Origin of the sequence: Mucilaginibacter sp. SJ, from assembly GCF_028993635.1 — a bacterium.
Classification (GTDB): domain Bacteria; phylum Bacteroidota; class Bacteroidia; order Sphingobacteriales; family Sphingobacteriaceae; genus Mucilaginibacter.
Genome location: NZ_CP118631.1, coordinates 3572713 through 3630383 on the forward strand (window position 1 = coordinate 3572713; position 57671 = coordinate 3630383).

Annotated in this window: 49 protein-coding genes, 2 tRNA genes and 1 riboswitch (2 of these 52 only partly in view); of the genes, 29 read left to right on the plus strand and 22 right to left on the minus strand. The window is 43.4% G+C overall.

Features of this window, described 5'->3' with window-relative positions; translation table 11 throughout:
* The 5 genes in view from MusilaSJ_RS14270 to MusilaSJ_RS14290 are tightly spaced (at most 24 nt apart) and all read left to right on the plus strand, a layout consistent with a single transcriptional unit that may run on beyond the window.
* Positions 1-878 carry the 3' portion of a vWA domain-containing protein gene (locus MusilaSJ_RS14270; RefSeq protein ID WP_274985634.1) on the plus strand. It extends 127 nt beyond the left edge of the window, so 878 of the gene's 1005 nt are visible here — the last part of the coding sequence; its start codon lies off the left edge, out of view; its stop codon occupies positions 876-878.
* A gap of 4 nt (positions 879-882) precedes the next feature.
* Positions 883-1923, plus strand: a complete 1041-nt coding sequence (locus MusilaSJ_RS14275) for a vWA domain-containing protein (RefSeq protein WP_274985635.1) — start codon at positions 883-885, stop codon at positions 1921-1923.
* Positions 1920-2669: a TPR repeat aerotolerance protein BatC gene (locus MusilaSJ_RS14280; RefSeq protein WP_274985636.1), complete on the plus strand. Its 750-nt coding sequence runs from the start codon at positions 1920-1922 to the stop codon at positions 2667-2669. Before MusilaSJ_RS14275 ends, MusilaSJ_RS14280 begins: the two co-directional genes overlap by 4 nt.
* Positions 2670-2693: 24 nt before the next feature.
* Positions 2694-4511 carry an aerotolerance protein BatD gene (locus MusilaSJ_RS14285; RefSeq protein WP_274985637.1) on the plus strand — a complete coding sequence of 606 codons (1818 nt, stop codon included), beginning with the start codon at positions 2694-2696 and terminating at the stop codon, positions 4509-4511.
* Between the two features lies 1 nt (position 4512).
* Positions 4513-5274: a tetratricopeptide repeat protein gene (locus tag MusilaSJ_RS14290; RefSeq protein ID WP_274985638.1), complete on the plus strand. Its 762-nt coding sequence runs from the start codon at positions 4513-4515 to the stop codon at positions 5272-5274.
* Positions 5275-5511: 237 nt separating this feature from the next.
* Here the strand turns inward: MusilaSJ_RS14290 and MusilaSJ_RS14295 are convergent, their stop codons facing one another.
* The 6 genes from MusilaSJ_RS14295 to MusilaSJ_RS14320 all read right to left on the minus strand — a co-directional run bounded on the left by MusilaSJ_RS14295 (position 5512) and on the right by MusilaSJ_RS14320 (position 11973).
* Positions 5512-6399, minus strand: coding sequence for a PfkB family carbohydrate kinase (locus MusilaSJ_RS14295; RefSeq protein WP_274985639.1), 888 nt, complete (start codon positions 6397-6399; stop codon positions 5512-5514).
* A gap of 132 nt (positions 6400-6531) precedes the next feature.
* Positions 6532-7695, minus strand: a complete 1164-nt coding sequence (locus tag MusilaSJ_RS14300) for a glycosyltransferase family 4 protein (RefSeq protein WP_274985640.1) — start codon at positions 7693-7695, stop codon at positions 6532-6534.
* A gap of 22 nt (positions 7696-7717) precedes the next feature.
* The gene (locus MusilaSJ_RS14305; protein WP_274985641.1) at positions 7718-8566 is read right to left on the minus strand and encodes a phosphatidylinositol-specific phospholipase C/glycerophosphodiester phosphodiesterase family protein; all 849 of its coding nucleotides are present in this window, start codon (positions 8564-8566) and stop codon (positions 7718-7720) included.
* Positions 8567-8764: 198 nt separating this feature from the next.
* Positions 8765-9652 carry a glutamate--tRNA ligase family protein gene (locus MusilaSJ_RS14310; RefSeq protein WP_274985642.1) on the minus strand — a complete coding sequence of 296 codons (888 nt, stop codon included), beginning with the start codon at positions 9650-9652 and terminating at the stop codon, positions 8765-8767.
* Positions 9653-9715: 63 nt separating this feature from the next.
* Entirely contained in the window at positions 9716-10459 is a 744-nt protein-coding gene (locus MusilaSJ_RS14315; RefSeq protein ID WP_274985643.1) for an SDR family oxidoreductase, read from the minus strand.
* A gap of 152 nt (positions 10460-10611) precedes the next feature.
* Positions 10612-11973, minus strand: a complete 1362-nt coding sequence (locus MusilaSJ_RS14320; RefSeq protein WP_274985644.1) for a hypothetical protein — start codon at positions 11971-11973, stop codon at positions 10612-10614.
* Between the two features lie 204 nt (positions 11974-12177).
* Between MusilaSJ_RS14320 and MusilaSJ_RS14325 the strand changes: the two genes are divergently transcribed.
* The 3 genes from MusilaSJ_RS14325 to MusilaSJ_RS14335 all read left to right on the plus strand — a co-directional run bounded on the left by MusilaSJ_RS14325 (position 12178) and on the right by MusilaSJ_RS14335 (position 15609).
* Positions 12178-12795: an SMUG2 DNA glycosylase family protein gene (locus MusilaSJ_RS14325; protein WP_342457005.1), complete on the plus strand. Its 618-nt coding sequence runs from the start codon at positions 12178-12180 to the stop codon at positions 12793-12795.
* 63 nt (positions 12796-12858) lie between these two features.
* Complete coding sequence (locus tag MusilaSJ_RS14330) at positions 12859-13878, plus strand: nucleoside hydrolase (RefSeq protein ID WP_274985646.1); 1020 nt, start codon at positions 12859-12861, stop codon at positions 13876-13878.
* A 99-nt stretch (positions 13879-13977) separates the two neighbouring features.
* Positions 13978-15609: a GH35 family beta-galactosidase gene (locus MusilaSJ_RS14335; protein ID WP_274985647.1), complete on the plus strand. Its 1632-nt coding sequence runs from the start codon at positions 13978-13980 to the stop codon at positions 15607-15609.
* 123 nt (positions 15610-15732) lie between these two features.
* Here MusilaSJ_RS14335 and MusilaSJ_RS14340 read toward each other — a convergent pair whose 3' ends face one another.
* Positions 15733-17466, minus strand: coding sequence for a glycoside hydrolase family 13 protein (locus MusilaSJ_RS14340; protein WP_274985648.1), 1734 nt, complete (start codon positions 17464-17466; stop codon positions 15733-15735).
* A gap of 240 nt (positions 17467-17706) precedes the next feature.
* Between MusilaSJ_RS14340 and MusilaSJ_RS14345 the strand changes: the two genes are divergently transcribed.
* The 3 genes from MusilaSJ_RS14345 to MusilaSJ_RS14355 all read left to right on the plus strand — a co-directional run bounded on the left by MusilaSJ_RS14345 (position 17707) and on the right by MusilaSJ_RS14355 (position 20799).
* Positions 17707-19053, plus strand: coding sequence for a BamA/TamA family outer membrane protein (locus MusilaSJ_RS14345; protein ID WP_274985649.1), 1347 nt, complete (start codon positions 17707-17709; stop codon positions 19051-19053).
* Positions 19054-19218: 165 nt separating this feature from the next.
* The gene (locus MusilaSJ_RS14350; protein ID WP_274985650.1) at positions 19219-19965 is read left to right on the plus strand and encodes a hypothetical protein; all 747 of its coding nucleotides are present in this window, start codon (positions 19219-19221) and stop codon (positions 19963-19965) included.
* 27 nt (positions 19966-19992) lie between these two features.
* Positions 19993-20799 carry a hypothetical protein gene (locus MusilaSJ_RS14355; RefSeq protein ID WP_274985651.1) on the plus strand — a complete coding sequence of 269 codons (807 nt, stop codon included), beginning with the start codon at positions 19993-19995 and terminating at the stop codon, positions 20797-20799.
* A 127-nt stretch (positions 20800-20926) separates the two neighbouring features.
* Here MusilaSJ_RS14355 and MusilaSJ_RS14360 read toward each other — a convergent pair whose 3' ends face one another.
* From MusilaSJ_RS14360 to MusilaSJ_RS14385, 6 genes are all read right to left on the minus strand, one after another.
* Complete coding sequence (locus MusilaSJ_RS14360) at positions 20927-21307, minus strand: hypothetical protein (RefSeq protein WP_146750346.1); 381 nt, start codon at positions 21305-21307, stop codon at positions 20927-20929.
* Positions 21308-21396: 89 nt separating this feature from the next.
* Entirely contained in the window at positions 21397-23640 is a 2244-nt protein-coding gene (locus tag MusilaSJ_RS14365; protein ID WP_274985652.1) for a CRTAC1 family protein, read from the minus strand.
* A 145-nt stretch (positions 23641-23785) separates the two neighbouring features.
* The gene (locus MusilaSJ_RS14370) at positions 23786-24334 is read right to left on the minus strand and encodes a hypothetical protein (protein WP_274985653.1); all 549 of its coding nucleotides are present in this window, start codon (positions 24332-24334) and stop codon (positions 23786-23788) included.
* A gap of 538 nt (positions 24335-24872) precedes the next feature.
* Positions 24873-26003: an acyltransferase family protein gene (locus MusilaSJ_RS14375; RefSeq protein ID WP_274985654.1), complete on the minus strand. Its 1131-nt coding sequence runs from the start codon at positions 26001-26003 to the stop codon at positions 24873-24875.
* A gap of 172 nt (positions 26004-26175) precedes the next feature.
* The gene (locus tag MusilaSJ_RS14380; protein ID WP_274985655.1) at positions 26176-26634 is read right to left on the minus strand and encodes a putative quinol monooxygenase; all 459 of its coding nucleotides are present in this window, start codon (positions 26632-26634) and stop codon (positions 26176-26178) included.
* 10 nt (positions 26635-26644) lie between these two features.
* The gene (locus MusilaSJ_RS14385) at positions 26645-27829 is read right to left on the minus strand and encodes an acetyltransferase domain-containing protein (RefSeq protein WP_274985656.1); all 1185 of its coding nucleotides are present in this window, start codon (positions 27827-27829) and stop codon (positions 26645-26647) included.
* 163 nt (positions 27830-27992) lie between these two features.
* Here MusilaSJ_RS14385 and MusilaSJ_RS14390 point away from each other — a divergent pair, with 163 nt between their 5' ends.
* A complete protein-coding gene (locus tag MusilaSJ_RS14390) occupies positions 27993-30443 on the plus strand; it encodes an outer membrane beta-barrel protein (RefSeq protein WP_274985657.1) in 2451 nt (816 codons plus the stop codon).
* A gap of 41 nt (positions 30444-30484) precedes the next feature.
* On the opposite strand, the gene MusilaSJ_RS14395 is transcribed toward MusilaSJ_RS14390, so the two are convergent.
* Positions 30485-30841, minus strand: coding sequence for a hypothetical protein (locus MusilaSJ_RS14395; RefSeq protein ID WP_274985658.1), 357 nt, complete (start codon positions 30839-30841; stop codon positions 30485-30487).
* Between the two features lie 329 nt (positions 30842-31170).
* Between MusilaSJ_RS14395 and MusilaSJ_RS14400 the strand changes: the two genes are divergently transcribed.
* The 3 genes from MusilaSJ_RS14400 (at position 31171) to MusilaSJ_RS14410 (ending at position 32701) form a co-directional block, all read left to right on the plus strand.
* Complete coding sequence (locus MusilaSJ_RS14400; protein WP_274985659.1) at positions 31171-31746, plus strand: Crp/Fnr family transcriptional regulator; 576 nt, start codon at positions 31171-31173, stop codon at positions 31744-31746.
* Positions 31747-31811: 65 nt separating this feature from the next.
* Positions 31812-32216 (plus strand): DUF4267 domain-containing protein, encoded by a 405-nt coding sequence (locus tag MusilaSJ_RS14405; RefSeq protein WP_274985660.1) that lies wholly within the window; start codon positions 31812-31814, stop codon positions 32214-32216.
* An 8-nt stretch (positions 32217-32224) separates the two neighbouring features.
* Positions 32225-32701 carry a DUF2214 family protein gene (locus tag MusilaSJ_RS14410; RefSeq protein WP_274985661.1) on the plus strand — a complete coding sequence of 159 codons (477 nt, stop codon included), beginning with the start codon at positions 32225-32227 and terminating at the stop codon, positions 32699-32701.
* 74 nt (positions 32702-32775) lie between these two features.
* On the opposite strand, the gene MusilaSJ_RS14415 is transcribed toward MusilaSJ_RS14410, so the two are convergent.
* Positions 32776-32848: transfer RNA gene (locus MusilaSJ_RS14415), tRNA-Met, on the minus strand.
* 220 nt (positions 32849-33068) lie between these two features.
* Between MusilaSJ_RS14415 and MusilaSJ_RS14420 the strand changes: the two genes are divergently transcribed.
* Positions 33069-33482 carry a nuclear transport factor 2 family protein gene (locus tag MusilaSJ_RS14420; RefSeq protein ID WP_274985662.1) on the plus strand — a complete coding sequence of 138 codons (414 nt, stop codon included), beginning with the start codon at positions 33069-33071 and terminating at the stop codon, positions 33480-33482.
* A gap of 236 nt (positions 33483-33718) precedes the next feature.
* Here MusilaSJ_RS14420 and MusilaSJ_RS14425 read toward each other — a convergent pair whose 3' ends face one another.
* A complete protein-coding gene (locus MusilaSJ_RS14425; protein ID WP_274985663.1) occupies positions 33719-34303 on the minus strand; it encodes a C40 family peptidase in 585 nt (194 codons plus the stop codon).
* 229 nt (positions 34304-34532) lie between these two features.
* Between MusilaSJ_RS14425 and MusilaSJ_RS14430 the strand changes: the two genes are divergently transcribed.
* A complete protein-coding gene (locus MusilaSJ_RS14430; protein WP_274985664.1) occupies positions 34533-36479 on the plus strand; it encodes a glycoside hydrolase family 127 protein in 1947 nt (648 codons plus the stop codon).
* A gap of 450 nt (positions 36480-36929) precedes the next feature.
* On the opposite strand, the gene MusilaSJ_RS14435 is transcribed toward MusilaSJ_RS14430, so the two are convergent.
* Entirely contained in the window at positions 36930-37793 is an 864-nt protein-coding gene (locus tag MusilaSJ_RS14435; protein WP_274985665.1) for a LysR family transcriptional regulator, read from the minus strand.
* A 71-nt stretch (positions 37794-37864) separates the two neighbouring features.
* Between MusilaSJ_RS14435 and MusilaSJ_RS14440 the strand changes: the two genes are divergently transcribed.
* Together MusilaSJ_RS14440 and MusilaSJ_RS14445 are read left to right on the plus strand one after the other, a co-directional pair.
* On the plus strand, positions 37865-38392 hold the full coding sequence (locus MusilaSJ_RS14440; RefSeq protein ID WP_274985666.1) for a GNAT family N-acetyltransferase: 528 nt from the start codon (positions 37865-37867) through the stop codon (positions 38390-38392).
* Positions 38393-38397: 5 nt separating this feature from the next.
* Positions 38398-39291, plus strand: a complete 894-nt coding sequence (locus MusilaSJ_RS14445) for a DMT family transporter (RefSeq protein WP_274985667.1) — start codon at positions 38398-38400, stop codon at positions 39289-39291.
* A gap of 99 nt (positions 39292-39390) precedes the next feature.
* On the opposite strand, the gene MusilaSJ_RS14450 is transcribed toward MusilaSJ_RS14445, so the two are convergent.
* The 3 genes from MusilaSJ_RS14450 to MusilaSJ_RS14460 form a co-directional block, all read right to left on the minus strand.
* Positions 39391-39921, minus strand: coding sequence for a VOC family protein (locus MusilaSJ_RS14450; RefSeq protein ID WP_274985668.1), 531 nt, complete (start codon positions 39919-39921; stop codon positions 39391-39393).
* Positions 39922-40092: 171 nt separating this feature from the next.
* A complete protein-coding gene (locus MusilaSJ_RS14455; RefSeq protein WP_274985669.1) occupies positions 40093-41376 on the minus strand; it encodes an MFS transporter in 1284 nt (427 codons plus the stop codon).
* A 91-nt stretch (positions 41377-41467) separates the two neighbouring features.
* A tRNA-Met gene (locus tag MusilaSJ_RS14460) sits at positions 41468-41540 on the minus strand.
* 149 nt (positions 41541-41689) lie between these two features.
* On the opposite strand from MusilaSJ_RS14460, the gene era reads away from it, so the two are divergent.
* From era to MusilaSJ_RS14480, 4 genes are all read left to right on the plus strand, one after another.
* Positions 41690-42568, plus strand: coding sequence for a GTPase Era (gene era / locus MusilaSJ_RS14465; protein WP_274985670.1), 879 nt, complete (start codon positions 41690-41692; stop codon positions 42566-42568).
* Between the two features lie 199 nt (positions 42569-42767).
* Complete coding sequence (gene der / locus MusilaSJ_RS14470) at positions 42768-44069, plus strand: ribosome biogenesis GTPase Der (protein WP_274985671.1); 1302 nt, start codon at positions 42768-42770, stop codon at positions 44067-44069.
* A 221-nt stretch (positions 44070-44290) separates the two neighbouring features.
* Entirely contained in the window at positions 44291-44974 is a 684-nt protein-coding gene (locus MusilaSJ_RS14475; protein WP_274985672.1) for a hypothetical protein, read from the plus strand.
* Positions 44975-45133: 159 nt separating this feature from the next.
* Entirely contained in the window at positions 45134-46045 is a 912-nt protein-coding gene (locus tag MusilaSJ_RS14480; protein ID WP_274985673.1) for an NAD(P)/FAD-dependent oxidoreductase, read from the plus strand.
* 102 nt (positions 46046-46147) lie between these two features.
* Here the strand turns inward: MusilaSJ_RS14480 and MusilaSJ_RS14485 are convergent, their stop codons facing one another.
* Positions 46148-47734, minus strand: coding sequence for a S41 family peptidase (locus MusilaSJ_RS14485; protein ID WP_274985674.1), 1587 nt, complete (start codon positions 47732-47734; stop codon positions 46148-46150).
* A gap of 108 nt (positions 47735-47842) precedes the next feature.
* Between MusilaSJ_RS14485 and murQ the strand changes: the two genes are divergently transcribed.
* The 6 genes from murQ to MusilaSJ_RS14515 all read left to right on the plus strand — a co-directional run bounded on the left by murQ (position 47843) and on the right by MusilaSJ_RS14515 (position 56273).
* The gene (gene murQ, locus MusilaSJ_RS14490; protein ID WP_274985675.1) at positions 47843-48652 is read left to right on the plus strand and encodes an N-acetylmuramic acid 6-phosphate etherase; all 810 of its coding nucleotides are present in this window, start codon (positions 47843-47845) and stop codon (positions 48650-48652) included.
* Between the two features lie 102 nt (positions 48653-48754).
* On the plus strand, positions 48755-49321 hold the full coding sequence (locus MusilaSJ_RS14495; RefSeq protein WP_274985676.1) for a hypothetical protein: 567 nt from the start codon (positions 48755-48757) through the stop codon (positions 49319-49321).
* A 147-nt stretch (positions 49322-49468) separates the two neighbouring features.
* On the plus strand, positions 49469-50200 hold the full coding sequence (locus tag MusilaSJ_RS14500; RefSeq protein ID WP_274985677.1) for a Bax inhibitor-1/YccA family protein: 732 nt from the start codon (positions 49469-49471) through the stop codon (positions 50198-50200).
* Between the two features lie 133 nt (positions 50201-50333).
* Positions 50334-50444: riboswitch (SAM riboswitch) on the plus strand.
* Positions 50445-50630: 186 nt separating this feature from the next.
* A complete protein-coding gene (metH, locus tag MusilaSJ_RS14505) occupies positions 50631-54335 on the plus strand; it encodes a methionine synthase (protein WP_274985678.1) in 3705 nt (1234 codons plus the stop codon).
* A 229-nt stretch (positions 54336-54564) separates the two neighbouring features.
* Positions 54565-55521: a methylenetetrahydrofolate reductase gene (locus tag MusilaSJ_RS14510; RefSeq protein ID WP_091173421.1), complete on the plus strand. Its 957-nt coding sequence runs from the start codon at positions 54565-54567 to the stop codon at positions 55519-55521.
* A gap of 194 nt (positions 55522-55715) precedes the next feature.
* Positions 55716-56273, plus strand: coding sequence for a hypothetical protein (locus MusilaSJ_RS14515; RefSeq protein ID WP_274985679.1), 558 nt, complete (start codon positions 55716-55718; stop codon positions 56271-56273).
* 60 nt (positions 56274-56333) lie between these two features.
* On the opposite strand, the gene MusilaSJ_RS14520 is transcribed toward MusilaSJ_RS14515, so the two are convergent.
* Positions 56334-57671: the 3' portion of a hypothetical protein gene (locus tag MusilaSJ_RS14520; protein WP_274985680.1), read on the minus strand. Its footprint extends 504 nt past the window's final position; 1338 of the gene's 1842 nt are visible here — the last part of the coding sequence; its start codon lies off the right edge, out of view; the stop codon is at positions 56334-56336.

Here is a 57671-nt window from a genome sequence, read left to right on the forward strand (position 1 = left end):
CCGTAAGGGGTTTCGCCATGATCACCAAAAGCATGCTGCCCCGTTTCAGGCATTTAAGCATCATATTGCGTTCGTTAGCTATGGCTGCGCTAATTGTTGCGCTCGCAAGACCGCAATCGTCGTTAAGCTGGCAAGATACCACTACCGAAGGTATCGATATCGTTATTGCATCAGATATCTCGGGCAGTATGCTTGCCGAAGATTTTAAGCCCAACAGGCTTGAGGCCGGCAAAAACATCGCCATCGATTTTATCCAGAACCGCCCTAATGACAGGATCGGCCTGGTAGTTTTCAGTGGTGAAAGCTTTACGCAATGTCCGCTCACCATCGATCACTCGGTATTGGTAAATCTTTATGCCGACATCAAAAACGGGATGATTGAAGATGGAACCGCCATTGGCATGGGTTTGGCAACAGCTGTAAACCGTTTAAAGGATAGCGAAGCCAAAAGTAAAGTAGTGATCCTGCTTACGGATGGTTCAAACAATTCGGGCTCTATCCCTCCGGTTACCGCTGCCGAAATTGCCAAACAGTTTGGTGTAAGGGTTTATACAGTTGGTATAGGTACCAACGGCTATGCCCCCTATCCTGTTCAAACGCCAATGGGTGTACAATACCAGCGCATGAAGGTTGATATTGACGAAGGTACGCTGAACAAAATTGCCACCATTACCGGCGGCAAATACTTCAGGGCTACCAACAACAGCGCATTGAAGGATATTTACGAACAGATTGACAAACTGGAAAAAGCCAAGATTGATGTTACCCAGTACCGCAAAAAAACAGAGCGCTTTTTACCGTTCGCAATTATCGCACTGGCGCTTTTATCGTTGGAATTTTTAACAAGACACACCCTGCTTAAGGGAGCTATAACATAACAGCATGCTACGTTTTGCAAATACAGAATTTTTATGGGGATTGCTTGCTATTCCGCTGCTGCTCTTTATTTTTTTGAGGGTAAACTGGTGGAAACGTAAGGCAATTGCCTCATTGGGTAATAAGGAGGTGGTGATGCAGCTGATGCCACAGGTATCCTTTTCACGCCCCTGGATCAAGTTCATCTTTTTCATTTTAGCCTATGCCCTTGTTGTTATCGGCATAGCCGATCCGCAATTGGGTTCAAAAACAGAGGAGGTAAAACGCAAAGGCGCTGATCTGATGATCCTGCTCGACGTATCAAACAGTATGCTGGCGCAAGATTTAGCGCCTAATCGCCTGGAAAACGCCAAGCGTGCATTATCCCAGCTGATTGATAAACTGCATGACGACCGTATTGGCATCGTTGTATTTGCGGGCCAGGCCTATGTACAGCTCCCGGTAACTACGGATTATGCGGCAGCTAAACTGTTCCTCAATACCATTAATACCGAAATGGTACCAACACAGGGAACAGCTATTGGCGCTGCAATTAACCTGGGGATGCAGTCGTTTGACTTTAAGAACGGTACAGGTAAATCCATGATCATTATTACCGATGGCGAAAACCATGAGGATGATGCTGTATCGGCAGCCAAAGCCGCTTTAGCCAAAAATGTTACTGTGAACGTAGTTGGTGTAGGATCTGAAGAGGGCGCGCCGGTTCCAATTTACCAGGGCGGCAAACAAGTTGGTTTTCATAATGACAGCACCGGGCATCCTGTAGTTAGCAAGCTGGATGAAACCATGGGTAAGGAGATTGCCGCAGCAGGAAGCGGTGTTTACGTGCGGGCCAACAATGCCAACAGCGGCCTTAATATTGTGATGGACCAGATTGCCAAGGTGCAACGCAAAATGACGGATACCAAACAGTTTAAGGATTTTGAAGACAGGTTCCAGTTTTTCCTGGCCATTGCCTTTGTCCTGTTACTGGCCGAGTTTTTTATCTCTATCCGCAAAAACATGCGCCTAAGCAAGATCAAATTATTTGAAGTAAAAAACACATGAAGCAATATATCATAGCCATTTTATTAGTGCTGCAGGCTTCATTTCTTTTTGCCCAGCAGGAAAGGAAATACCTGAGGCAGGGTGACGAACTCTATCAGCAAAAAAAGTATAAAGAGGCCGAAGCCGCATACCGCCAGGCCATGAGCAAAAAGGCCAAAACCCTTGAGGGCAATTTTAACCTTGGCGACGCCATGTTTAAGCAGAAAAAGTACGATGATGCAGCCGCACAGTTCAATAAGCTGGCAACTGCATCCATTGATAAAAATGTGAAAGCCGGCGCGTATCACAACATTGGTAACTCTTTTTTAACCCAAAAAAAATACCAGGAAAGTATCGACGCTTATAAAAAAGCGCTGGTTAATAACCCTAAAGATGAAGAAACCCGGTATAACCTTGCTTATGCCCAAAAAATGCTAAAAAACCAACAGGACAAGAATAAAGGCGGCGGGGGCAATAATAATAAGGACAAAAACAAGGATAAGAACAAAGATAATAAGGACAATAAGGATAAAGACAAGAACGATAAGAAAGACCAGGATAAAAACAAGCAGGACCAGGACAAGAAGGATCAGGATAAGCAAAAACAGGATCAGAAAGATCAGCAGGGGCAACAGCCAAATCAGTTGTCAAAAGATGATGCCCAGCGGATGCTTGATGCCCTTAACAATGATGAAAAGCAAACCCAGGATAAGCTTAAGAATAAAAAATTAAAAGGTGCTAAGGTGCCTATTTCAAAAGATTGGTAAATCTTTGTTGTTTTGTAGATACTAATGAAAATTAAACTTTCCATATTAACGCTGCTGTTGTGTTGCTCAAGCCTGGTTTTTGCACAGGTAAAGTTTACGGCATCGGTAAATAAAAGCACTATAGGCACGGGCGAAGTACTTGAAGTTACCTTTTCCATCAACGCCAATGCCGATCGTTTTGCGCCGCCTGCTTTTGGCGGTTTCCAGGTGGTTGGAGGTCCCAATGTATCCAATAGCATTTCTATGATTAATGGGGTTACTTCGGCAAGCATAGCATATGGGTATGATCTTGTACCAACAAAAGAAGGTGAAATAACCATTGGCCCCGCTACTATTGTAGCAGGCGGAAGGCCCTACAGTACTGCTCCGATTAAAATTAAAGTAGTAAAAGGCCAGGGCGGCCAGGCCAGTCAGCAGGCCCAGCAACAAGGCAGTAACGGCCCCGATAGCCGCAACATTCAAAAAGGGCGTGTAAGCGATATCTCCAAATCATTGTTTTTACGTGCCGAGGTAGATAAAACAACGGCCTATATGGGTCAGCAGATCATGATGAACCTGCGCCTTTACACCCGGGTTAACATCGCCAACGGCGAACCTGAAAAAATCCCCGATCTTAACGGATTTTACAGCCAGGAGATCAAAAACAACAATCCAAATGCCCAATGGCGCACCGAGATTTTAAATGGTGTACGGTACAACGTAACCGATATTAAACAAACGGTGCTATTCCCCGAGCATGAGGGTAATATCACCATTGAGCCCTCTGTCATGAACTTCATAGTGAGGCAGCAAGCTGCTTCATCATCAGGCGATCCCTTCGATGCATTTTTTGGCGGATACGAGGATGTGAAATATAAGGTTAAAAGCGCGCCTGTGGTTATCCACGTAAAACCATTGCCACTGGCAGGCAAACCCGCCGAGTTTACCGGTGCTGTGGGTAAATTTAATATCGAGGCTTCACTTGATAAAAATGATGTTAAGGCCAACGATGCCATCAATTTCCAGGTAAAGGTAAGCGGTGCAGGAAACCTGAAATTATTAAAACCGATAAGTCCAAGTTTCCCGGCTGATTTTGAAAAATACGAGCCTAAAATAACGGATACCATTACCATAAATGCCAGCGGGGCATCAGGCAACAGGAAATACACCTATCTGCTGATTCCAAGGCACCAAGGCGATTTTACTATCGATCCTGTTAAGTTTGCCTACTTTAACCCCGCAACAGGCAGGTATGTTTCATTGAGCACCCCGGCATTTCATGTTAAGGTTGCCAAAGGCACCGGCGATGGCAGTAATGTTACCGCTTTTTCAAACGCGGGCAAGCAGGATGTTAAGGTGCTGAGCAATGACATCCGCTACATAAAAACCGGCAGCGAGTTAAACGAAGTAGGCAGCGATTTTTACGGTTCAGGATTATATTATTTCCTGCTGATCTTTGGTCCGGCAAGTTTTCTTGGAGCCTTGGTTTACGGCAAATGGCGCGATAAAAACAATGCCGACGTGGTAGGCTTAAAAAGCAGGAAGGCGGGTAAAGTGGCAGCCAAACACCTTGCCAGTGCCAAACTGCAGTTAAACGATAAAAAAGCATTTTATGAAAACCTGTTTCGCGGTCTGTACGGTTATTTGAGTGATAAGCTTAATATTCCTTACGCTGATCTGAACCGTGAGAAAATAGCATCAGAGCTGAAAGCCCGTTCACTTGATGAAAGCCTCATTAATGAGATGTTGGACACCCTCGACCTTTGCGAAATGGCGCGCTATGCACCGGTATCGGGCATTACAGCGCAACAGGTGTTTGATAAGGCCCAGAACATGATCAATAACATTGAAAATAAAATATAACATGATGAAGCGCATTATATACCTACTGCTCATCATCGTTATGCCGATATATGCATTAGCTAACGATGAAGCTAATATCCTGCTAAAAAAAGGGAACGACCAATACGCCAAAGGTCAGTATAAAGAAGCTATAACCACCTATCAAAAAATTGTGGATGACGGGCACCAATCGGCATTGGTTTATTATAATTTGGGCAATGCCTACTTTAAAAATGAAGATGTGCCATCCGCGCTGCTGTATTACGAAAAGGCGCACAAACTTTCGCCGGGCGATGAGGATATCAATTTCAATATCCAATTTGCCAATCAAAAAACAACCGATAAGGTGGAGGCCGGTACCGAATTTTTCATAACCAAATGGTGGCACTCGTTTATTCTCCACTTTTCATTAACAACTTTGGCGGTGGTGACAATCCTGTTCTTTATAGCGGGATGTGCATTGCTGATCGTGTATAGGTTTACTAATTCGGTAAGCATTAAAAAATGGTCGTTTTATTCGGCTTTGGTAATCTTACTTTTCGGATTTGCGAGCATGTTTGTTGCAAGTCGCCAGGATCAATACTTTGATGCCCATCACGGCGCTATCATCTTCAGCACATCTGTTAATGTAAAAAGCGCACCAGCACCTAACGCTAAAAACCTGTTCCTGATCCATGATGGCACCAAGGTTGAAATTTTAGAAGATAATGACGGCTGGATGAAGATCAGGCTCGCCAGCGGCAACGAGGGCTGGATCAATGCTTCTGATGCTAAGGAGATATAGTTTTTTGAGGCGGTGAAAGGATAAAGGTAAAAGGCGGAAGGTTGTCTTTTTAATTCCTTTCCTTTCACTGGACGAAGTTTAGCGATAGCGTAACTTCGTCCTAAAACCGCGGAAGCATTCTGCTTCCGTTGTTTACCAATTGCAGGTATTCAGTTAAGCTGAAAGCTTAATCCATTTTGGATCCAAGTTACGCTATCGCTAAACTTGAACCAGTATATTTTCCTTTCGCTTTCAGCCTTAAGCATTCGGCTTTGAGCTGTGTTTCGCTAACAACTCCAATACATCCTCTTCCGTTCCGGTAAAAGGGCCCGATGATTCGATCTTAAAACTGGCCATAGCGGCAGCAAACTCGCCCGCTTCCTGGAAACCTTTGCCTTTGGCACGCTGATATAAATAACCGGCCATATAAGTATCGCCGCAACCTGTAGCATCAACTACTTCAACCGGTTTATACGCCGGGATCTGGTAATAAACGCCACCGGTATAAATAACAGAGCCCATGCTGCCCAGTGTTACCACTACCTCTTTAACACCCCATTCGTTCAGCACTTTGGCACCTTCGTGGATATCGGTAATACCGGTGAGTACTTCCATTTCGTGCTCGTTCACTTTCAGGATGTGGATATGTTGCAGGGCTTCTCGTTTTTCGGGCCAGTCGATAGCCACTACGTTTTTATCTTCTACTTTACGCAGGTAGCCCTGCGCGTCAAGAGAAAGTTTGCCACGTTGAGCGAGGTCTTTAATAAACTCCACCGAGATATCATCGGCCAGTAAAGGGCCCAAATGATATACACGCGACTGGATCTCATCAAGTTGTTCAATGGTAAAAGGATCGGCTTTTTGCAGCACACGTTGGGTGCGGTGATCCTGGTTAACAGAGTAGATATTTTCAAAGTAAACTGTTTCGCCGCCTGTTGTTGCATGGACCTCGATGCCTTTGCCGCGGAGTTTTTCAACCACCGGCATCTCGCTCAAAGCAAGCGAGGTAACCAGGGTGTAACTCACGTCCATATTACGGATGGCGTTTGAAAAATAAAAAGAAGTACCGCCAGCCATATGTTTCACCGCTTGCGGTGTTACCACTTTATCCAACGTAATATGCCCTACACAACAAATATCGTACATGAAAATCCCCTATTATGATTTGATAGTCAGCCCCTATTATTAAAACAAACGGCAAATGTAAGAAATAGGATTTTGTGTACAAGAAGTTATCTGTTTTGTGACAGGAAAATCACTTTAAGAATTGCTTAAAATTTATACGATGCTCAGCACATCCGCCCCAGCCATTTCAGCCAAATCATCAAAATATACCGATGCCAGACGCTCCCAGCTTAAACGACTGCTGTATTGAAGCCCTTCTTCAATAAACAGTTCTCTCAGGCTATTGCTTTTAAGCAGTAATTCAATCCGCTCAACATAGCAGCCGGCATTGTATGGCTCGCATTTAAAACCATTAATGCCCTGTTCTATAAAATCCTTTGAACCGCCGCCATCTGCAATAACACACGGCAACCCGGATGCCATGGCTTCAAGTACAACGTTGCCATAAGCTTCGGATACCGAAGGAAACAGGAACAGAGTAGATGACGCATATAAAACTGAAAGCCTTTTATGATCTACCTTACCGGTAAACACTGCTTTGGGCATTTTCGCTTCACAGGCCTTGCGCGCAACCCCATCGCCCGCAATTATGAAGTTAACTTCGGGGTCTCGATCTTGCATTATACCATAGACTTCAAACAAGGTCTCCAGGTTTTTTTCCCAAACCAGGCGGCTCGCAAACAAAATGGCGGGATTATCATTCCCCGTCAAAGAACGCAGACTTTTTTTATGCCTGGGCGAAAACAGGACGGTATCTATACCTCTTTGCCAAAGCTTCATGCGATAGGTATCAACTCCCATATCAATCAGCTCATCTTTCATAGTAATTGAAGGCACGTATACCCGGTCGCATTGGTTATAAAAAGCCTTGTGGCTTTCGGCCATCATTTGCTTAACCTTGTTAATAAGGAATGGCGTATGTTTCAGGTAATAATCGATATAAGAAATAAAATGTGTATGGTAAATGCTGATAACAGGCAAGCCACGGTGGGTAGCATATTTTAACGCGAAATTGCCTAACAGCGATGGCGTGGCAATGTGTATAACATCGGGCGAAAAATTATCTATCTCTTCTTTTAGCTCACTCATTACCAGGGCGGGAATAGCCATGGTGTAACCCGTGTTAATTGGTAATGTTAAAGCCGGAACTTTTAATGATTCAAATCCGGCTATGCTATCCGGGCCGGCACCGTAAATAAACAGAAACTCAAAAATATTCCGGTCAATCCGTTTAATGAGCTGATACATGGTGCGTATTGCACCATCGAAATCTTCAATAAGTATCTCGGCGAAAAATGCTACTCTGATCTTTTTCATCTTATTGATTGATTAGTGGTTATTACCTGGTGTTCACCTTAGCATATCTTACAGGCTCCGGCCCCGTCATCAGGAACTCTCTTAATTCGGCTAATTTATCGGTGTTGATCAGGTCTACCTCACATTCAAGCAAGGCCTTCCATACTTCTTTATTTTCGGGGGATGCCCACAGGCGCACCCTCTTTTTATAGTGATGTGCAGCGGCTACATAATCGCGAAGCAATTGTCTCTGATCTTCAGGCATCGGGCCTTTGCCGGTCCAGCTAATCAGTCGTGAATATTTGCAGCTGGCAGTTTTATAAACGGTATTTGAAAGTGTATCGGTATGCACCTGCATCAGGTCTTCATCAATAAAAGCATAGCGTTGCCTTTGTGCCTGAAGCATCTTATATGGCTTATTGCCGGTTATAACGATGGTTACACTGCCTTCTGTTATTTCGCCATTATTATAGCTCGATAACATTGGTGCGTAGCGCTTTAATACTTCTGCCAGCTTTGCATAAGTTTTTTCGGCGTCTGATTTGATATCGATCATCAGCGTAACAGGAGCAAGCGGGTACACCACCTCCCTGTTTTTGCCTTCGTAACAATTAAACAGGGGCTTTAAATAAAGCTGCTCCAAGGTGCGCTTCTTTTGAAAAGCGGGCAGCATATGTGCAACCAGCAATTCATCATCGCGCAGGTAAATGTCAGCTTCTACGTTTTGAAAACCGTTATCCAGGGCATCGTACAGGGGCCGGTTATGCCAGTAGTCATTGTGCGCGAAACCTTTAGAGAGGGGGCTGTTTTGAGCCTGGCAGGTAATGGCTCTGAAGGTAAGGATAACAAAAAACAGAAATTTCAGGTGCTTGTGGCAAAATGCTGCTTGCATCGTAATTTGTATTTGTTGCTACAAATTTACCCCTCCGATATGTACAGGCAGTTATGTCATGGTAAAGTAAAAGCACCAAATGCTTTAATTTATTGTAAATGACTTAACATTTTCATCACATTAAAATATACGAATTGACACCGTTCGATTAAGGCCGATTCACATTAAATATGCATTTTATAAAGAGGTGTTAATAAGCTATGACAATTTGCGAAGAATTGATGCAGCAAGCTTCTGCCAGTTACAGGCCGTTTCGGGAAGCGAAAACAGATCTGAGATAAGCATAAATACATCTTCTGCATTTTTGCCCTCCTGCCTTAAATATCTGATGGATGTTGAGCCCGCCGATTTGGATAGCTTTTTACCATCCGCTTCAAGCAATAGCGGATGATGATAAAATACGATATCATTAAAATCCTGCTTATACAACACAGCCGCCAACTGGATCTGAGCCAATGTTGACGCCCACAGATCTTCACCCCTCACAATCAGGTCAACGCCGTAAAACAGATCGTCAATAACAGAAGTAAGCTGATAAGCCGGGAAACCGTCTTTTTTCCTCACCACAAAATTTTCCATTTCGGCAGGTAGTTGTGTTCGGATAATTATACCGTCATAGCTTTTCACCTGCAATGCACGGGCATTATCTGTATGTAAGCGCCAGCTTGCTTCCGGAGTATTTAGGGGGATCTGCTTATCTAAACAAGTACAACGTCCTATTTCACTCATTTGCTTGCGCGAGCAGGTACAGGCAAAAACAAAACCACCTGCGGCTAACTGATCAAGGGCTTCATTATACAGATGCATCCGGTGAATTTGTGAAAACCGGGTTTCAAAATCATCGGCATCCCGCGGGCCTTCATCCCAGGGAATTTCTAAGAATCGGAGCGTATCAAAAATATCCGTTAAATATTCGCGGTTAACCCTTGCGCGGTCAAGGTCATCAATTCTTAATAAGATTTTAGCCCCGTGTTTGCGGGCCAGTGCCGCAGTAATAGCAAACGACAAGATATTACCCACATGCAAAAACCCGCTTGGCGTTGGTGCAATGCGGGTTTTATTAAAATGTGTAGGTGCGCCTGTCAATTGTTTTTAGGATTGATGAACGCGCCAAGATACAAAAGATGGAGGTGGAATGGAAAAAATTGGCTACGCCAACAAAGTCCCCCCGTCAACCACTAAATTCAATCCTGTTCCAAAACTTTGCTTCATAAGGTAAACAAATGCAAGGGCAACATCATCCGCATGGCCAACACGGCCGAGCAGCAGTGTATTTTTTGCCCAATTGTAGAGTCCTTCTTTATCTTCGGCAGGCATGCTATCCCACAGGTTGGTGTCAATTACGCCCGGTATCACAGCGTTTACACGTATAGGAGCCAATTCAACAGCCAGGGCCCTTACCAAACCTTCCATGGCACCGCAAATACTGCTGGCTATTGACCAGCCTGCAGCAGGTCTCGTTCCCGCAGTTCCGCCGGTTAAGTTTACAGAGCCGCCTTCGTTAATGAACGGGGTGCCATATTTAACAGCAGCATAAGCTCCCCAGTAACGCAGGTTGAAGAACTTACGTGCAGCCTCAATATCTGTTTGGTTGATATTATAAAGATTAAGATTTTCGGCCGCGGTATAAACGAGGTGATCGAACTTACCGGTCTGCTGAAAAAAAGATTTTATATTTTCTTCGTGCGATAGATCTACGGCGTAGCCTTCAGCGTCCTCCGGCAATTGACTTAATGCGTTATTGATCTTGCTTTGATTACCTGAAACTATCACAACTTTAGCACCTTCGGCAGCGGCAGCTTTTGCTGTCGCAAAGCCTATACCAGTACTGCCACCCAATATAATTACCCTTTTGTCATTTAATGACGATTTACTTTCAATTTGATTATTCATGATGTTTATTCTTTTTTAGACACCACAAATTTCCACCGTAAAAAACCGGTTCCACTTACCATTTGGTAAAAAGTGAATATCAAATAACTTTATTATCGAGATGCCAATAAGCAACACATTGTCCACCTTAAATACCAAACGCGTTAGGCACATTACTTACCTAAAAATCCGCCCTCTGTTAAAGCGGCAAATTTTGCTTTAAAAAGATCCATAATTGCAAACTTTGCCAACTCCGTCTGCTTAAATAAGTCGGTTTCCGCATATTTAAGCATCGCATTCATATACATATCAGCTGAATCTATTTGGTCAATTGCAGAAAAATAACGGCACATGCAGGCATAATAAACCAATGCTTCGCCCACATGAAAAACCTTGCGATGAGGATATAAATAATTAAGATCGGGCTTGCCATTAAAAACGGCTAAAACTGCTTCTGGCTCTTCGTGCACAAAAAGCATTCCCGCGTAATTAATAAGTGACGGGAAATAATCAGGAAACACATTGTACATTAAAGTTATGGTATCCTCGGCCTCATCGTATTGTTGGTTGTTAATGTAAGCTGTTTGCAGCAGGTTGTAAAATGCAGGAGTTGCCGGGTATTTTAGACGGGCGTCCTCAAACTCTTTTACCGGAACAATCTCTTTGTTGGCAATAATCGTTCTTAACCTGTAATAATCGCCCGCCTCTTCATCACTATCAAAACGATTGTTTTCCAATGCGCCTTCTGTTTCACTCAGTTCATACTTAGCGCCAATATAACGCTCTGATAATATCTGCCGGGCTTGTTCCGTCCTTATTTTAGCATCGTAGGTCTCACTTACATTTTTCAGAAGTTTCAGCATTGCTCCCAATTCGTTTCCATCATTGGGATAATCAATATCATAGTCATCATAGTCATCTTCGTCCCAGTCATCCAAATCGTCATCATCCATATCGTCAAATCCATCTCCAAGATATGTATAAGTAAAATTGCCTTCGCCCGCTGTTCGTTCAAGTGTAGCTATGATATTATTGACTTTCACAGCGTCATCATAAGGACCCGATACATAATGAGGTTTTCCATTTAATCCAAAATCAAGCTCCATCAGCTCTATCGCTTCATCATCTTCCTCTAAAATATACTGTTCTGTTTCAAATTCTTTGTGCGGCTTAAATCCGTAATCTTCGGCGTATGCTATCGCGCCAAAAATGATATTATGAGCAAGTACATAATCGCACCTTTCCCAATTGAACCTGTTTTTTAAATCTTCGTAGTCGTCCTGGTACAAATTGAATTCGTATTGAGCTCCCTTAATACCCAGGCAAAACATATCTACGAGATAAATGCCTGCTGTTATATTTCCGTTTTTATGTTGGCGAGCCACTACAACATTACACAAGCCGGAAGTCTCCCAATCATCGTTGATCAGACATTCAAACACAGGCAGCGTACGCGCCTGCGTTTTAATATACTTTTCCGGGCTTAGCTGAGTTGGCTTCATGGCAACTACTTTCCCTTTTTTCTTTTTTGACATAAGCCCCCCTTACTGTGAATGGTTTCGTTATCGCCCGCAAAATAAGTCAAATGTTACAAACACTAAAGTAGAAAGCCTCAACACATCAAAAAACAATTGCTCAACTAATGCTACATTTGAGTTATGACATTTGCAGACCGGATTATCCAATTCAATGAGCAACTAACTTATACTGGCGATCCTTTACCCCAAGGCATCCGAATCATGAACCCTTTTAAGGAACATCCGCAAACCATGCGTATTGTTGATGAATTTTACCACAAGTATTATGATGATAACCAGCAGCGACATATCATTCTGGGCATCAATCCCGGCAGGTTTGGCGGCGGTTTAACAGGCATCCCTTTTACGGATCCTAAGCGGTTAATCTCCGAATGCCAAATCAACTATGAAGGCAAAATGTCGCACGAACCATCATCGGTATTTGTTTACGAGATGATCAATGCCTTTGGCGGACCGGAAGCCTTTTATAAGCAAATCTATATCAATTCTCCCTGTCCGCTTGGCTTTACCAATATCGATACCAATGGCAAAGAAAAAAATTATAACTATTATGACAGTAAGGAACTAACCAAAGCCGTTTACCATTTCATGATCGAAAACATCCACAAGCAGATTGACCTGGGCATTAATACCGATAAATGTTTTTGCTTTGGTACCGGCAAGAATGAAACTTTCCTGCGCAAACTAAATGATGAGTACCACTTTTTTGGCGAGATCATAGCCCTGGAACATCCGCGCTTTATTATGCAATACAAAACGGCAAGCAAGCAATTTTATATTGATAAATATCTTGAAGCCTTTGCAAGTATTGCCGGATAAAATGATACTTGTTTCTTGACAAAAAGCTTATATTGTGTGCTATAACCAATTGACCTCTAAGCCATGACCCAAAGCAAGTTTTTACCATTCCTGCTCCTGTTGTTTATTTTTCCTATCATTTCAAAAGGCCAATCAACTCCCGCCAATAAGCTCATTACTCCACGCATCAGGGTAATTATCGATAACGATTTTAGCGGTGACCCGGATGGTTTGTTCGCGCTTACACATTTAGTACTTTCTCCATCGGTTGAGGTGAGAGGAGTTATAGGCTCACACCTGAATGCCAATGACGGGTTCGACAAATCTAAAACCCAGGCCGACAATGCTGCAAAAAAAGCTGCCGAGCTATTGGCTGTTTTAAAAATCAAAGATCAATTCCCGGTAATAGCAGGCTCTAACACCGCGATGGTAAACGACAGTACCCCGGTAAAAAGTAAAGCTGTCGATCTGATCATTAAAGAAGCATCCCGTACAGATACCTCACTGCCCCTTTATATCCTCTGCGGTGCCGGGCTTACCGAAATTGCGTCGGCAGTGCTAACCGAACCTAAAATTGCCGACAAACTCACACTGGTGTGGATTGGCGGCCCTGAGTACAGCGATCTTGCACTACCCCCACCCAATTACAGCAGCCCCGAGTATAACCTCAATATCGATATCAATGCGGCGAGAGCTGTGTTTAACCATTCTCAGCTAAAATTATGGCAGATTCCGAGGGATGGATATCGCCAGGCCATACTTTCCTACTCAGAATTACTGCTTAAAGTAAAGCCGCAAGGCGAAACAGGGAAATACCTGGCTGGCGCACTTGAAAACGTCATGAAGCTCATCCAGCAATATCATCTTAATTTGGGTGAAACCTATATCATAGGTGATAGTCCGCTGGTGTTGCTTACCGCGCTGCAATCATCCTTTGAAGCCGATCCATCATCAAGTGAATATGTGTTAAAGCCCTGCCCGCTTATTAACGCGCAAGGGGGATATGATTATAATGCCAAGGGCCGTAATATCCGTGTTTATCGCAGGTTAGATATCAACCTCATGTTTAATGATTTTTTTGCCAAGCTGGAGTTGGCAAAATAAACGCTGCATTTGGTATATTTTTAACCATAAACCGTTTATTTAGTATTACCAAAAGCGCTGTTTTGTAATTATTTTGCATGGTCATAAACCTTTGTTATCATGCTTAAAATAATTGGCAAAAAAACTCAGAACACGCTCCTGCTTACATCACTATTATTTGCGGGGGGGAAAACCCTTGCCCAAACTAATGATGCATCGCTACCCCGGCTTATCGAAAAAAATGGGAGGCACGCGTTTTTAGTTGATGGTAAACCATTTTTGATGCTGGGCGGACAGGCGCACAACTCAAGTGCATGGCCCGCTTTAATGCCAGGCGTATGGAAATCGGCCAAGGTAATGCACCTTAACACGCTTGAAGTACCCATTTACTGGGAACAGATAGAATCCCAGCCCGGAAAGTTTGATTTTACATTGGTAGATACACTGCTTACCCAAGCCCGGCAGCATAACGTTCATTTGGTACTATTATGGTTTGGTACCTGGAAAAACGGCAGTAACCACTACATGCCCGAATGGATGAAGCGCGATGCAGAAAAATATCCAAACATTACTGGTAAAACAGGCAAGCCCATTGACTCGCCTTCACCTCATTCAAAAGCCACTTTAGATACTGATATCAAAGCGTTTTCGGCAGTTATGCGTTACTTAAAGCAGGCAGATACGCAGCATACAGTTATCATGGTACAGGTTGAAAACGAACCCGGCTCATGGGACACCGTTCGCGACTATTCAGCTAAAGCACAAAAACTGTTTGAGGGCGGTGTGCCGACCCAACTGTTAAAACCGGCCATACTGAAAGCCCTTAATGTACCTGCAACTTCAAAAGGTTCGTGGCAACAAGTTTTTGGCGACAGGGCCGACGAATATTTCCAGGCTTGGTCAATAGCCCGCTTTATTGAACAAGTTGCAGCAGCCGGCAAAGCGGAATATCCGCTGCCGTTATACATAAACGTGGCCCTTCGTGATCCGCTTACCAATCCGATGGCAACCCATTATGAAAGTGGCGGTGCAACGGATAATGTGATTCCGATCTGGAAAGTCGCTGCCCCATCCATCGACTTGCTTGCTCCTGATATTTACCTGTCGGGTAGTGAAAGGATATTGAAAGTAATTGACTTATATACCCGTGCGGATAATACTTTATTTGTACCCGAGGCTGGTTTAATTGCTGATAATGCCAAATATTTTTATGATGTGCTGGCCCACGGTGGTATTGGCTTTTCACCTTTCGGGATTGATGATAATGGCGATAGTTCAAACGATGAACATCTGGCGGAACGCCTTGCACCGTTTGCGCAGGAATACGCAATGGCAGCTCCTATGATGAGGGAGATGGCGCAATGGGTATTTGACGACAAGATCAAAGCCGTTGTTGAACATGAAGACGGTGCGGAGCAAAGCATTAAACTTGGTGCCTGGGATGCCATTATAAAATTTGGCAGCGGCCGGGGTGGTGAACTTAAACCAAATAAAGACCATAACGGTAAAGCCATGATTGTTAGCCTTGATGAAAATAAATTTATCATGGCCGGTACAAACTGTCGCATCACTTTCCGGCCGACCGGCAGCAACGCAGGTAAGGCATGGCAATACCTTAAGGTTGAGGAAGGCTGGTATGAAAACGGTGTATTTAAATCGCTTCGGATCCTCAATGGCGATGAAACAGACTGGGGAGGCCCGGCAATTGGCGATAAGCCGAGGGTATTGCAGATCTCGTTGGTGGTGAGGTAAAATTAATTAATGTAGAGACACATAATTGCGTCTCTCGCAGGCAGGTCACGCATGCAATTTTCAATTAAATGAGGCTCTGTACCGTAGAGACGCAATTATGCGTCTCTACACGTTAAACCCCTCCTATTTCACCTCATAAACCACCGCCTCATACGGCATCAGCGTGCCATTTTTTGATGGCTTTTGATAATTGCCGATTAAAACCGTTGCATTACCCAAATTCATACCTGTTTGAGCCGGAGCTGTTTTACTTGTAAAATTCAGGAGTACCAGCAGCTTCCTGCCGTTCAACTCTCTGGTGTAGGCATAAGTACCGGGGTTTTGTGCATCGAGTAATGTATATTTTCCGTATACCAGTACCGGATTATCCTTCCTTAATTTTACTATCCGCCTGAAATAATTCAACGTGCTATTGGCATCTTTATCCTGCGCAACAGCGTTGATGCTTTTATAATTGGGATTTACCTTTATCCAGGGTGTACCCGTTGTAAAACCGGCATTGGCCGTGCTGTTCCATTGAAATGGAGTGCGCCCATTATCCCGGCTTTCAAAACCTATCCGTTTTAAATATGCCGGTAAATCGGCGCCTATGTTTTTTTTCCGCTGGTACTCATTCAATGTTTGTACATCCCGGTAATCATCAATTGTGCTGAAACCGGCATTAGTCATGCCCAGTTCATCGCCATTATAATAATAGGGTGTACCCCGCATGGTCAGCAAAAAAGTGGTCAGCATTTTTGAGGATACCGCTCTAAATTCCGGGTTATCATTGCCAAACCTGCTTACCAGCCGGGCCTGGTCATGATTAGCCAGAAATATAGATAGCCACCCCTTTGATGCAAAGGCACTATCCCATTTGGTAAATACCTGTTTTAAGTGAACTACGCTATAGCCTTCGGGTTTGGCAATATCCACACCTTCAAATGCGTAAGCCATGTTCAATTCATTTCTGTCGGCATCAACTAAATTATGGCCGTCTTCAAAAGTATTGCCTGCACCTTCGGCCACACTCATTACGTTATATTTATTGAGCACTTCTCTGTTCATTTCCTGCAGGTATCCGTGCAAATTGCCCTGTACGCCGTAATATTGGGTAAAGTTTTTTTCAAACCCTTTCGGAAAGGCCGGAAAGGTAGTATCCTTTGCAGCAAATTGAAAAGCATCCAGCCTGAAGCCGTCAATCCCCTTATCAGCCCAAAACTTCATTATGCCGTATACTTCATTCCTCAGTTTTGGATTTTCCCAGTTAAGGTCGGGCTGCTTGCGCGAAAAGTAATGCAGGTAATAGGCATTGGTAAGCGAATCATAACGCCAGGCATCATGATTTACGTCAAATAAACTGTAGCGATAAGCGGGTTTGCCCTTTTCGGCGTTCCACCAGTGATAATATTCCCGGTACGGATTGTTGCGCGAGCTCCTGCTTTGCTTAAACCATTCGTGTTCATCGCTGCTATGATTTACTACCAGGTCCATCACCAGTTTTATACCGCGGGAATGCATGCCTTTCAGCAAAGCATCAAAATCATCCATGGTTCCAAAATCCTTCATGATGTTGCGGTAATCGCTTACATCATAGCCATTATCGTCATTAGGCGAGCTGTAAATTGGGTTAAGCCAAACAACATCAACACCGAGGCTTTTGATATAATCAAGTTTGGAGATAATGCCTTTCAGGTCGCCGATGCCATCTCCATCGTTGTCCTTAAAACTTCGGGGATAAACCTGGTAAACCACGGCTTCCTTCCACCATTTACGGTCAATAGTGTCTGCTCTGCCTTGATTGTTTTGCGCAGCCCCTGAGAAGGCGACAAACATAAAAACAATGAGGGCCACAAAACGGATATAAGATATGTTCATGATCATAATTGGTTAAAATTTCAGCAGGACAGAATTGATTTTCTGCGGTTTATAACAAGAGAATATTAAGGTAGCAATATTTAAGCGGAACAAAAAATAATGCAACTAAATCCGTTGCCTTAGCGTCCTCACAAATTTAAAGTTCAAACATTATGCACATTTCGCGGTTTAGAAATGAGCTAATACCCATCACAATTACACAGTCAATAAATTGAATTTTAAATATTTATATCCGTTAGCGTGCATCACAAATCACCACATAAAATTTCTACCCTGCTTTTAAAAACAGTTTTATTCATACTATTTACAGGCATATCGGTACATGCCTTCGGCCAGGTACCTGTACCTGCCGATTCGGTAAAGGCCGATTCATTGCGCATTAAAGAAACAATAGTACAACCGGCCAAACCGACCGATACTTTATATAAACAATATGATTTTGGCGACCTGGTGCGCAACATCCTGCATCCCGGCCGACCGGCTGCGGCCCCCAATAAAAAGTCGTCGGGAATTACCATCATACCCAACGTGGCGTCCAATCCAACCATCGGGTCACAAATTGGGATCAAGGCCGTAGCCGGTAAAAAATTAGGGAATGATCCTAATACCCTGTTATCAGTAGCAGCTACTTCGGCTTCTATTACCACCAAGGGTATCATTTACTTTTATATTAACCACAACGTGTACACACCGGGTAATAAATGGAATTTTCAGGGCAGTTTGGTTGCAGCCAAAACGGTTTCGCCCGATTATGGTTTGGGAATTGGCCAGGCATCAAGCGGCAGCGAAGCCGACCAGGTGCTGGCCAACCCCGGGCGTAAAGGCAGGGCGCTGCATTCGCAATTTTATAATATCCGCGAGAAGGTATACAAAGAAATTGATAAGGGGTTATTTTTAGGTGCGGGCGCTTCTTTTGATATCAGGCGAAAAATTGAGGATACCAAATCAACAACTGATCTTACCCCATACAATATCTATAGCGACCGCCATGGATTTGCCCGCGACCATTATGCTGCTAACGGCTTGCTTTTTAACCTGCAATACACTACCCGCGATAATCAAAACCGGGCCTACAGAGGGATTTACGTCGATGCCGGCTTCCGCATTAATCAAAGCTGGATGGGAAGCTCCAAAAACGCGGTGCAGTTCACTACCGATTTCAGAAAGTATTTCAGCCTGTCGGAAACAAACCCCGAACATGTTGTTGCCTTCTGGAACTGGGGATCATATTTGATCAGTGGCAACATCCCCTACCTTGAACTACCCGGCACCGGCAAAGATCCGGGCTTCCGGAGTGGCAGGGGGTATGTAGTACAATATTTTAAGGGCACGCAATACAACTACTCGGAAGTAGAATACCGTTTCCCGATACTGCGGAATAAATTTTTAAGCGGCGTGGCATTTGCCAACCTGCAAACAACCAATGATGAGTCGGGTACCAAAATATTTCAGCAATGGCAGCCGGGTTATGGCGGCGGCTTGCGCGTATTATTTAATAAAGCAACCCGTACCAATCTTTGTCTTGACTATGCCTTTGGCCGGTATGGTTCAAAAGGGTTCTTTTTGGGTTTGAATGAAGCATTTTAAATATCAGTACCTGCGGTTGTTTGCCGGAGGCATTGATTTTAGCGATTAGTTTGTAAACTCCGCCTTTACAATCAATTTATTATTCTTAATTTTATATTACAAGCCCCTGTGAAACAACCATGTAATACAACTACATGATCATCCTAACCATATCAACCGGAAAGCATGGCCAAAAAGAAAACAGCCGATAAAGACAGCATATGGAAAAGCCTGCAATTGAAGCTGGGCGTAATTACTGTTATTTTAGGTTTACTAACTACCGGGTATAATCTGATTAAGAAAGATCCACCCCCGCCGGTTAACCCCCAATTGAAGGCCAGCCTGGAAGTTTCCTATATCAGCATGGCCAATGATATTTATGCCCTGGCAGGGGGGGATAGTGCCATACGGAAAAAGAATGCCTTTTATCTTGATTATCCCATACTCAGCAATGAAATTTCAGATAAAAACCTTCAGAAAACCGACCAGCTTTTTAACGACACGACGGCTATTGATTATGACCTGTTTATCACCTGCCTCATGATCCAGAACAAAGGCAAGGGCGATGCATCAGACATTGAGCTTGACATGAGCAAGCTCAATATTAACCAGCCGCTCACTGTTACTGAAAATCCTCAAAGCAAAAATGATTATGACAGCCAGATCAGGGCCAAGGGCACCGCTGTGAAACAAATTATAAAACTACCTTCAAGGCTTTCAACCGGGCAGGGAATTTTAATCCCGTTATTCGTGACCTACGATAAACCAAATCCTGCCAATAAAAACAGGCAATGGAAAATTGAATCAAAAACTATTTTTCTGCCGGATAATATCCGCTATACAGAACCGGCAGATACCGCCCGGAAATCATTAGCAGTACGAAAAATGCTGAGCCCGGTTCGGTTGGCCGAAGGGGTGCAGGGCCGCGGATAGTTTGACAATGATCAGATATTCATAAGAATGGAAAATAACGAAAACCCAGTACCGGCCAAACAACCTAAAAACAACCTCGCCCCTATCCTGATAGTGGCTGGCTGTATTTTGATCATTGGCAACCTGTATTTTTATGTTGCCCGGCAAAAGCGAAATACCACAAAAAGACAACAATTGGACAGCCTTACTAAGCAGTTGGACACCGCTAATGCGAAATTTGAAATTGGTTATGGCGAAATGAGCATAGCCTCATACCATAAGATGAAAGCTGCTGCCGGCCAAAAGGATCACAGCCCTTTGGTTTACCCGGTAATGAAGAACGAAATAGATGATCTTATTGCTGCCGGAAGCTATCACCCCGACTATGGAATCTCTTCCACTTACCTGGAGGAATTTACATCCTTATACAGGCAAAAAAAGCTGAAGCCAAGGGGTACGGCAGTTGCCTGCTTAATTGTTAAACAAGTTGGAAAGGGCAAAGCAGAATCTGTAAAGCTCGATATCAACCGTTTAAAGCTTGATGAAGTAAGTGAAATGTATGACCCTACCGATATCAATAAATTTACAGATCCGGAACGTACAGCTAAATCTTTCCATTCTAATTCCCTGCAAATAGATCTTGGCGCAATGGATACCGGAGGCGCATGGCTTATACCCCTTTACATAAGCGACGGCTTCTTGAGATTAACAGAAGGCGGCGATCCGCCGGGATGGTATGTTACCGCCGGGCCAATACTCATCCCGGTTAGTTTAAACTACATCAAAAAAAATAAGAGCATTCAAAAGATCCCGCTGCAAGAAGTACTTAACCGGCCAATAGAGATATTGGATTAGGAATCAGTTAAGGTAAGATATAAGCTATCTGCCATAGCCCGGTCTGCGGTTAACAAATTTTATAAATAAACAGGCCGCTCTGATCAGAAGAAAAAGCGGCCTGTTATTTTGTTACTACTGAAACCGGTTATTGCCCACTTGTAGCGCTCCAGCCATCACCCCAGCCACTGCCGCCTGCTGCTTTGCTGCCTTTCAAAAGCTTATCATATTTTACTGTTTGTTCTTTAGTTAAAACAGCTTTGATCTTTGAGATGGTAGCTTCCCGTAATGGCTTAATATCAACCATCATTTTCGTGTTATCACCTTTATCAGCAGCTTTGATCTTTTCAAACTTATCGGATGATTCCTGGTATATCACCGCAATTTTTTCGGTTTGTTTATCAGTGAGCTTTAATTGCTTTTGCAGGTCTTTTGATTTTTCAACAGGTTTGGCACCGGGCTTGGTTTGCGCATTGCCTGCTGCAGCCAATCCAATGAACATGCAGCATAGTAATAAGAGTTTTCTCATGGTTAAGATTTATTTTAATTGTTGCTGATATAAATGTAACTATTTTGGTATAAAACCAGGGCTAATATTTTCTATTACAGAAACATAATTTAATTTGTTTTGGCTGCCATTTGCATAGGCATACAACCCGGCATGTTTTTACTGCGGAAAATCAATTTTGTTAATTGGACGGTTTTGTATTGTGCATTACCCTCGGTAAGGTTTAAAAACTGATTAGGGGCAACATTTTTAAAGTGCTGCACAGCCCCACTCCCTGCCCATTTTATCTCAATTTCATCAATTACCTTTGCCTGGCCAATTCCTATCTCCTGCCGCAAAGGCGAAGACCCGAAACTCCCGCCCGAGTTAACATCTTTATAAACAGAACGTTTAACCCCATTTTCGGTAAAAGTGAGTTTAATATGGCTCCCTATGGCGGCGTTATTGGCTTTTGTACCGTTCAATTTCAGGCTGATCCAGTTGTTGTTACTTATGCCGGGGTTCATGTACAATGAGCTGGTGTATGAGTCGCCGATATAAGCCCCGCCCATTTCGGCAAAAATATCCTGATGACCGTTGTTCCGTAAATCAGCAAATGCAATACCGTGCCCTTTTTGCAAATTTCCCATACGTGATGAGGAAGTAATATCCGCAAATCTTTTCCCGCCGATGTTTCTGAAAAACTTGTTAGGCACCAGCGATTTAAAATCGGGGTTACCTGTACCAAAGTACATATCGGGATAGCCATCGTTATCAATATCTCCGAAGTTGGCACCCATACTGTAAACTACCTTATCAAGTCCGGCTTCTTTGGTTACGTTGGTAAATGTACCGTCATGATTATTTTTATACAGATAGATGTTGCCAGCCTCCGGTACAGCTTTGCCCAAAGCGGCGGCAGCGCTGTAATAACCTAAAGTACGTTCAAAATGATAGTTAGCAACCATCAAATCGGGCCAGCCATCATTATTATAATCATAAAACCAGGTAGTAAAGGTTCGTTGTTTGATCTGGTCGAGGCCCGATTGCATAGTCACATCTTCAAAATCAATCCCGGCTTCGGTTTTGCCTTTATTTTTAAGCAGGTATTTGCGTCCGTCCATGGTTGAAATAAATATGTCGGCAAAGCCGTCGTTATCATAATCGGCAGACGTCACCCCTTTTACGAAAGCTTTAATACCGCAATGGGCAGCCGTGGTTATGTTGCTGAATGTGCCATTACGGTTATTCATATATAACTGGCAGGTTGATTCATCAACATTGTACATTGATTCTGAATTTTCATTACCTACAAATACATCCAGCCAGCCATCGTTATTAAAATCGGCCCAGGTTGCAGTTTGAGTAGGGTGAAGCATAAATAAACCACTTATGGCGGTTACATCAGTAAAAGTCCCATCGCCATTGTTGCGCAATAAGGAACTTGGTTGGTTGCCGAAGCCCTTGGTGAGCCATGCGCCACGCAAAACAAAAACATCCAGTTTACCATCATTGTTGTAATCTGTTTGCTGGATATTCAGCCCCCCGGTAATCCCTTTTAAACCGGCGGTTTCCGTACGGTCGCTAAACGTACCGTCCTGGTTATTTTGAAAATAATGCATGGGATCGCTCAGGTCCCAGCCAGATGTCATGATATCAAGGTAGCCATCGTTATTAAAATCATCAACAATGACGCCGCCGGCCCGGCCGTTAATGTTAAGGCCCAGGCTCGCTGCCACGTCAACAAAGGGTTTAACCTGATATGCGGTATCCGAATCGACATTAAGGTTAGGGATCAAAACATTTTTGGGCACTTTTTGCGGATACTCCCCAAGCGTCATATAGGCTATATTGACCAACCAGCGCGATTCATAATCATCGGGGCGAAGTTTTAACAATGATTTATATACTTCAATTGCTTTTCTTGAGCCAGTTTGGATCTTGTGCACCCCATCATCTTTAATTGGGAAGATACATGATGAGCCGGTATGATTAAGCATACAATTGCTCCGTTCACCCAAACGCATGTAAGCTATGGCCTGCTCAGACAGCATCTCATCGGTCGACATAAAGTCGATATTATCCATCAGGTACTTATAAATGTTTACAGATTGCTGCTCCTGCCCGGCCTTTAACAGCAGCGAGGCCTTTGAAAATAAAACCTCCTGACTTTTGGCAAGCCGTTTAATGTTAAGCAGCGAATCGCAATAAGCCAACTTCATTTCGGGGTTAAACGGGTTTGAAATGGTGTTATTCTTTTTATTTATCTGCTTCAGCACCTGGGCCATCTCCTCATTAGATGGGTTCTGGCATGATGCCATTATGGTGAAGCCGCACAGCAGCACAAGCGCGGCGGCAATTTTTTTCTTTATCATAGGATTTTTATATACCCTCGCGGATAAAATGCCAAGGCTTTTACCTGCGATAGATGTGATATTAAATTGTTAATAGAAATTTCGGACAACATGACCAGAGACATTAAAACAAATGCCGGTCGGTAAATGAACTAAATGGAGAAAATCAGCAGGTTGCTTTGGGTGGTTGTTCAGGAATATCCTGATGAGAACTTACTAACGATTGCACAGGTTGCACAACGTTTTTCGGCAAAGGCATCACGGGGCAGTAAAATTCAAATTGTACAAATGAAAGGTTTACATTATCCTTTAAAACCATTTTGCCAAAGGGCACATGCTCTTTGGGAGAAACAGGGGCACCCTTTATTCCTTTTGCATCAAGCACATTGCTATCGGCAAAGCGGGTAGTTTTATAATTAGGAATGCACATCAGGTGAAGGGCATTCTTCGTCAATCGCATTTTTACGTAATTGTAGGTGGCGTTTCCAAATGTAATATGTCCGGATATATTTTCAAAAGTTCGCCAATCATGAATAGCAGGTAAGTTAACCGGGATAGTGACTTCGGTAAGGTCATTTACATTATACAGGCCTTTCCCAACCTGCTCATTAAAAAACCGGTCCGATTTATAAACCAGGTATTGATGCAACGCCAGCTGCCCGCCAATGTTAAGCAGGTAAATATTCAGCAATATTAAGGCAACGATCTTTTTCAAATGGGTTACAATAATCTAAAGATGAGGTTTATAAACGATATTTTCAAGCTTTATTTATATTAGTATGCAATTAAATATTATTTAACGGGATTTAAAACATATAATACCAGGCGCATAATTGACTCCCCCGGGTCTGCGCTCAGCCAGACCACCCTTTCTATGACTTCGCTGCATAGCGAGTAGGCAAAATAAAAACAGACAAAGGCTGTATCAAAAATCATGATCAGCTTTTCTTTAATTTATTCAGATACTTAAGCCATATATATAGTTGGAGTTGGATTGCCTTTTTACTAACAAAAGGGGGTTAACAGGGTTAACACAATTCAGGGTTAACATTCGCTTATATAATTGACAGTCAATAAATTATGATATTTTGTATAAAAAAATGTTAACCCCCTTTTTTATAAATATTATCAGCTAAATTTCAATTCATAGGTAACACCACACCAAGGGTGGTCAATTGGCTTTATGATACAGCCCCGGCCAGCACAGCGATGTCAGGATGAGTCAATACCGGCGTTTAATTATACCATCAATATTATGCCTTTTTCAGCAGGAAACGCTTCTTTAACCAATCTCTGACAGGCTCATCATACAATTTGAGGCAGCCGTAGGCAATAGCGATACTGACTACAAAAATTCCCAGCCCGCCAAGCAGGCCCTGTGCCATTGGGATCTTATTATTTGTTACCCAGGCTACATGAAAATATATTAAAGGATAATGCGTAATGTAAAGCGGGTACGAAATATCCCCCATAAATTTACAAATCCTGATCGAGCTTTTACTTTTTAAACTCCCGCCCGCGCCAATGGCAACAATCAGGGGGAAAAGAATGATGATGCAGAACGATTCGTACAAACCGTTCATCCATAAATGCTCGCTGCCCCCTATCCTCGGCACACACAATATAGCAATGATCAGGAGGCTGCATACAGCAAACGCGCCTTTAATATGGATGAGTTTACCTATGCGGCAAAGCAGCATCCCGGCAAAAAATGGATAAAGCAAACGGATGAAGCCAATGTTGAGCTGTGTTTTATCAACCGACCAGCCGCCAATTACATCGCCCTGCGGGCCCATTACTGTATAATGGATCAGTAAACAGGCCGATAAAAACACCAATATAGCAAGCAAAGTTTTGGAGAATTTACGGATCACCAGCGCGTACAGGATATTAGCGATATATTCAAAAAATAGCGACCAGGCCGGCCCATTTAAGGGGTGCATTTCCTGCCAGCCGCGAATATCCATAGAAGGCAGTATGGGTATCAGCGTGCAACCAACCAACATTACCACCAGCATTTTCCAAACCGGCGTATCATGAATAAGCGGAAAGGCTGTGCCGCTTTGCGAATAGAAGAACAGCGCACCAATAATTGATCCGACAATAACCATTGGCTGCAGACGAATAAGACGGCGTTTATAAAAATCCCATTGAGTCATTTTGCCCCAGCGGTCGTCATAGGCGTAGGCAACTACGAAACCCGAGAGCACAAAAAAGAAATCGACTGCCAGGTATCCGTGATTTATGATTTGCTTAAAGCGGTTACCATCAGCATAGGTTTCAAAAACATGGAAAGCCACTACAAAAAGGGATGCCACACCGCGCAATCCGTCAAGAATTTGATAATGACCTTTTGATTCAAGGTACGTAGGGTTTTTACTCATCAGCAGGAAAAAACAAGTATGATAAATTGGTTAACTCAGCTTCAATAATGCGCGATGCGAACCGGGCGCAATATCATGGCTAAATATGCTTTAATTTATCGACAAGTCGAAACCCGAAGCTGAGAAAAGGAAAAGCACTCCGGCAGCCTGAACAAGATTAGGGCGAAACGCGCTATAACCGCGGTTTAGCGGCAAGCACTATGGGAACAGTTTCCACAAGTTCAAGCGATTTAACCATATCTTTTGTGGTGCTTTTGTATTTTTTAAAATGAGCCGTTTGCAAATGGGCCTGGTATGCGGCGGCATCGGCATAAATTTCAAAAACTGTTATGTGGGTGGGGTTATTTTTTTCGGCTACTGCGTATAGGGTTAAAACGCCGGGTTCAACGCGCACAGCGGTTTCAGCATGCTCTTTAAGCGCAGCCATATAATTCTGCAATTGAGCAGAATCAATTACAAGTTTGGCTATGCGTACCACATTGTTTTTATCCTGGGCGGCGGCACTATGTGGCGAAGATATCGATAACATAAAAATTATTAAAACTGATAACAACCCGCTGCCAAAAGCTGGTATCCATGTTGTGCGGGTATGTTTTCCTGTTGGTTCTGAAATTTCATTTATAGCTTCCATGTTTTAAATTTTATAAATAACTCAACCACCATTTTCCTTTATTGGCCTGTTTGTAATCATCATAGCGCTTGCATAAAGGATATAAGGCCATTACTATTCCAATCCAAACAAGATACGCAACAGGCAATGAAAACCCATAGCCCTTCAGGTTTGTTGTAAACCAGATAGGTTGTTTCAGGAACCAGATCTTCCAGTCCTGCCCGGGCGTTAATGCTGATGCGATAATTGCTATCAGGTGGATTATATAAATATGAATAAGGTAATAAAACATAGGCACCCTGCCATATACCGAAACTACTTTTACAACAGTTCCTTTTGATTTTTCGGTAAATGACAGGAACAGAAAGGCCGCACCCAACGTTAATAACAGGTACAACAGCGATGGCGGATATTTATTTACCTTAATAAATGACAGAATGGTAAATAATGCATTTTTCTGTACGCTCCATTTTACCGGATCGCCATATAGATTGGTATAACGTAATACAATAAACAAAACAATACAAGCGGCGCCGGCTATCCATAAGTTTCTTTGTCTTTTGCTAACTTCATAGCCCGCCGCGTACCATCCGCCTAAACAATAACCTAATGACATAACCGCCATTAGGGGAACAATGGGATACCCTACCAATAAAATTTCCTTATGCCAGGTAAAAAACTGCTGTTCATGAAGCAGCGACCAGCCAAAAGCAGGCAGGGAACTACCCGGCACATGAATGCCATCTAAAAGATTATGCCCTAATATGATGACAACACTAATACCCAGGATCAATTTTTTAGGCAGATGGATCAATGCCGCCAGTATGATCATGCTTAAGCCCAGCGCCCATATAGTAATAAAGAAAAACATGGGGAAGGTAATGTTGAAGTTCCAGCCGAAGTTAACCACGAACATTTCGAGAAATATAAGCCACAATCCCCGTTTTACCAGGAATATGGATAACTCTCTTTTAGTTTTCTTTTGCCCGATGAGGTATGCCGATGTTCCGGCAAGCAGCATAAATATCGGGGCGCAAAAATGAGTGATCCACCGGGTGAAAAACAATATGCCGCTTGTTTTTGTAAGGTCAAGCGGATCATAAAAAAATGATCCGGAGTATAAATAGTCCCTCACATGATCAAGTGCCATAATAATCATGATAGTACCACGGAGAAAGTCAATAGAGGTTATCCGGTTTTTTATAATTGCGCTCATTCAGGTTTTTTATGATGAAGTTACTATTTATATAGATAGATTTTAACGAATGCGTATTTCTTGACATTGACATTAAGAGCACAATCCATTTTCCGATGCATGATGCATCTTTCCAGTTACCATTTTTATGTAACTATTTTAACTAAAATGATGTCTTGTAGTTATGAAACTACTTCAGGCATTCTTTTTGACCTTATTCACATTGTTGCTGCCCGCCGTTTCCGATGCGCAAACCGGAGGTGGTAAAATTTCGGGGATAGTTTTAGATGATGCTAAAAAACCGCTCGATGGTGCAACCGTAACCTTGCTTATCGCAAAAGATTCTACGGTTGTAAGTACACTGCTTACCCATCCGGACGGCAGTTTTGCCTTTCAAAATTTAAAAGATGATACTTACCTGGTTAAGGCAACCTATATGGGCTATAAAAATTACCGAAGCGCCCCTGTAGTTCTCAACCAGCAACAACCGGTTAATTTACCGGCATTCATTTTACCCTTAGCGGGCAAAACGTTGAATGAAGTAGCTATAACCGGTAAAAAATCTTATGTTCAGCAAAAAATCGACCGCACAATAGTTAATGTAGGCGCATTGATATCCAATACCGGCGCCAATGCTTTGGAAGTGTTGTCAAAAACGCCCGGCGTGCAAATAGATGCCGATGGCAATATTACCTTTAAGGGGAAAAGCGGGGTGCTGGTAATGATTGATGATAAACCAACTTATCTTTCGGCTGCAAACCTGGCCACGTACCTGCGTTCTTTACCATCTTCGTCTTTGGACCAGATAGAGCTGATGGATAATCCGCCGGCTAAGTATGATGCGGCAGGTAACGCGGGCGTAATCAATATCAAAACTAAGAAAAACACCACCAGGGGATTTAATGCGGTAGTGTCTGCCGATTACGCGCTGGGTTTTTATTACCGCAATAATGAAAGCATCAACCTTAATTACCGTATCGACAAAGTTAACCTGTTTGCTAACCTTGCTTATAATAAACAAAGAACCTACCGGAGGCTTGAAATTGACCGGGATTATTTTGATATGAACGGAGACCAAACCTCCTCGCTAAAAGATATTTCCTATTTCAGGCCGACAAGCAACAATACCAATATTAAAACCGGGATGGATTATTATGCATCGCCGAAAACAACCTGGGGAGTGGTATTTACTGGCACCTTATCGCACGACCATGACAGCAGCCCTGTAAACAGTTTATTATATGGCAAAAATGGCGAATTAGATTCAACCATTAATACCCTCAATACTTCCAAAAACAGCTTTAAAAGCGGCGGTGTCAACCTAAATTACACCCATAAATTTGACAGTGCCGGCAGGGCGCTCACGTTTGACCTGGATTATATCCGCGATGTATCGGGCAGTAACCAGTTGTTTGTAAATAATACCTTTTTGCCCGATGGAACTTTAACAAACTCAACCACACTGAGTGATAATTTACCTGCTACTATCAATATCTACTCTGCAAAAGCTGATTATTCCCATCCACTCAAAGACAAGGCAAAGCTGGAGGCCGGCGTTAAGAGCAGCTATGTAAATACGGATAATGCCGCCAATTACTTTAATGTAATTAATAACGTAAGCACTATTGATTATAACAACACTAACCGTTTTTTATATAAAGAGAATATAAATGCCGCTTATGTTAATTTCAATAAAAAATTAGGCCGCTTCGCATTACAAACGGGCTTGCGGTTAGAGAATACTAATGGCAACGGGCATCAGTTGGGTAATGTTCAAAGGGCCGACTCCTCTTTTGCGAATCATTATACAAACCTGTTTCCAACCGCGTATTTTTCCTATAATCTCGATACAGCAGGAAATAAAGTATTGGTTATTTCTTACGGCCGCCGGATAGGCCGGCCGAATTATGGAAGCTTAAACCCCTTTACCTTTTTTGTAGACAAGTTTACCTATTTTTCGGGCAACCCCTTCCTGAAACCACAGTTTACCGATAATTATAAACTGGCCTATAGTTTCAAAAGCCTGTTTACCGTTGCGGTTGCATACAATTATACCACCGATGTTCAAAATGAAACCATTCACAAAAATGGCAACGTATTCATCAGCACCACCGGTAACATAGGGCGACGGAAAACGCTGGATTTTTCTGTCAATACCAATCTTCAGCCGGCCAAATGGTGGTCGGTTAATTTATATGCCGAGGTATATAATAACACTTACCAGGGCATGTTTTACTCCGGCTATCTCCATCAGTCACAGAGCACATTTAGCGGCAATGGCAATAACCAGTTCACCTTATCAACAACCTGGAGTGCTGAATTAAGCGGCTTTTATGATAGCGGCGGCACTTACGGCCAGTTTGTTACGATACCCAAAGGCATGCTCAATGCCGCTATTCAGAAAAAAATATTGAATAACAAAGGTTCAATCAAATTAAATGCACGGGATATCTTTCTCTCGTTTCGCCCAAGCGGTACCATTACCAATATTGAAGGAGCACATGCAACCTTCCATAATTTTTTAGATACCCGGGTGGTAACCCTTGCCTTTAACTATAGTTTCGGCAAACTAACAAACGTGCCCCAAAAGCGTAATACCGGCGGCGCCGATAGTGAACAAAATAGGGCGCATTAATCTTGCCCGCAAATTACCAGGCGCGGCATATTCTGATCCCGTTAAAAATCATGCTTATTTGCAGACCGCTTTATTTTACCGAAGAGGTAATAAAGAATTAAAGCGAGCATGGTCCAGTAGAATGCAAACCCGATAAGAAAAAACGGGGGCGGCGTATCCGGCTCTTGCCTTAAAAAGTTAATAAAAGGTATCAGGGGCCCTATCAAAACAACTTTAACAGGTAACAAAATTGTGGAGACTACACTCCTCCAGCCTGTTTCTGATCCTGTTCCCAGGAAAGACTCGCCATTCCCGGGAAAGAGCCTCACTTCCGATAAAGCAAGAGCATTAGTGATAAATTGAAAGGCAAACGCAGAAACGAGGAAGAGAATAACAAACTTTGTTCTTGAAATTTTCATATACCAATGTTTTGTGATGGTTAATAATATAATTTGCTATACAAAGTTAAATTAAAATACTTTGCATTTCAAAGTACTTTTATAAAATATTTAATTTAGATAAACGCATTTAAAAACAGGGGGCATCACAGAAACTGGACCTGCAAGTTGTGTTGTAATTATTCCCTCAAGCTTTCGGGTTACCTGTTCGATAAATCTTCGATTTGAAAAAAGAGTATGCCTCAATTGCTTTAATCTTTTAGATCCCCTTCTACTGATCGTGTTTAGTGATGACGATATGAGGACAATACAAGTTTGAGTTTAACGATACTGTAATTTATTTTAGCTCAATGGAGTTGTTAATAGAAAAAATTAAAAGTTATGTACCCCTCTCTTTTGATGACGAAGGTATAGTGCGTACATTATTTCACAAGAAAGCTCTTAAAAAGGGCGAGCACCTGCTAAAAGCAGGCGATGTTTGCCGCTACGTTGTTTTTATAGAAACCGGGCTTGTGAGATATTATATTAACAATGATGGAGTAGAACAAACCAATTACTTTAACAAAGAAAACGAGTTTGTATGCGACTATATGAGTTTCCTGCCCCAAACTCCCTCGTACGTTAATATACAGGCACTGGAGGATACTACTATCTGGGTGATCAGTTACAAAGGTATGCAGCAATTTTATAAAGAAGTAACGGTAGGCGAAAGATTTGGCCGCCTGGCAATAGAACAGGTATTTGTAAGTGTAATCAGCCAGATAGGTTCTTTATATACCGATTCGCCCGAAACCAGGTATGCGAAGTTCTTAAGTGAGTATGCCGATATTGCACAGCGTATTCCTCAATACTATATAGCCTCCTATGTTGGTATTAAACCACAATCGCTAAGCCGTATTCGTAAACGGATCTGGGATAAGCATTAATTAACCTGGGTGAATGAATGGAAGATTTCCATTGCCCAGCTTTGTACTGTTAAAAATAACAGTACATGAAAACAATAAACAAAACACAACAATGGGGCATCCGGTCAGTATCGTTTTGGATGACCCTGTTCATCGCAGTAGGCATCATTTTCGTCGGTGCCCGCTTCATAATAAGCCCTGGAACAGGCGCTACAGGCTATGGTATTCCCATCATTAGTAAAGAGGATTTACCATTTGGAAGAATAAAAGGCATCCGCGACATTTTTTCGGGAGTGGTGCTGCTACCCCTTTTATTGTTGCGTATGCGCAGGGCAACAGCCTGGGTATTTACGTCGGCAATCACCGTTCCGGCAGCCGACTTCCTCATCGTGCTTTCAACAAATGGACCGTCGGATATTTCTCACTTAATGATCCATGGGTTAACCGCAGCCTATATGGTTATCACCAGCTTTTTATTATTTAAATCGTGATTAATTTTATGAATTCCTACACGCTTTTACAAATATGCCTCTTTATGCACCTTACCGGCCTCACGCTAATGGCGGGAACCGATATTGTTGAGTTTGTTGCGTTCAGAAGTATTTTAAAAACCTATCAAACTAATAAAGATGCCGCAGTACACCAAATTGGTATACTATCCAGATTTTCCGTTTTACTACTAATCGGCGGTATACTGTTAGTACTTTCAGGAATAGGTTTCCTGATTATTACGCATAATGCCTTCGGCAATCAGCTATGGTTTAAAATTAAGATGATATTTGTACTTGGGCTTGTACTTAACGGCATGCTAATGGGGCGAAAGAGCGGGAACCAGCTTAAACAAAGTTTGACAACAGGCAACAATGCGAAAGCCCAGCAGGTTGAAGATGCTATCCGTGCTATGATCAGGTTTCATTTTATACAGCTTTGCATCTTCTTTATTGTGGTGATAATGGCCGTTTTTAAGTTTAATTAAGTTGGAAAATTGCGCCTTCATGCAAAAACAAAAGCCTCAAATCTTTCGACTTGAGGCTTTTGTTTTTTTTCAGGTAGCGGGAACAGGACTCGAACCTATGACCTTCGGGTTATGAGCCCGACGAGCTACCAACTGCTCCATCCCGCACTGTTTTGATAGTGCAAATGTACAATAAGTTATCACATCTGTTTGTCACAAATGGGCTCATCTGGCTAACAATTGCTTAACATGCTATCACCTAACCTATTAATTTCATTGATATAAGTCAATTTCTTTCTTACTATAAGTCAATGTGTGCCGTTTGGGTATTTTGCACCTTTGTGATACCCCAACCGATGAACGGACAGGATGATAAAATTTCAAAGAAATGAAAACCGCTAAAGAATTATTGCTCAACTACCTTGAGCAGATCAATAACCCAGATACAGCTATTGAACTTTTTGCCGACGATGCAGTGTTCGAGCTTCCCTACCTTGCAAGTTTAGGGTTACCCTGGCAATGGAAAGGCCGGGAAGTAATATATAATTTCCTTAAAAACCTACCCAAAACATTCGGCAATTTCAAATTTCAAAACATCAGGATCCATATTGATACGCCCGATCAGGCCTTTGGAGAGTACGATGTGGACGCCATAGTCAATTCAACCGGCAGGTCTTATCCGCAAACTTATATGGGACGCGTAGTTGCCGAAAACGGCAAGATCAAGCTGATCCGCGAAGCGCTGGATATGGCTATAGTTGCAAAAGGGATGTTTCCGGATGGGTTGGCGCATTTAGTTTAAGCAAGCTATACCATTATAAATAATTGTCATGTTGGTGATTTTTATTAGCGCACAAATGATCGCATTGCAGATAACAACCGAACAGTAGCTAAATGAAAGCGCACAATTAATATAAACCCGCAAAGCCGTGAGGGCGCTGAGAAAAACCTTTGCGACTTAGCGCCTTTGCGAGAAGGCAATACGCTTTGACGTCGGCAGACGTAATACGCAATTACGCGTCTCTACATTCAAAAAAATTAACGGGCTTCTTCAATCGTATTCGGAGCTGTCTCTTCTTCCTCTGCTTGCGGATCTTCTTTAAACACACGGATGGTTTTAATATACCTGCGCTGGTAACGATCATTCATGGCGGTTTCGGTAACGCCATTTTCATCGCCCGATGTAGCATGGATAAACACCAATGGTTCGCCGGGTTGCGATACTACTATGCCTATGTGTCCTGCACTGCGGTAATTATGGCTGCGGGTACCGGTAAACAATATTAAATCGCCAAATCTGGCCTCCTTAATATCAATGCCCTTAACTGGTGCAAAATCCGATGAACTGCGAGGGATGGAGATGCCAAAATGAGTAAAAACATAACTAACAAAACCCGAGCAATCAAACCCTTTTTCAGGATTGCTTGAACCATAACGATACCTGATGCCTTTCAGGGTTTGGGCAAACTCAACCAGCTCATCGGCTGTGGTTTCACCTGTTTCATAATTGGCTTCAACTTCGGCATAATGATGCCTCAAGCGCGAATGGCTATGCGATTTTACCGTTCTGTTTGCCTTATGTTTTTTTGCTGCGTGAAAGACGGCAGGCTTTACCGGCTTCATAAGTGATAGACAAGCTACGATGAGGAGTTTGGAACCAATTACAAAATGCATATTGTAATGATAGGTAAAAAATTCCGCGGATAGTAATCAAATTGTAAAAAAGATAGCAGGAGCAGTTGATACTATTATTTCATTTTCTTCATCAAAAAAATCAAAATGTGTGTTAAAATAACAATTAATAAAAACATTACTTAATTTAGTATGGCCAATCAAATTGTAATACCCAGCCATGATAACCCGGAAAATAACTCATCGTTTTTTAACGCTGTTCTCCATATTAATTTGCTTTTCTATCCCCCTTTACGTACAGGCACAAACGTCGCTGCATTCATTTTCGCTCCAGCAGGTCACCCTGCTGCCAGGTGTGTTTAAGGATGCGCAATTAACAGACAAGGCATACATACTGGCTTTAGATCCTGATCGTTTACTGGCACCTTATCTTACCGAAGCAGGGATTAAACCCAAAAAGAAAAATTATGCAAACTGGGAAAATACCGGGCTGGACGGTCACATCGGCGGGCATTATTTATCCGCCTTGTCTTTTATGTACGCCTCCACCCACGATGCGGAACTAAACCGCCGGCTGGATTACATGCTGGCCGAACTTAAACGCGCCCAGGATAAAACAGGAAGCGGCTACCTTGGCGGTACGCCCGGAGGTACGGCTATGTGGAAGGATATTGCAGCAGGTAAGATTGAGGCCGATACCTTCGCCCTGAATAAAAAATGGGTGCCGCTTTATAATATCCACAAGCTTTTTGCAGGCTTACGCGATGCTTACCTGATTGCCGGCAAAACCCAGGCAAAAGAGATCCTGGTAAGGCTAACCGATTATATCTATGGGGTTTCGCTCAAATTAACTGATGAGCAGATCCAAACCATGCTCATATCAGAACAAGGCGGTCTAAACGAAGTATTTGCCGATGTATCAGTTATAACCGGCCAGGATAAATATCTCACATTAGCCCGCAGGTTTTCCCATAAAGAGATCCTTAACCCTTTAATTCAGGGGCATGACGAGCTCAACGGCCTGCATGCCAATATGCAAATCCCCAAGGCTGTAGGTTTTCAGCGCATTTCGGAAGTTGGCCGCGATGCGGACTATGGCAAAGCTGCCCAATTTTTCTGGGAAACGGTGACCAAGAACCGTTCGGTTGTGATAGGCGGCAACAGCGTAAATGAGCATTTTAACCCAACCGGCAATTTCACCAAAATGATCACAGACATTGCCGGGCCCGAAACCTGTAACTCCTACAATATGCTTAAATTAACCCGTCACCTTTTTGAAAAAGCCGGCGAAGTTAAGTATATGGATTTTTACGAACGCACGTTATACAATCACATCCTATCGAGCCAGCACCCTGTACATGGTGGTTTTGTTTACTATACCTCCATGCGTCCGCGCCATTACCGGGTTTATTCGCAGCCACAGGTTGATATGTGGTGCTGTGTAGGTTCAGGAATGGAGAACCATGGTAAATATGGCGAGCTTATTTACAGCTATCAGCAAAAAAACATTTATGTAAACCTGTTTATAGCTTCCCGCTTAAACTGGGCAGCGCAAGGATTTGTGCTTTCGCAACAAACCAAATTTCCGGATACGGAAACCACCAAACTATTGGTCGAAGCTGTAAAGCCCGGCAAATTTGACATTAATATCCGTTATCCACATTGGGTAAAGGCCGGCAAGCTGCAAATAAAGATTAACGGGGCAAATATTCCTGTAGATGCTCAACCTGGCTCTTACGTAAAACTTAACCGTACATGGAAAAAAGGCGATGCAATAGAAGTGCGTTTGCCAATGGAATTAAGTACAGAGGCATTGCCGGATAGCTCGCACTACGTAGCATTTTTGAATGGGCCTATTGTATTAGCTGCAAAAACCGATACTACCGATCTTGATAACTTAATGGCCGATGGCGACCAATTTGGCGGCTATCGCGCACGCGGCAAAATGTATCCGCTAAATGAGGCGCCTATATTGGCAAGCAACCAGGCTAATCTTCAAAACTATCTGAAACCTGTTTCCGGGAAGCCTCAAACCTTTGTTGCGCCAGAACTGATCAGTCCGGCAAAATATAAAAATCTGGAACTAATTCCTTTTTACAAATTGCATGACGCACGGTACATGATCTATTGGCATCAGGGTAGCCTGGATAATACAGGGAGTAAATAAAAGGTATGGAGATGACTCCTTAGAGGCTGTTTAAAAAAACGTCATTGCGAGTAACCATCAGGGAAGCCCTGTAAAAAAACGTGACGACATGAAAAATATATTTAGCGGATTTGCGCGTGGGCCGCGTTAGGGATTGCAGTGTAAAGCCCGGAGCGCGTAGAGGGGTTGCGGGCAGGAAAGGCGAGGACTTGCAACGGAAAGCCCGGGCCGCAGGCAACGCTCATGTTATAAAATAGATCCAATAAACATACTTAATAATCAATAATTTACGATCAAGTCATTATAAGGCACGAAGCAATCCCAAACGGCAGAGCGACTAAGCAAGTTTCCCTGTATAGTTCGCGATTGCTTCGTACCTTATAATGACGTTAGGGATATATCAGTTTTGTTAAATCGCTTTTAAACAGTTCCTTAGTTAAAAGGCCGGCATCTTTTTACTACTAATATGCCTCACTGCAGCACCAATTTTAACACGTTAGCAAGTACAGGGTTATGGTCATCGGCCCTCCAGTTGATGTACAGGTCGGTTTTAAAAGGAAGCCTGATAAACCGGATTCCCGGGCTTTCATGATACATGTATGAATCGGGCAATATGGCAATACCCAGCCCTTTCTTAACTAATGCAATAATGGTTGATCCAAATTCAGAATACAGGTAATCGTCGGGAACAATATCAAACGACCTGAACATCTGCTGAATGATATCACTGTAACTGCTTCCCTCGTCCCTTATCGGCAATATAAATTTCTGTCGGGAAAGGGTTTCTTTTGACAGATCATCTATTGCATGATAAACATGATCTTCCGGAACTACGATTGACAGATAATCACTGTAAATTTTTTCCGATTTGATTCCCTGTGTTGTATTAACATCCCTTGTAACCGAAAGATCGATCTTATAATTTCTCAAAAACTCCTGCTGATTTTCATAGCGCAGCTGCACCAATTCAACCTGTAGCTTAGGAAATGCATTGGATATGCGGGCGATCAGATCCGGCATTAACGAACCTGATATGGAATCGGGGTGGGCAATTCTTATTGTACCACTTTCACCTAAATGGATCTGCCGGGCAAACTGATGAATGAATTCAAGCTCACTTAACTCTATCTCCCACTTCTCCCGCAAAAACTTACCTGCGGGAGTTAGCTTTACATTACGTTTATTCCGCTCAAATAACAGCAGCCCCAACTCGCTCTCTAATGCTTGAATGTGCCGACTGAGGGCAGACTGCGTAATGTTCATTTTTCCGGCTGTATTCCAAAAATGAAGCTCTTTCGCTAAGGCTAAAAAGTATTTGATCTGCTGTAAATCCATTAATGCAATATATGCATTAATAGATGATAAAATAGCATTTTACTGCATTTAACATCTAAGTAAATTTGCATATGGACAACATAAAGATTGTCGGCGTAACGCCAAACGATGTAGCTCGACTTCAAGATATTAGCATACAAACCTTTTCCGAAACTTTTTCGGCGGTTAACTCGCCGGAAGACATGGCGCAATACCTCAATGAGAGCTTGTCATTAAGTAAGCTGAGCGATGAACTGAACAATAAATCATCACAGTTTTATTTTGCAGTACAGGGCGAGCAGGTAATAGGCTATCTGAAGCTGAATACAGGGCAGGCGCAAACTGATGTTAAAGCCAACGATGCTCTTGAAATTGAGCGCATTTACGTATCACAGGCATTTCTTGGAAAAAACATCGGAAAGCTCCTGTATGAAAAAGCAGTTCAGATAGCCCAACAAGCCGGTGCCAGGTACATTTGGCTTGGTGTATGGGAAAAGAATTTCAGGGCGATCAGCTTTTACAAGAAGAATGGCTTTGTGGAGTTTGACCAGCACGTGTTTATGTTAGGTACGGACAGGCAGATAGACATTATGATGAAAAAAGATTTAACAAACGATTGAGACGGATGGAGAAAAAGAACGTTTTCCTTGTATTACTGGTATTGGGCACAGCCTTTTGGGGCATATCATTTTCAATAACCAAACTGGCTATCGGTCATGCTTCCTCGCTCATCTTTTTGTTTTATCGCTTTTTGGCAGCAGCAGTGGTTTTGTCGGTCATATTCTCAAAACATTTAAGGCAGATAAACCGGGAATCTATTAAAACAGGAATAAGTTTGGCTGTACCCCTTACGCTCGGAATTTATCTTCAAACGCTGGGCATCAAACATAGCTCTGCTTCGCAATGTTCTTTTGTTGCGGGTACCTGTGTAATTATTATCCCCCTCTTAAAAGCAATTTTTTACAATACTGTTGCGCCTGCAAAAATCTGGCTGGCTGCTATTATAGCTTTGGCAGGCTTATCAGTTATTTCTATCAATGCTAATTTTTCGGTTAGTCTCGGCGATTTGTACACCATTGCCGGAGCAATTGCCTTTGCTGTTTATTTGATCAAGGTTGAAAAACTATCCAAAGTACAGCATATCGCACACACCGTTGTGCCAATGTTTGCGGCTTGTGCCATCATCACCTGCTGTTTGGCCTTAGCCGATAATACCAGTACCGGCTGGCTGCCGCAAAACAATGAATTTTGGATGGGTGTTGTTTATTGCTCGTTGTTTTCTACTGCTTACATGTACACCATTTCCAACATCTCCCAGCGTTACCTTAGTGCCGAAAGGGTTGCCATTATTTACCTTTTTGAACCGATATTTGGAGCAATTGCCGCGTGTTTTATTTTAGGCGAACACCTTACCTGGCGATTGTTTTTAGGCGGAAGCCTGATTTTTGCTGCAACACTCATTTCCGAATTGAAGTTCGACCGGAAAGCAATTATGCTTGAAGCAAACGCAATCGATTAGTCGCGTTACCGCTTGTAGTAACCTTAAAACATCACTGGAAAAGAAATAAGTTTGTGGCTTTCCGGCTTAATATTTTAATATTAACTTTTATGTATTATACTATTTAGTGGTCTGTGCGCCCATTTTTACACCTAATTTTTCATACGCGATATCGTTGGGTTCCCAAAGTTCTATTTTATTTCCTTCAAGATCCATGATATGCACAAACTTGCCATAGTCAACGGTTTCTACCGTATCTACAATCGTAACACCTTCCTTTTTAAGTTGTGCTACAAGCGCGGTTAAATTATCCACCCTGTAATTAATCATAAAGTCCTTTCCGGAAGGGTCAAAGTATTTGGTTTTCTCGTTAAAGGGACTCCATTGGGTAAAACCTTTCCTGAGGGTATCGGCACCTTGTCGCCATTCAAACACAGCGCCGTATTGGTTTGTCTGCAAACCAAGGTGTTCTTTGTACCACGCCCTTACCTTAGCCGGTTCCTTACATTTAAAAAAGATGCCGCCAATGCCGGTTACCCTTTTTAATTCAGCCGGTTGATGGGCTTGTCCTCCGGAAAGGGAAGCTTTGAAGGCGAATCCGGAGCCAAACGAGGCGATAATGAGCAGCAAGATAAAGATCGTTTTTTTCATAGCCGATTATAGTTAAGCTTGTTTACAGTTAGTTAATGAAATTTAAAGCATTTGAAAAGCAAAACAAAACCACAAATGAAAAAGCCTCAAATCTTTCAACTTGAGGCTCATTATGCGGATTGAACTCTTTAACAATATTTAAAGAATCTGCGTGTTTAGCTCTTCCCTGCCTTATTCGGCCTGCTGTTTCATTAGTTTTTTAGCCGCAACTAAAGCTAATAAGGTAATCATTGCTGCGGCTGTAAGATAGTACCCTACATAAGCAAGACCGTAACTGTGCGCCAGCGTCGTTGCCAGGTATGGTGTAAGCGATGCCCCTAAAATACCGGCCAGGGTAAAAGCCAAAGAAGCACCTGTATAACGAACAGCCGGCGGAAAGATACCTGCAAGCGCTGTACCTATCGGACCATACGTAAGCCCCATCAGAAACATTCCTATCGACAAGAAGATAGCCGTTATCACTAAACTTCCGGATGTAAACAAAGGCGCAAACACAAGCCCGAACGCTATAATGCATATTGTTGCTACAATTAACATGTTATTACGCCCATACTTATCTGCCAGCACAGCCGATAGCGGGATACCTATTCCAAATGCCAGCATTGAGATCATTTGTATAATGAGGAATGAGCTTTTAGTATAATGCAACGCTGTAGTACCCCAGCTTAGCGTAAATACCGTCATTAAATAAAATAGCAGAAAAGTAGTAACAGTTGCCAGCGTACCCAACGTAATAGCTGCAGTATGTTTTACAAAAACATCGGCAACCGGTACTTTCGAACGCTCATTATTATTAACCATCTTTGTAAACTCGGGCGTTTCGGATATTTTTAACCGCACGTAAAGACCAACCCAAACCAGCAACGCGCTTGCAAGAAACGGTATGCGCCAACCATAGGTTAGGAAATTATCTTCGCTCATGGTTTTACTGAGGATAAAGAACGTACCGCTCGATAACAGGAAACCTATAGGTGCGCCCAATTGCGGAAACATACCGTACCAGGCTTTTTTATGTGCCGGGGCATTTTCTGTAGCCAGTAATACTGCACCGCCCCATTCGCCCCCCAGCCCAAGCCCTTGTCCAAAACGAAACAAGGCAAGCAGTACCGGCGCTGCGATACCAATGGAAGCATAGCCGGGCAAAAGCCCGATGGCAACGGTTGAAGGCCCCATGGTTAATAGTGCTGCAACCAATGTGGCTTTACGCCCTTTACGATCACCAAAATGCCCGAATATTGCTGCCCCCAATGGCCTCGCAAAAAAAGCTAAGGCAAACGTTGCCAGCGATTCGAGCGTAGCCGAAGTAGGATCTGCAGATGGGAAAAATAACTTAGGAAATACCAATACCGCAGCAGTGGCATAAATATAAAAATCAAAAAACTCGATGGTTGTTCCGATGAGGCTTGCAGTAAGGATCCGGCCAACCGGATTCCCTGCAGAAGGCTGCTGATTCATAGCCTCAAACATATCAAATTTGAGTGAATGTGCAAGTAGGCAAGAAATTAAAAAGCCTCAAGTTTTTCAACTTGAGGCTTTTCATTTTTCGTAGCGGGAGCAGGACTCGAACCTACGACCTTCGGGTTATGAGCCCGACGAGCTACCAACTGCTCCATCCCGCACTGTATTTGTGCTATATATTTGAGATCCGGTCATAACCCCGGAAAGGTGCTTCCAATTATCAAAATGCAAATTTGCACTCCGTTTTAATTGGACTGCAAAGATATAATTCGTTTCTTTGCAGTCCAAATATATTTTTAATTATTTTTTTATGGCTCATCAGGCAGGTTTTGTAAGTATAATAGGTAAACCCAACGCAGGGAAATCAACCCTTATGAACGCGCTGGTGGGCGAAAAAATGTCCATCATCACCCCAAAAGCGCAAACTACCCGTCACCGTATTTTGGGCATTGTGAACGATGAAAACTACCAGATCGTGTTTTCGGACACGCCTGGTGTTATTAAGCCCCACTACGCCCTGCACGAAAGCATGATGCACCAGGTTGACGGCTCTATTGTTGATGCCGACCTTATTTTGCTGGTTACCGACATTTATGAGGAATATGACGAAGCAGACGTTCTTAAAAAATTGGAACGTTCATCAGCGCCCCTTGCTGTACTCATCAACAAAATTGACCAAAGCGATGAGGAAACCGTAAAAAAGAAAGTTGAATTTTGGAGGGAGAAATTAAACCCGAAAGCCATTTTCGCGATATCGGCATTGCACGGACATAACATCAAGGCCATTATGGATTTCGTGATCGAAAACCTGCCCGAACATGCAGCTTATTACGAAAAAGATGCACTGACTGACCGTAACGATCGCTTCTTCGCTTCAGAAATGATCCGCGAACAGGTGTTTAAACAATACAAAAAAGAAATTCCGTATAGCACCGAGGTTATTGTAACCGCCTTTATTGAGGGTGAAAAGCTTTACCGTATCAGTGCAGAAATTATTGTTGAACGCGAATCGCAAAAGAACATTATCATAGGTAAAGGCGGCGAAATGTTAAAAATTACCGGCACCTATGCCCGCCGCGCCATGGAAGACTTTTTTCAACAAAAAGTTTTCCTGGAAATGTTTGTAAAAGTGATCCCCGACTGGCGCACCAAAAAGAATTATCTTAAACAATTCGGATACGAGGGTTAAGATATGAGAATTGAGATGTGAGATTTGAGATAAAGTCTACGCTCTGTTTTTAAATCCAAGATATGAGAATTGAGACGTGAGATTTGAGATAAAAATCTTTCGCTCTGTTTGTAAAGCATTAATTTAGAGGTGCGATTTGAGTTGAGATTAATGCAAAGTCTCATATCTCAAATCTAACATCTCAAATCTAAAAAAGAATATGAGTAACATAGTAGCCATTGTGGGCAGGCCCAACGTAGGCAAATCAACATTATATAACCGTTTAACCGAAAGTCGTAAGGCTATTGTTGATGACTTTAGCGGTGTCACGCGCGACAGGCATTACGGCCTGGCCGAATGGCTTAACCACAACTTTACCGTTATTGATACCGGCGGCTATGTAGCTAATTCCGACGATGTTTTTGAAACCGCCATTCGCGAGCAGGTTGATATTGCCATTGAAGAAGCTTCGGTAATCCTTTTTGTTGTCGATGTTACTACCGGCATCACCGATCTGGACGATGAGATTGCCAACCGCCTGCGCAAAAGCAAAAAGCCTGTTTTCGTTGTGGTAAACAAACTGGACAACAACAACCAGGTTGCCGATGCTATGGTATTTTATAGTTTTGGCCTTGGCGAAATTTACAGCATATCGTCAATGACTGGCTCGGGTACAGGTGAATTGCTTGACGAAGTGGTAAAACACTTTGAAGACGAAGTACTGGAAGAAAACACCCGCCCTAAATATGCAATTGTCGGTCGCCCTAACGTGGGTAAATCATCTATCATTAACGCACTTATCGGTAAAGACCGTAACATTGTTACCCCTATTGCCGGTACCACCCGCGACTCTATCCATATCCATTATAACCAGTATGGTCATGATTTTATGCTGATAGATACCGCCGGGATGCGTAAAAAAACCAAGGTTAAAGAAAACATTGAATTTTACTCGGTAATGCGTACCATCAAAGCGCTGGAAGAAGCTGATGTAATTATCCTGATGATTGATGCGGTTGAAGGCTTTGAATCGCAGGACATCAATATCTTTCACCTGGCCGAAAAGAACAAAAAAGGCATAGTGATTGTGGTGAATAAATGGGACTTGATCGAAAAAAACAGCAAAACCATCAAGGTGTTTGAAGAGCAGATCCGCGATAAAATAGCCCCTTTTACCGATGTGCCTATCGTATTTACCTCAGTTACCGAAAAGCAAAGGGTATTGAAAGTGATTGATGTAGCCAACCAGGTTTACCAGAACCGCGCCCGCAAGATCCCTACTTCAAAACTGAACGAGGTAATGCTGCCTATTATCGAAAACTACCCGCCGCCATCCATAAAAGGTAAATACGTTAAAATAAAATACATTACTCAAATTGCCGGCACTTCGCCAATGTTCGCGTTTTTCTGCAATTTGCCGCAATACGTAAAGGAGCCTTACTACCGGTTTATCGAAAATAAGCTCCGCGAAAATTTTGATTTTTCGGGCGCCCCGGTGCAGGTTTGGTTCAGACAGAAGTAGGCCGAACCTTGATTTTTAGGATTCGAGGATTACCTTGAGATTAAAATCTGGCGATCTAAACAAAAAGAGTTGAACGAGGATATTTCAATATTGAAAGTATCTTTTTTAACTCTTTTTTTGATCATTACATCAGGAAATCCTTTAATCAAAAGAATCATGGTTCCTGTTGCGTTTTTTTGCTTTTTCCCGTAATACTACTAAACCTCAATACTTTACACTTCATGAAAAAGTTTTACTGTTTGGTATTAATAGTACTGGCTGCTTTTACTGCATGCAAAAAAGGTGAGCTATCATCTGCCGGCGGAGAAGATAATGGCTGCATCAATCGCGTTAAACGTGTTTATAGCGACAGCAATAAAGTTGAGCTGGCAGCGGCCATTACGCTCCTGCAAAAAAATAGCATCCCGGTTAACGGCCTGGTGATATATAGAGTTATTTTAAACGATAGCATAAGCAATAATGGTCCGCTTAATATCTACCAGCATGTTATAGCTTATGAAGAAAGCAAAGGTTTGCCCATCTTTAATTCGGGAATAGGCTATCATTTCAGGAACGAGGTTTTTTCAACTACCATTGGCCGGCGCTATGGCACACTTAGCCTGAATACTACAGCAACGGCTTCGCTGCCCCAAATACGTAAAATTTTTATCGATGCCTTTAAACAAGACGGCTATACCATTGATAACCATGTTAATGAATCATCATGCCTTAATGCGGAGTTCGGGTATTACAACCTGAATCAGGATACGCCGGATCATCCCAATTTTATAAAAGCATGGAAGGTAACTTTCTCAAAGTACAATGAGTATCCGGTAGCCTATATTCAAGACAGCAACAGAAAATTAATTTATTATTTCAACGGATTACTGACCCTGAATAAAACCACTAAACAAAAGATAAACTAAGGTTGTATCCCTCTGAAAATCTACAGTGCTGCTAAACTCAGCTTAGTCTTCCGGGGTAATCAACCTGTTTACTTTGTCAGTTCAAAAACACAAAATGCAACATGGTTGCATTTTGTGTTTTTGTCATTTACCTTTATCCATAATTAACCGCAATATCATATGAAGGATTTTGATGTGATCATTATCGGCGGCAGCAGCGCCGGTTTATCTGCAGGCATGGCTTTGGGCCGTGCCATGCGTAAAGTATTAATTATTGATAGTGGCATGCCCTGCAACCGCCAAACGCCACACTCACACAATTTTTTTACCCGCGATGGTCAAACCCCGCACGAGATTTTGACTATTGCCCGCGAACAAACTTTAAAATACCCAACTATCACGCTGCTCCATAGCGAGGCCACGCAATGTACGCCAATAACCAACGGCTTTGAGGTTAGTACAAGATCCGGCGAAACATTCAGCGCAAAGAAGATTATCCTTGCTGCCGGTATTAAAGACCAAATGCCCGATATTCCCGGCTTCGCCGAATGTTGGGGAATATCGATTATACATTACCCTTATTGCCATGGTTATGAATACGGGTATCAACCTACAGGCATATTTGCTAACGGTGAAATGGCTTTTGAGCTGGCCAAACTTATTTCAAACTGGACAAAAGATCTCATTCTGTTTACTAACGGAAAATCAACTTTAACCGAAGGTCAGCAATCCATTATCAGTCATAATAATATACAAATTATTGAGGGGGAAATAGCAGCGTTTGATCATCATGACGGCCAGATAACTACCATCCATTTGCAAAACGGCTCCGAAATAAAACTTAAGGCATTATATGCGAGGCTCCCATTTGTGCAGCACAGTGATATTGCATTACAATTAGGCTGCTCATTTACCGATCAGGGCCATATTGAGGTTGATGCACAGCAAAAAACAACGTTACCCGGCGTTTACGCCTGCGGTGACAGCGCTTCGGGCATTCGCTCCATAGCCAATGCGGTTAATAGCGGCACAATGGCAGGTGTTATGGCAAATTTGGAATTGATTAATGAGGTTTTCCTGCCGGGAAAGTAGCATCAATTCAATTGCAGTGCAGACTTACGAAGTTTTGAAAACTTCGTAAGTCTTTTCCACAGTCATGAAATCCTCAAATCAAGAGAATCAGGGGTTCGCTTCCTATTGCTCCAACCCCTTTTTAAAGGTTACATCATCGGTATTGATCACTTTAAAGTAGGCGTTATCACCCCATTTAAAGCGGGCCGCCTGGGCTTTCAGGATAGTTTTTATCGGCTCCCTGGAGATCTGTACTTCGTGCGAATCCATTTCTTTAATGGTTTGCGAGACATACAGTATAAATTTATCGACCTCGTCATTACTAACAGCATATTGAGTTAAAAACTCAGCTTCAGTCGGGTATTTTTTAAGCAATTGCTGCTGGCGGTCAACAACGTAAGCGGTAAATAATTGCTGCTGGCTCAGGTCCTGGATAAGCGGGGTGAATTTGCTGGTATCCGCCGGTACAAAAACATCGGGCATAATGCCTCCGCCGCTAAAAACTTTACGCCCGCTTGAAGTATGGAATGATGGGGTGCCTTTAAAGGCACTATCATTAAGATTGCTTTGTTCTGAAAAAAGTTCGCCTTTTTGCATGCGCTGGGCAAGTTCATTGCGATAACTGTCAACCCCGTTTTTGTATGATTTCTGGATAGAGCGGCCCGAAGGGGTATAGTACCTGGCCACTGTTAGATTCACTGCCGAACCATCGTCAAAAGCAAACTGCTGCTGTACCAGGCCTTTACCAAATGATCGTCGACCAACAATAGTAGCCCTGTCAAGGTCCTGCAGGGCCCCTGCTAAAATCTCACTGGCCGAGGCCGAATATTCATCAATAAGCACGGTAAGTTTCCCTTTCTGAAACATGCCCGAATCGGTGGCAAAGTAATCAGTGCGGGGCTCGTGAATACCTTTGGTATAAACTATCAGCTTTCCATCAGTTAAAAACTCATCGGCTAATGAAGTAGCAGCATTAAGGTACCCACCGCCATTGCCTCTCAGGTCGAGCAGCAATTTATTCATACCGTCAACCTTTAGCGCCGTTAAAGCCTTTCTGAAATCGAGGTCGGTAGTAGCCGAAAATTTACTGATCTTGATATAGCCGGTGTTAGCATCGGCCATATAGGCGGCATCAACGCTGCTTAGGTCAACATGTCCCCGTTTAACCGTAAGTATTTTTAAACCTTTGCTCAGCGGAGGCACAACACTCAGTTTTATTTCTGCATCCTTTTCACCCCTGAAAACGCTATTTATCCGGGTGGCCGTTAGCTTACTGCCCGAAAACTTTTTATCATCAACATTGATCACCTTACTGCCTACCAGTAAGCCCGCTTTTTCGGCCGGACCGCCGGCATAAACCTGCGTAATGATCAGCGTATCACGCAGTAACTGGTATTCGATACCGATACCGTTAAAACCTCCGTCTAACCGCTCATTAATGGATTGCGCCTGCTGCTGCGGTAAATAAAGCGAATGCGGATCAAGGTTTTGAAGCAGGTTATTTACCGACACGCCTTCAATACTATCGATATTAACGCTGTCAACATAGTTGCGGTCAACCAGTTGCAACACCTTTGCTATTTTACTATTGCTCACAAAGGAGAAGCCAAGGTTATGCGCGGCAAAATCCTTGTTAAGCACCTGGCCTATCATCACCCCTACCAGCAGCAGGATTATTGTCCGGAAAATTACACCCGCGGTCCTCTTCATAACTTATTACACACAAAGTTAATAATTGCGGGGTCAATAATTTTTACCCGCACCCTTGCATTTGATGATTTTTACCGAATTTTGTTATAAATTATTTGAAAATAGGCAATGGAAACCACTACCGAAAGGGAATCGCACTATAAAAACCTCGAAAAACAAACCGTAAGGGAAATTTTAGAAAACATTAATAACGAGGATAAAACCGTTCCCTTTGCTGTGGAAAAGGCCTTGCCACAGATAGAAGCCCTGGCAACTATCACCGCAGAAAGGATGAAAAACGGCGGACGTTTATTTTACATAGGCGCCGGTACCAGTGGCCGTTTAGGCGTGGTTGATGCTTCAGAATGCCCGCCAACGTTCGGTGTTCCATTTGATATGGTTGTTGGGCTAATAGCCGGCGGCGATGGCGCGATCCGCAAAGCGGTAGAATTTGCTGAAGACGATACTATACAGGCCTGGAAAGATCTGGAAGCTTTCGACATTAATGATAAAGACGTAGTTGTTGGCATAGCCGCTTCGGGCACTACACCGTATGTGATCGGCGGCTTGAAAACGGCTAATGAGCACAATATAGTTACCGGCTGCATTGTTTGTAACAGCGGCAGCCCGGTAGCGGCTGTGGCACAGTACCCGGTTGAAGTAGTAACGGGCCCTGAGTTTTTAACAGGCTCAACCCGCATGAAGGCCGGTACCGCGCAAAAATTAGTTTTAAATATGCTGAGCACAAGTGTCATGATCCAGCTTGGCCGCGTAAAAGGGAACAGGATGGTTGATATGCAATTGAGCAACCACAAATTGGTGAACAGGGGCACCCGCATGGTAATGGACGAAACCGGGCTGAACGAAGAAGAAGCAGCCGGGCTACTGAAACAATACGGCAGCGTACGAAGCGCTGTTGATCATTATTTAAAAAAATAAACTGAATTTGAAGATGTGTTGATTTGGAAATTTGAAGATGCTTGTATTCGATAAATTCTCAAATTCAAAAAATTCGGGTTCAGACAATTTGAAATCAAAAACATGCACGATATTGAACCATATTACCGCTGGAGAGACGATTACGTGGCATCGGAAGATGAGTTTTCGCCTTTTTATGCAACAGAATACAGCGAGTTTGAATTTGACAAGCAGGTATACAATTACCTGCTGCACCCGCAATGGGACTCATTCGGCTCCAATACCCTTTATTTAAAAGTGCTTTTTGCCGATTATGATAAAGGTTACACCATTATTGAACTGATAGGTGAATGGAATGACGCCATCAACAACGACATTATGCTGCTGAAGCGTGAGCTGCTCGACCTGATGATAGATAATGGCATCACTCATTTTATCCTGATCGGCGAAAACGTACTCAACTTTCATTCAAGCGATGATTGCTATTACGAAGAGTGGTTTCAGGACGTGGAAGACGGCTGGATAGCAGGCATCAACTTCCGCGAACACGTGATAGACGAATTTAAACACAGCAATATCGACTATTACATCAATTTTGGCGGCGAACTCGATAGCCTTGGCTGGCGTACCCTGAAACCCATACAGGTTTTCAAAAAGGTTGAAGAGCAGTTGATGAGGAGATTGAATTGAGAATCAAGATTCAAGAAGTCAAGAGCCAGGAAAGGGCCAGCAGATCGTCAGACTATTTCTTACCTCTTGACTCTAATAGTCTTACGTCTTTCTTCACAAAGCATTCACCTTTTATTTATATATTCGTACTATAATTTTTAACACAAAATGGAATTTAAAGAATCTAAATACAACTTCGATAATGTAATCGAAGTTAGGGATCAATCAGAAGTTGCTTCACGCAGGTTTATGGCCGGCGTTTTCAGCTGGATGTTCGTTGCGCTTGGCGTATCAGCAATAACAGTTTATCTGTTTTTAAATATGGGCCTGATCGGCCTGATCGTTGCACCAACCGGCGGTCTTACAGGTTTTGGCTATTTTGCGCTGTTTTCGCCACTGGCGTTTTCATTGGTAATGCAATTTGGCTATAACCGAATCTCTTATCCGGTATTGGTGCTGCTTTTCGTAGCTTATGCAACGCTTATTGGCATTAGCTTAAGTTTGATATTTCTGATCTACACATCTGCATCAATATTGGGTGTTTTCATTACCGCATCAGTAACTTTCGGTATTATGGGCATTGCCGGTTATACTACCCAGATGGATTTAACAAAGTTTGGTTCAATCATGTACATCCTGTTCATTGGGATTTTTGTAGCTTCATTAGCTAACTTCTTTATGCACAGCGAACAAATGAGTTACATCATCAGCTACATAGGCATAGCTGTATTTACTGGTTTAACTGCCTACTATATGCAAATGTTAAAACGCATTGGAGCAGGTATTGAATACGGTGATGCAAGCTCGAAAAAACTGGCCCTGATGGGTGCGCTAACATTGTACATCACACTGATCAACCTGTTTTTTATGCTCCTCCGTTTATTCGGCAGAAGAAGATAATCTCATTAAGAAATTCAATCAAAAAGCTGCCTCCGCAAGAGGCGGCTTTTTTTGTATAACAATGTGGCTTACCTATGATATTTAGCGTACGTTATACACTTGCAAATGATAACTTTATTGCGCAACTTTGCAGTGCTTATGGAGAAAGACGGAGGGATTAGACCCTGCGATGTCTTAGCAACCTGTGCTTCACAAGGTGCTACATTCTACTCAGCAGCCAAACGGCCCCTGAGACAGATAAGCGAAAGTCATAACAACACCCGACTTTTCGAGATAAGCTTTTATTTATTTGTGATTACAAAGATTGTATTGATTACACTGATTTGATTCGTCCTGACAGGCTACTTGCTCAAGAGTCGATAGATCAAACCATTCTTTAAAATCAAACTAATCGGTGAAATCATCAAATAAAAATCGGTGAAATCAAACAATGGACATTAGAAAAGAATTACAGAAACGCATCCTGGTTATTGACGGAGCAATGGGTACCATGATCCAAAGGTACCAGCTCACGGAGAAAGATTTTCGTGGCGAGCGTTTTCGCGATCATCATAGCGATCTGCAGGGCAATAACGACCTGCTAAATATTACACGCCCCGATATTATCAAAGCCATCCATGCCGAATACCTGGATGCCGGTGCGGATATCATTGAAACCAATACCTTCAGCACACAGGTAATTTCCCTTGCCGATTATCACCTGGAAGAACTGGCCTATGAACTAAGCTACGAAGGTGCACGCATTGCCCGTGAGGTAGCCGACGAATATACCCGGCGCAACCCCGAAAAGCCGCGCTTTGTTGCCGGTGCCATCGGCCCAACCAACCGTACTGCTTCCTTATCGCCAGACGTTAACGACCCCGGATATCGCGCCGTTACCTTTGATGACCTGGCCGAGGCCTACTATGACCAGGTACGCGGTTTGGTTGACGGAGGATCGCACCTGTTGTTGGTTGAAACTATCTTTGATACACTGAATGCAAAAGCAGCCCTCTTCGCCATAAAACGTTATGAGCTGGAATGTAAAGCTGCAGGTAAGGATTTTCCTGCTTTCAGGGATTCGGGCGGTATCATGATCTCAGGAACCATTACCGATGCTTCAGGCCGTACCCTTTCAGGACAAACGGTTGAAGCTTTCTGGAACTCGATAAGCCATGCCAACCTGCTTTCGGTAGGCTTAAATTGCGCTTTAGGTGCCAGGGAAATGCGCCCGCACCTTGCCGAGTTATCAGAAAAAGCGGGGGTATTTATCTCCGCCTATCCTAACGCAGGCTTACCCAACGAGTTTGGCCAGTACGACGAAACTCCGCATGAAACCGCTCACCAGGTTGACGATTTTATCAAAGCCGGCCTGGTTAATATTGTTGGTGGTTGTTGTGGCACTACCCCCGAGCACATCAAATGTATTGCCGATAAGGCTGCCAAATATCCGCCCCGCCCTATCCCTCAAATTGAGCAGGATATGCGCCTGAGTGGTCTGGAAGCGGTTACCATTAAACCCGAAAGCATTTTTGTAAACGTGGGCGAACGCACCAACATTACCGGTTCACCTAAGTTTTCTAAATTGATTTTGGCCGAGGATTACGAAGCTGCCCTATCTGTCGCCCTGCAACAGGTTGAAGGCGGCGCCCAGGTCATCGATATCAATATGGATGAGGGGATGATCGATTCGGAAGCGGTGATGGTGAAATTCCTGAACCTGGTTGCTTCCGAGCCCGATATCGCCAAACTGCCTATCATGATCGATTCATCCAAATGGACGGTGATTGAGGCTGGTTTAAAATGCGTACAGGGAAAAGGCATCGTAAACTCCATCTCTTTGAAAGAAGGGGAGGAAAAATTTAAAGAACATGCCCGTAAGATCCTAAGTTATGGCGCCGCAACTGTGGTGATGGCTTTTGATGAGACTGGGCAGGCTGATTCATACGAACGCCGGATCGAGATCTGTAAACGATCATACGATATCCTGGTGAACGAGGTTGGTTTTCCACCGCAGGATATTATTTTCGATCCTAACATCCTTACCGTAGCCACCGGTTTGGAAGAACACAACAACTACGCCGTCGACTTTATTGAAGCCACCCGCTGGATCAAACAAAACCTGCCGCATGCCAAGGTGAGCGGCGGTGTGAGTAATATTTCATTCTCATTCAGGGGTAATAATACGGTACGCGAGGCCATGCACTCGGCTTTCCTGTACCACGCCATCAAAGCGGGTATGGATATGGGGATCGTAAACGCCGGGATGCTGGAAGTTTATGAGGAAATCCCTAAAAACCTGTTGGAACTGGTGGAGGACGTACTGCTTAACCGTCGCCCGGATGCTACCGAGCGTTTGGTTGAGTTTGCCGATACCATCAAAAGTAAAGGCAAAGAAGTAGTGCGTGACGAGGAATGGCGCAAAGGCACGGTCCAGGAGCGGCTCTCCCACTCGCTGGTAAAAGGTATTGTTGAATACCTCGACGATGATGTGGAGGAAGCCCGCCAGGCCTACAATAAGCCACTTGAGGTGATTGAAGGCCCGCTGATGGATGGCATGAACATCGTGGGCGATCTGTTCGGTGCCGGTAAAATGTTTTTACCGCAGGTAGTAAAATCGGCCCGTGTAATGAAAAAGGCTGTGGCCTATCTGCTGCCTTTTATTGAGGAAGAAAAAAAGAACAACGCCAATGCCGATCAGCGTGCCAATGCCGGTAAGGTGTTAATGGCCACGGTTAAAGGCGATGTGCATGACATCGGCAAGAATATAGTAGGTGTGGTACTGGCTTGTAATAACTTTGAGGTGATCGATCTCGGGGTAATGGTTCCTGCTCAACGCATTATTGAGGAGGCTAAAAAGCAAAACGTTGATATCATAGGCTTGAGTGGATTGATCACCCCATCGTTGGATGAAATGGTGCATTTTGCCAAAGAAATGGAGCGTGAGGGATTTACCATTCCGCTCATTGTTGGCGGCGCTACAACATCACGCATTCACGCTGCTGTAAAAATCGCGCCGCAATACTCAGGCGCTGCTATCCATGTATTGGATGCATCGCGCAGCGTTACCGTGTGCAGCAACCTCATGAGTAAGGATAACCGCGATGCCTACATCCAAAGCATTAAAGACGAATACGCCAAAGCCCGCGAGGCGCATGCCAATAAAAAATCAGACAAGCGCTTTGTCACTATCGAAGAGGCCCGCGCGGGAAAATTCCAGATCAGCCTGGACGGCGATGTAGCGCCCAAACCTGCTTTTACTGGAACCAAAGTGTTTGAGAATTTCCCGCTGGAAGAGTTGCTGCCTTATATCGACTGGACGCCGTTTTTCCATACCTGGGAACTTCGCGGCAGCTATCCGAAGATCTTTGATGATAAGTTTGTAGGCGTTGAAGCTAAAAAGCTGTTTGACGACGCGCAGGTGCTGATGAAACGTATTGTTGACGAGAAGTTATTCACTGCTAAAGGTGTAATAGCCTTTTGGCCGGCCAATGCGGTTGGCGATGATATCGAATTATATACCGATGAAAGTCGTACAACCGTTTTAAATCGGATCCATACCCTTCGCCAGCAGGCCGAAAAGGTGAAGAACGATCCGTATTATGCCTTGTCAGATTTTATCGCACCAAAAGAAAGCGGTGTGCCTGATTATTTCGGCGGCTTTGCGGTAACAACCGGTTTGGGTTGTGATGAATTGGTTGCTGAGTTTGAGGCTGACCATGACGACTATAACAGCATTATGACCAAAGCCCTTGCCGACCGCCTTGCCGAAGCTTTTGCCGAAAAAATGCACGAACTGGTACGTAAAGAATACTGGGGCTATGCCAAAGGCGAACAGCTAAGCAATGCCGACCTGATCAAGGAAGAGTACCAGGGCATCCGCCCCGCACCAGGCTATCCCGCCTGCCCGGACCATACCGAAAAAACTACCCTGTTTGAATTGCTAAAAGCAGAAGATAATGCACACATGCACCTTACCGAAAGCCTGGCCATGCTGCCGGCCGCTTCAGTAAGCGGTTTCTACTTCGCACATCCGCAGGCAAGATATTTTGGCTTGGGTAAAATCAGTAAGGATCAGGTGGAGGATTACGCTATCCGTAAACAAATGCCATTGGAGGATGTGGAAAGATGGTTAGGGCCGAATATTAATTATTAGCCCCCCGGCCCGTAAAGGGGGAGTAAGGGAAGAAGCGAAAAAGCGCAGGGCTTGTGCGATTCCCCTCTTGAGAGGGGTGGAGGGGTGTGTTAACAAAGCGATAATAAACAGCGCATAACACACCCCTGCCAACACACAAATCCACCGCGCCCCCTCTCAAGAGGGGAATTAAAAAAAGTATATTATAAAACTTAAATAAAAAATCCCCCCTTTAGGGGGTTAGGGGCAAATGAAAATACCTGAACATATAGCAAACGCCAACGGCAAAACACTTTTTTCTTTTGAACTGATCCCGCCTTTAAAGGGGCAGAGCATCCAGGGCATTTATAATGCTATCGATCCGCTGATGGAGTTTAAACCTCCGTTTATTGATGTGACTACCCTGCGCGAGGATTTTATTTACAAGCAGCATCCAAGTGGTCTGCTCGAGAAACTATCGTACCGTAAGCGTCCGGGCACTATTGCCATCTGCGCGGCCATCATGAACAGGTATAAGGTTGATACCGTACCCCACCTGCTTTGCGGCGGTTTTACCAAAGACGAAACAGAGAACGCCCTTATTGAGCTTGAGTTTTTAGGCATCGAAAACGTACTGGTATTGCGCGGTGACGCCCGCCTTGGCGATTCATCATTTGTGCCTACGCCTAACGGTCACTGTTACGCCACAGATTTATTGCAACAGGTAGTAAACCTTAATAACGGTATCTACCTGCACGAAGATCATGGCAATACAGCCAAAACAAACTTCTGTATAGGCGTTGCCGGTTATCCCGAAAAGCATTTTGAAGCCCCGAACCTTAAAACCGACTTTAAATACCTGAAGCAAAAGGTAGAAATGGGTGCACAGTTCATTGTAACCCAAATGTTTTTTGATATCGGTAAATACAAGGAGTTTGTAAATGGTTGCCGGGCCAATGGCATCAATGTGCCTATTATTCCGGGCCTGAAGCCGATCACATCGTCAAAACAACTGGTTACGCTGTCAAAAACATTCCATATTGATATTCCGGAAGACCTGAGCGATGCTATCCACGCCTGCGCCACCGAAAAGGATGTAAAAGAGGTAGGTATTGAGTGGATGATCAACCAGTGTAAAGAATTGATTGCTTTTGGCGCACCGGTACTGCACTTTTATACCATGAGCAACGCCGGACCAACTAAACGAATTGCTGAGGCGATATTTTAGCCCTCTCCAATATGTCATTGAACGTAGCGTGGCAACCGCACGGAAGCACAGCCGCCCTGTATAGTGTGCGATTGCCACGTCGTACCTCCTCGCAATGACATGTTTTTTCACAGCGTTTCCCGTATAAACCTTTGCCCTTGTTGTGAATCATAAATTAAAATATTTACTTTTAATTATCAATCTAACACCTGCTTATGGATACTTTTAGTCACATCAAGGCTGTTATCAGCATTACATTGGGCCTTAGTATTACCCACCTGCTTAAAGGTGCAGCCAAACAAATTCAGCATCCCGGCCGGGATAAACCTTATTGGGTGCATAACCTATGGACGCTTTACGTATTTATATTACTGCTGCACTTTTGGTGGTGGGAGATTAGCCTGCATGAAATTAAGCACTGGCTTTTTGCCGAGTACTTTTTCATCATCATCTACATAGTAACTTATTACAGCGTTTGTGCACTGCTGTATCCTGATGATTTGAAAGACTATCAGGGCTACAAAGATTACTTTTACTCACGCCGAAAATGGATCTTCAGCATTTTGGGAGCGAGTTACCTTCTCGATATTATTGATACCGAAATAAAAGGGCCAAGCTATGTGCATCACTACAATATCGAATATCCTATCCGCAACATCAGCCATTTTATATTATGCATGATAGCCATTAAGGTAGAAAACCGCAACTTTCACGCGGCATTGGTGATCGTGTTCCTTTTGTACGAGGCTTCGTATATCCTGAGATTATTTTAACAGCTTAAATGAGAGGGCGCCGACATGCAACGGCACCCTCTTCCCCCGTTCACATGCAGGTTACTTGCAAAAGATAACCTGGTTCGTTTTTCCCCAGTCGTTACTTTCGCCGGTGGTTAATTTGCGATAGGTTGTCAGGGTTAGGCTATAGGCACATGAGGGCCATGCGCTAAAAGGAGGAGTTAAAACGTAAGGTGCAGGTGGTGAGGCCAGGTCGAATTTTTTAGCGTCTCCACGCGGAGTTGTGCCACTGGGCAGACCGCTGACCGTACCCGTAGCGTTTGACCATACACCCAGCGACCAGCTGGCAATCAGTTCATGATCAACTGTGTAATCGGCATGGGCGGTTCCGCTTATCGGAGTGCAGCCGCTGCCTCCGCCGGCAAAAAGCTCTTCCAGTTTAAGCAGGTTTACTTCATTCCAATTATTCACATAGATTTTGCCGATAAGCGATTGGGTGTTGAGGTTTGGCGAAGCGGGATTAGCCGGATCATCAGTAGTTTGAAATTGGATGTATAACATTCTGCCGTTTTTCTGATCTGCCACAGGCACAGCTAAACCAGGTGTTAAACCGGCGCTGGCATCGCCGCCGCCGATGATGGTAGTTGTGTTTAAGTAAAACAACGAGCCATAAAAGCCATTATCAAGCGCGGGTTGGTCAACCCGTACCCAGCCGTTAACATCCGGGTGCAGCACATGATCCGGGATCGGGTTAGGATAATTATCTGCCGGAACGCTATCGGGCACAGAAGCAGGTTGATTGATATCGATCACTACATCCTGAAATGCGGTGGTACCATTCCAGGTGATTTGCCGGGTGGCGACTTTTAAGGCTGTAGTTTCCATCTGGGCGGTGGTTACCGGGCTGAAGTTCACGTTATCGGTAGAAAACAAAAAGCGGTAATAAAGCGGGCTGGCCGGAGCGGTGGGCACTTTCTTGGTGGCGTAGCCCCCCAGCTTAACCGAACCAAAGAAACCGTAACCTGTGCCACCCGCTCCAAATTTGCTGATGAGGGTTTTACCGCTGCCGTCGATATCAGATGTAATGCTGAAATTCCCTACCGAAGTAAACCATGGTATATCGCTGGTAATAATGCCGCCGCCTTTAACACACAGTTTTACACAGAAACAATTGTTGGCATTATGCCGGTCGTTTTGGCGGCCGCGGGTGCGGTCTTCCGCTAACAATACAGTACCTGATGAGCTTTCAACCCGGAAATAATAATCAGGTCCGGCAGGCCATTCTACATTAAGCCATGGCAATAAGGTTTTCCTAAAATTGTCGCCAGGGTATACGATAGTGAACTTGCCGTTGTTATCGGTGTAGGCGTTGCCCAAATAGTCGTCTTGCAGCAGGTCAACATCATAGGCAAAAACCTTAACGCCGGGGATTGGCTT

What these genes read in the sequence shown, in the direction of transcription:
- MusilaSJ_RS14275 (WP_274985635.1), top strand. Translation starts at nt 883, where the DNA reads ATGCTACGTTTTGCAAATACAGAATTTTTATGGGGATTGCTTGCTATT.
- MusilaSJ_RS14280 (WP_274985636.1), top strand. Translation starts at nt 1,920, where the DNA reads ATGAAGCAATATATCATAGCCATTTTATTAGTGCTGCAGGCTTCATTT.
- MusilaSJ_RS14285 (WP_274985637.1), top strand. Translation starts at nt 2,694, where the DNA reads ATGAAAATTAAACTTTCCATATTAACGCTGCTGTTGTGTTGCTCAAGC.
- MusilaSJ_RS14290 (WP_274985638.1), top strand. Translation starts at nt 4,513, where the DNA reads ATGATGAAGCGCATTATATACCTACTGCTCATCATCGTTATGCCGATA.
- MusilaSJ_RS14295 (WP_274985639.1), bottom strand. Translation starts at nt 6,399, where the DNA reads ATGTACGATATTTGTTGTGTAGGGCATATTACGTTGGATAAAGTGGTA.
- MusilaSJ_RS14300 (WP_274985640.1), bottom strand. Translation starts at nt 7,695, where the DNA reads ATGAAAAAGATCAGAGTAGCATTTTTCGCCGAGATACTTATTGAAGAT.
- MusilaSJ_RS14305 (WP_274985641.1), bottom strand. Translation starts at nt 8,566, where the DNA reads ATGCAAGCAGCATTTTGCCACAAGCACCTGAAATTTCTGTTTTTTGTT.
- MusilaSJ_RS14315 (WP_274985643.1), bottom strand. Translation starts at nt 10,459, where the DNA reads ATGAATAATCAAATTGAAAGTAAATCGTCATTAAATGACAAAAGGGTA.
- MusilaSJ_RS14320 (WP_274985644.1), bottom strand. Translation starts at nt 11,973, where the DNA reads ATGTCAAAAAAGAAAAAAGGGAAAGTAGTTGCCATGAAGCCAACTCAG.
- MusilaSJ_RS14325 (WP_342457005.1), top strand. Translation starts at nt 12,178, where the DNA reads ATGAACCCTTTTAAGGAACATCCGCAAACCATGCGTATTGTTGATGAA.
- MusilaSJ_RS14330 (WP_274985646.1), top strand. Translation starts at nt 12,859, where the DNA reads ATGACCCAAAGCAAGTTTTTACCATTCCTGCTCCTGTTGTTTATTTTT.
- MusilaSJ_RS14335 (WP_274985647.1), top strand. Translation starts at nt 13,978, where the DNA reads ATGCTTAAAATAATTGGCAAAAAAACTCAGAACACGCTCCTGCTTACA.
- MusilaSJ_RS14340 (WP_274985648.1), bottom strand. Translation starts at nt 17,466, where the DNA reads ATGAACATATCTTATATCCGTTTTGTGGCCCTCATTGTTTTTATGTTT.
- MusilaSJ_RS14350 (WP_274985650.1), top strand. Translation starts at nt 19,219, where the DNA reads ATGGCCAAAAAGAAAACAGCCGATAAAGACAGCATATGGAAAAGCCTG.
- MusilaSJ_RS14355 (WP_274985651.1), top strand. Translation starts at nt 19,993, where the DNA reads ATGGAAAATAACGAAAACCCAGTACCGGCCAAACAACCTAAAAACAAC.
- MusilaSJ_RS14360 (WP_146750346.1), bottom strand. Translation starts at nt 21,307, where the DNA reads ATGAGAAAACTCTTATTACTATGCTGCATGTTCATTGGATTGGCTGCA.
- MusilaSJ_RS14365 (WP_274985652.1), bottom strand. Translation starts at nt 23,640, where the DNA reads ATGATAAAGAAAAAAATTGCCGCCGCGCTTGTGCTGCTGTGCGGCTTC.
- MusilaSJ_RS14375 (WP_274985654.1), bottom strand. Translation starts at nt 26,003, where the DNA reads ATGAGTAAAAACCCTACGTACCTTGAATCAAAAGGTCATTATCAAATT.
- MusilaSJ_RS14380 (WP_274985655.1), bottom strand. Translation starts at nt 26,634, where the DNA reads ATGGAAGCTATAAATGAAATTTCAGAACCAACAGGAAAACATACCCGC.
- MusilaSJ_RS14385 (WP_274985656.1), bottom strand. Translation starts at nt 27,829, where the DNA reads ATGAGCGCAATTATAAAAAACCGGATAACCTCTATTGACTTTCTCCGT.
- MusilaSJ_RS14390 (WP_274985657.1), top strand. Translation starts at nt 27,993, where the DNA reads ATGAAACTACTTCAGGCATTCTTTTTGACCTTATTCACATTGTTGCTG.
- MusilaSJ_RS14395 (WP_274985658.1), bottom strand. Translation starts at nt 30,841, where the DNA reads ATGAAAATTTCAAGAACAAAGTTTGTTATTCTCTTCCTCGTTTCTGCG.
- MusilaSJ_RS14400 (WP_274985659.1), top strand. Translation starts at nt 31,171, where the DNA reads ATGGAGTTGTTAATAGAAAAAATTAAAAGTTATGTACCCCTCTCTTTT.
- MusilaSJ_RS14405 (WP_274985660.1), top strand. Translation starts at nt 31,812, where the DNA reads ATGAAAACAATAAACAAAACACAACAATGGGGCATCCGGTCAGTATCG.
- MusilaSJ_RS14410 (WP_274985661.1), top strand. Translation starts at nt 32,225, where the DNA reads ATGAATTCCTACACGCTTTTACAAATATGCCTCTTTATGCACCTTACC.
- MusilaSJ_RS14420 (WP_274985662.1), top strand. Translation starts at nt 33,069, where the DNA reads ATGAAAACCGCTAAAGAATTATTGCTCAACTACCTTGAGCAGATCAAT.
- MusilaSJ_RS14425 (WP_274985663.1), bottom strand. Translation starts at nt 34,303, where the DNA reads ATGAAGCCGGTAAAGCCTGCCGTCTTTCACGCAGCAAAAAAACATAAG.
- MusilaSJ_RS14430 (WP_274985664.1), top strand. Translation starts at nt 34,533, where the DNA reads ATGATAACCCGGAAAATAACTCATCGTTTTTTAACGCTGTTCTCCATA.
- MusilaSJ_RS14435 (WP_274985665.1), bottom strand. Translation starts at nt 37,793, where the DNA reads ATGGATTTACAGCAGATCAAATACTTTTTAGCCTTAGCGAAAGAGCTT.
- MusilaSJ_RS14440 (WP_274985666.1), top strand. Translation starts at nt 37,865, where the DNA reads ATGGACAACATAAAGATTGTCGGCGTAACGCCAAACGATGTAGCTCGA.
- MusilaSJ_RS14445 (WP_274985667.1), top strand. Translation starts at nt 38,398, where the DNA reads ATGGAGAAAAAGAACGTTTTCCTTGTATTACTGGTATTGGGCACAGCC.
- MusilaSJ_RS14450 (WP_274985668.1), bottom strand. Translation starts at nt 39,921, where the DNA reads ATGAAAAAAACGATCTTTATCTTGCTGCTCATTATCGCCTCGTTTGGC.
- MusilaSJ_RS14455 (WP_274985669.1), bottom strand. Translation starts at nt 41,376, where the DNA reads ATGAATCAGCAGCCTTCTGCAGGGAATCCGGTTGGCCGGATCCTTACT.
- era (WP_274985670.1), top strand. Translation starts at nt 41,690, where the DNA reads ATGGCTCATCAGGCAGGTTTTGTAAGTATAATAGGTAAACCCAACGCA.
- der (WP_274985671.1), top strand. Translation starts at nt 42,768, where the DNA reads ATGAGTAACATAGTAGCCATTGTGGGCAGGCCCAACGTAGGCAAATCA.
- MusilaSJ_RS14475 (WP_274985672.1), top strand. Translation starts at nt 44,291, where the DNA reads ATGAAAAAGTTTTACTGTTTGGTATTAATAGTACTGGCTGCTTTTACT.
- MusilaSJ_RS14480 (WP_274985673.1), top strand. Translation starts at nt 45,134, where the DNA reads ATGAAGGATTTTGATGTGATCATTATCGGCGGCAGCAGCGCCGGTTTA.
- MusilaSJ_RS14485 (WP_274985674.1), bottom strand. Translation starts at nt 47,734, where the DNA reads ATGAAGAGGACCGCGGGTGTAATTTTCCGGACAATAATCCTGCTGCTG.
- murQ (WP_274985675.1), top strand. Translation starts at nt 47,843, where the DNA reads ATGGAAACCACTACCGAAAGGGAATCGCACTATAAAAACCTCGAAAAA.
- MusilaSJ_RS14495 (WP_274985676.1), top strand. Translation starts at nt 48,755, where the DNA reads ATGCACGATATTGAACCATATTACCGCTGGAGAGACGATTACGTGGCA.
- MusilaSJ_RS14500 (WP_274985677.1), top strand. Translation starts at nt 49,469, where the DNA reads ATGGAATTTAAAGAATCTAAATACAACTTCGATAATGTAATCGAAGTT.
- metH (WP_274985678.1), top strand. Translation starts at nt 50,631, where the DNA reads ATGGACATTAGAAAAGAATTACAGAAACGCATCCTGGTTATTGACGGA.
- MusilaSJ_RS14510 (WP_091173421.1), top strand. Translation starts at nt 54,565, where the DNA reads ATGAAAATACCTGAACATATAGCAAACGCCAACGGCAAAACACTTTTT.
- MusilaSJ_RS14515 (WP_274985679.1), top strand. Translation starts at nt 55,716, where the DNA reads ATGGATACTTTTAGTCACATCAAGGCTGTTATCAGCATTACATTGGGC.